The sequence below is a fragment of the Priestia sp. YIM B13552 genome, from assembly GCF_042787775.1.
GTDB classification, from domain to species: Bacteria; Bacillota; Bacilli; order Bacillales; family Bacillaceae_H; genus Priestia; species Priestia megaterium_E.
Map to the genome: position 1 here is coordinate 115,343 of NZ_JBHZOU010000007.1, position 45,548 is coordinate 160,890.

Annotated in this window: 48 protein-coding genes and 1 riboswitch; of the genes, 32 read left to right on the top strand and 16 right to left on the bottom strand. The window is 38.1% G+C overall.

Translation table 11 applies throughout. The annotated features are described in order from the left end of the window. Positions 1-101 precede the first annotated feature (101 nt). Genes ACFX40_RS23250 through ACFX40_RS23260 form a run of 3 tightly spaced genes read left to right on the top strand, consistent with a single transcriptional unit; the run spans position 102 to position 1,807 of the window. The gene (locus ACFX40_RS23250; protein WP_013055128.1) at positions 102-575 is read left to right on the top strand and encodes a low molecular weight protein-tyrosine-phosphatase; all 474 of its coding nucleotides are present in this window, start codon (positions 102-104) and stop codon (positions 573-575) included. Between the two features lie 39 nt (positions 576-614). Further along, positions 615-953 carry a hypothetical protein gene (locus tag ACFX40_RS23255; protein ID WP_028410141.1) on the top strand — a complete coding sequence of 113 codons (339 nt, stop codon included), beginning with the start codon at positions 615-617 and terminating at the stop codon, positions 951-953. Between the two features lie 14 nt (positions 954-967). Beyond that, positions 968-1,807, top strand: coding sequence for a YihY/virulence factor BrkB family protein (locus ACFX40_RS23260; RefSeq protein ID WP_013055130.1), 840 nt, complete (start codon positions 968-970; stop codon positions 1,805-1,807). A 230-nt stretch (positions 1,808-2,037) separates the two neighbouring features. Here ACFX40_RS23260 and ACFX40_RS23265 read toward each other — a convergent pair whose 3' ends face one another. Then, positions 2,038-3,957, bottom strand: coding sequence for a heavy metal translocating P-type ATPase (locus ACFX40_RS23265; protein ID WP_377256476.1), 1,920 nt, complete (start codon positions 3,955-3,957; stop codon positions 2,038-2,040). A gap of 224 nt (positions 3,958-4,181) precedes the next feature. Next, on the bottom strand, positions 4,182-4,331 hold the full coding sequence (locus tag ACFX40_RS23270) for a BH0509 family protein (RefSeq protein WP_013055132.1): 150 nt from the start codon (positions 4,329-4,331) through the stop codon (positions 4,182-4,184). Positions 4,332-4,539: 208 nt separating this feature from the next. Between ACFX40_RS23270 and ACFX40_RS23275 the strand changes: the two genes are divergently transcribed. Together ACFX40_RS23275 and ACFX40_RS23280 are read left to right on the top strand one after the other, a co-directional pair. Beyond that, positions 4,540-4,857, top strand: coding sequence for an ArsR/SmtB family transcription factor (locus ACFX40_RS23275; protein WP_013081523.1), 318 nt, complete (start codon positions 4,540-4,542; stop codon positions 4,855-4,857). A 15-nt stretch (positions 4,858-4,872) separates the two neighbouring features. Then, on the top strand, positions 4,873-5,799 hold the full coding sequence (locus tag ACFX40_RS23280) for a cation diffusion facilitator family transporter (RefSeq protein ID WP_045291978.1): 927 nt from the start codon (positions 4,873-4,875) through the stop codon (positions 5,797-5,799). Positions 5,800-5,813: 14 nt separating this feature from the next. Here the strand turns inward: ACFX40_RS23280 and ACFX40_RS23285 are convergent, their stop codons facing one another. Next, positions 5,814-6,998, bottom strand: a complete 1,185-nt coding sequence (locus ACFX40_RS23285) for an MFS transporter (protein ID WP_013081525.1) — start codon at positions 6,996-6,998, stop codon at positions 5,814-5,816. 380 nt (positions 6,999-7,378) lie between these two features. Here ACFX40_RS23285 and ACFX40_RS23290 point away from each other — a divergent pair, with 380 nt between their 5' ends. Then, positions 7,379-7,867: a phenolic acid decarboxylase gene (locus ACFX40_RS23290; protein ID WP_060746125.1), complete on the top strand. Its 489-nt coding sequence runs from the start codon at positions 7,379-7,381 to the stop codon at positions 7,865-7,867. A 189-nt stretch (positions 7,868-8,056) separates the two neighbouring features. Next, positions 8,057-8,440, top strand: a complete 384-nt coding sequence (locus ACFX40_RS23295; RefSeq protein WP_028410135.1) for an OsmC family protein — start codon at positions 8,057-8,059, stop codon at positions 8,438-8,440. 145 nt (positions 8,441-8,585) lie between these two features. Here ACFX40_RS23295 and ACFX40_RS23300 read toward each other — a convergent pair whose 3' ends face one another. Then, positions 8,586-9,002 carry a pyridoxamine 5'-phosphate oxidase family protein gene (locus ACFX40_RS23300; protein ID WP_098579312.1) on the bottom strand — a complete coding sequence of 139 codons (417 nt, stop codon included), beginning with the start codon at positions 9,000-9,002 and terminating at the stop codon, positions 8,586-8,588. Positions 9,003-9,202: 200 nt separating this feature from the next. On the opposite strand from ACFX40_RS23300, the gene cax reads away from it, so the two are divergent. Together cax and ACFX40_RS23310 are read left to right on the top strand one after the other, a co-directional pair. Then, a complete protein-coding gene (gene cax / locus ACFX40_RS23305) occupies positions 9,203-10,258 on the top strand; it encodes a calcium/proton exchanger (protein ID WP_016762856.1) in 1,056 nt (351 codons plus the stop codon). A 178-nt stretch (positions 10,259-10,436) separates the two neighbouring features. Beyond that, a complete protein-coding gene (locus ACFX40_RS23310) occupies positions 10,437-11,237 on the top strand; it encodes a YfkD famly protein (protein WP_377256480.1) in 801 nt (266 codons plus the stop codon). A 35-nt stretch (positions 11,238-11,272) separates the two neighbouring features. Here the strand turns inward: ACFX40_RS23310 and yfkAB are convergent, their stop codons facing one another. Next, positions 11,273-12,391, bottom strand: a complete 1,119-nt coding sequence (gene yfkAB, locus ACFX40_RS23315) for a radical SAM/CxCxxxxC motif protein YfkAB (RefSeq protein ID WP_034263747.1) — start codon at positions 12,389-12,391, stop codon at positions 11,273-11,275. Positions 12,392-12,594: 203 nt separating this feature from the next. Here yfkAB and ACFX40_RS23320 point away from each other — a divergent pair, with 203 nt between their 5' ends. The 7 genes from ACFX40_RS23320 (at position 12,595) to ACFX40_RS23350 (ending at position 22,893) form a co-directional block, all read left to right on the top strand. Beyond that, positions 12,595-12,780 (top strand): SE1561 family protein, encoded by a 186-nt coding sequence (locus ACFX40_RS23320; protein ID WP_050688492.1) that lies wholly within the window; start codon positions 12,595-12,597, stop codon positions 12,778-12,780. 163 nt (positions 12,781-12,943) lie between these two features. Beyond that, complete coding sequence (locus ACFX40_RS23325; protein WP_081732061.1) at positions 12,944-14,485, top strand: fumarate hydratase; 1,542 nt, start codon at positions 12,944-12,946, stop codon at positions 14,483-14,485. A 94-nt stretch (positions 14,486-14,579) separates the two neighbouring features. Beyond that, a complete protein-coding gene (gene pdaA, locus ACFX40_RS23330) occupies positions 14,580-15,389 on the top strand; it encodes a delta-lactam-biosynthetic de-N-acetylase (protein ID WP_028410132.1) in 810 nt (269 codons plus the stop codon). Between the two features lie 162 nt (positions 15,390-15,551). Continuing rightward, positions 15,552-16,937, top strand: a complete 1,386-nt coding sequence (rlmD, locus tag ACFX40_RS23335) for a 23S rRNA (uracil(1939)-C(5))-methyltransferase RlmD (protein ID WP_098248799.1) — start codon at positions 15,552-15,554, stop codon at positions 16,935-16,937. Between the two features lie 341 nt (positions 16,938-17,278). Further along, the gene (locus ACFX40_RS23340; RefSeq protein WP_334034786.1) at positions 17,279-18,628 is read left to right on the top strand and encodes an FAD-binding oxidoreductase; all 1,350 of its coding nucleotides are present in this window, start codon (positions 17,279-17,281) and stop codon (positions 18,626-18,628) included. A 200-nt stretch (positions 18,629-18,828) separates the two neighbouring features. Continuing rightward, a riboswitch (glycine riboswitch) is annotated at positions 18,829-18,909 on the top strand. 158 nt (positions 18,910-19,067) lie between these two features. Further along, the gene (locus ACFX40_RS23345) at positions 19,068-20,408 is read left to right on the top strand and encodes an amino acid permease (protein WP_098248801.1); all 1,341 of its coding nucleotides are present in this window, start codon (positions 19,068-19,070) and stop codon (positions 20,406-20,408) included. A gap of 343 nt (positions 20,409-20,751) precedes the next feature. Then, positions 20,752-22,893, top strand: coding sequence for a PAS domain-containing sensor histidine kinase (locus ACFX40_RS23350; RefSeq protein WP_028410126.1), 2,142 nt, complete (start codon positions 20,752-20,754; stop codon positions 22,891-22,893). Positions 22,894-23,317: 424 nt separating this feature from the next. On the opposite strand, the gene ACFX40_RS23355 is transcribed toward ACFX40_RS23350, so the two are convergent. The 4 genes from ACFX40_RS23355 to ACFX40_RS23370 all read right to left on the bottom strand — a co-directional run bounded on the left by ACFX40_RS23355 (position 23,318) and on the right by ACFX40_RS23370 (position 26,444). Continuing rightward, positions 23,318-23,434 carry a YfhE family protein gene (locus tag ACFX40_RS23355; protein ID WP_013055148.1) on the bottom strand — a complete coding sequence of 39 codons (117 nt, stop codon included), beginning with the start codon at positions 23,432-23,434 and terminating at the stop codon, positions 23,318-23,320. A gap of 102 nt (positions 23,435-23,536) precedes the next feature. After that, the gene (locus ACFX40_RS23360; protein ID WP_013055149.1) at positions 23,537-24,097 is read right to left on the bottom strand and encodes a GNAT family N-acetyltransferase; all 561 of its coding nucleotides are present in this window, start codon (positions 24,095-24,097) and stop codon (positions 23,537-23,539) included. A gap of 255 nt (positions 24,098-24,352) precedes the next feature. Next, positions 24,353-25,480 carry an amidohydrolase gene (locus ACFX40_RS23365; protein ID WP_028410125.1) on the bottom strand — a complete coding sequence of 376 codons (1,128 nt, stop codon included), beginning with the start codon at positions 25,478-25,480 and terminating at the stop codon, positions 24,353-24,355. Between the two features lie 61 nt (positions 25,481-25,541). Next, positions 25,542-26,444: a TIGR01777 family oxidoreductase gene (locus ACFX40_RS23370; RefSeq protein WP_050688500.1), complete on the bottom strand. Its 903-nt coding sequence runs from the start codon at positions 26,442-26,444 to the stop codon at positions 25,542-25,544. 97 nt (positions 26,445-26,541) lie between these two features. On the opposite strand from ACFX40_RS23370, the gene recX reads away from it, so the two are divergent. Then, on the top strand, positions 26,542-27,351 hold the full coding sequence (gene recX, locus ACFX40_RS23375) for a recombination regulator RecX (RefSeq protein ID WP_377256483.1): 810 nt from the start codon (positions 26,542-26,544) through the stop codon (positions 27,349-27,351). A gap of 155 nt (positions 27,352-27,506) precedes the next feature. Here the strand turns inward: recX and ACFX40_RS23380 are convergent, their stop codons facing one another. Continuing rightward, entirely contained in the window at positions 27,507-28,160 is a 654-nt protein-coding gene (locus tag ACFX40_RS23380) for an SDR family NAD(P)-dependent oxidoreductase (RefSeq protein WP_028410122.1), read from the bottom strand. A gap of 82 nt (positions 28,161-28,242) precedes the next feature. Between ACFX40_RS23380 and ACFX40_RS23385 the strand changes: the two genes are divergently transcribed. After that, the gene (locus ACFX40_RS23385; protein WP_028410121.1) at positions 28,243-28,557 is read left to right on the top strand and encodes a YfhH family protein; all 315 of its coding nucleotides are present in this window, start codon (positions 28,243-28,245) and stop codon (positions 28,555-28,557) included. Positions 28,558-28,635: 78 nt separating this feature from the next. Here ACFX40_RS23385 and ACFX40_RS23390 read toward each other — a convergent pair whose 3' ends face one another. Beyond that, the gene (locus ACFX40_RS23390) at positions 28,636-28,791 is read right to left on the bottom strand and encodes a small, acid-soluble spore protein K (RefSeq protein ID WP_016762865.1); all 156 of its coding nucleotides are present in this window, start codon (positions 28,789-28,791) and stop codon (positions 28,636-28,638) included. A gap of 135 nt (positions 28,792-28,926) precedes the next feature. Here ACFX40_RS23390 and ACFX40_RS23395 point away from each other — a divergent pair, with 135 nt between their 5' ends. Beyond that, the gene (locus tag ACFX40_RS23395) at positions 28,927-29,196 is read left to right on the top strand and encodes a YfhJ family protein (protein WP_013055156.1); all 270 of its coding nucleotides are present in this window, start codon (positions 28,927-28,929) and stop codon (positions 29,194-29,196) included. A gap of 63 nt (positions 29,197-29,259) precedes the next feature. Here ACFX40_RS23395 and ACFX40_RS23400 read toward each other — a convergent pair whose 3' ends face one another. Further along, on the bottom strand, positions 29,260-30,240 hold the full coding sequence (locus ACFX40_RS23400) for a metal-dependent hydrolase (RefSeq protein WP_028410120.1): 981 nt from the start codon (positions 30,238-30,240) through the stop codon (positions 29,260-29,262). A 239-nt stretch (positions 30,241-30,479) separates the two neighbouring features. Here ACFX40_RS23400 and mutY point away from each other — a divergent pair, with 239 nt between their 5' ends. Next, on the top strand, positions 30,480-31,574 hold the full coding sequence (gene mutY, locus ACFX40_RS23405; protein ID WP_028410119.1) for an A/G-specific adenine glycosylase: 1,095 nt from the start codon (positions 30,480-30,482) through the stop codon (positions 31,572-31,574). 34 nt (positions 31,575-31,608) lie between these two features. Here the strand turns inward: mutY and ACFX40_RS23410 are convergent, their stop codons facing one another. Then, on the bottom strand, positions 31,609-31,833 hold the full coding sequence (locus tag ACFX40_RS23410) for a hypothetical protein (protein ID WP_014461827.1): 225 nt from the start codon (positions 31,831-31,833) through the stop codon (positions 31,609-31,611). A gap of 116 nt (positions 31,834-31,949) precedes the next feature. On the opposite strand from ACFX40_RS23410, the gene fabL reads away from it, so the two are divergent. From fabL to ACFX40_RS23435, 5 genes are all read left to right on the top strand, one after another. Beyond that, positions 31,950-32,699 carry an enoyl-[acyl-carrier-protein] reductase FabL gene (gene fabL / locus ACFX40_RS23415; protein ID WP_013055160.1) on the top strand — a complete coding sequence of 250 codons (750 nt, stop codon included), beginning with the start codon at positions 31,950-31,952 and terminating at the stop codon, positions 32,697-32,699. Between the two features lie 97 nt (positions 32,700-32,796). Then, positions 32,797-33,090 carry a gamma-type small acid-soluble spore protein gene (locus ACFX40_RS23420; RefSeq protein WP_013055161.1) on the top strand — a complete coding sequence of 98 codons (294 nt, stop codon included), beginning with the start codon at positions 32,797-32,799 and terminating at the stop codon, positions 33,088-33,090. A gap of 189 nt (positions 33,091-33,279) precedes the next feature. Continuing rightward, positions 33,280-33,540 (top strand): YgaB family protein, encoded by a 261-nt coding sequence (locus ACFX40_RS23425; protein WP_013081548.1) that lies wholly within the window; start codon positions 33,280-33,282, stop codon positions 33,538-33,540. Positions 33,541-33,735: 195 nt separating this feature from the next. After that, positions 33,736-34,272 (top strand): nucleoside tri-diphosphate phosphatase, encoded by a 537-nt coding sequence (gene ntdP / locus ACFX40_RS23430; RefSeq protein WP_028410117.1) that lies wholly within the window; start codon positions 33,736-33,738, stop codon positions 34,270-34,272. Between the two features lie 169 nt (positions 34,273-34,441). Further along, positions 34,442-36,193, top strand: a complete 1,752-nt coding sequence (locus ACFX40_RS23435; protein WP_016762869.1) for an ABC transporter ATP-binding protein — start codon at positions 34,442-34,444, stop codon at positions 36,191-36,193. Positions 36,194-36,228: 35 nt separating this feature from the next. Here ACFX40_RS23435 and ACFX40_RS23440 read toward each other — a convergent pair whose 3' ends face one another. After that, on the bottom strand, positions 36,229-37,317 hold the full coding sequence (locus ACFX40_RS23440) for an FUSC family protein (protein ID WP_013081550.1): 1,089 nt from the start codon (positions 37,315-37,317) through the stop codon (positions 36,229-36,231). 549 nt (positions 37,318-37,866) lie between these two features. Then, entirely contained in the window at positions 37,867-39,165 is a 1,299-nt protein-coding gene (locus tag ACFX40_RS23445) for a glutamate-1-semialdehyde 2,1-aminomutase (RefSeq protein ID WP_028410116.1), read from the bottom strand. A 202-nt stretch (positions 39,166-39,367) separates the two neighbouring features. On the opposite strand from ACFX40_RS23445, the gene ACFX40_RS23450 reads away from it, so the two are divergent. The 6 genes from ACFX40_RS23450 to perR all read left to right on the top strand — a co-directional run bounded on the left by ACFX40_RS23450 (position 39,368) and on the right by perR (position 43,675). Beyond that, the gene (locus ACFX40_RS23450) at positions 39,368-40,381 is read left to right on the top strand and encodes an ABC transporter ATP-binding protein (RefSeq protein ID WP_028410115.1); all 1,014 of its coding nucleotides are present in this window, start codon (positions 39,368-39,370) and stop codon (positions 40,379-40,381) included. Further along, complete coding sequence (locus tag ACFX40_RS23455) at positions 40,374-41,165, top strand: ABC transporter permease (RefSeq protein ID WP_028410114.1); 792 nt, start codon at positions 40,374-40,376, stop codon at positions 41,163-41,165. Before ACFX40_RS23450 ends, ACFX40_RS23455 begins: the two co-directional genes overlap by 8 nt. A 9-nt stretch (positions 41,166-41,174) precedes the next feature. Further along, a complete protein-coding gene (locus ACFX40_RS23460) occupies positions 41,175-41,960 on the top strand; it encodes an ABC transporter permease (protein WP_028410113.1) in 786 nt (261 codons plus the stop codon). A gap of 92 nt (positions 41,961-42,052) precedes the next feature. Further along, a complete protein-coding gene (locus ACFX40_RS23465; protein ID WP_028410112.1) occupies positions 42,053-42,445 on the top strand; it encodes an ion channel in 393 nt (130 codons plus the stop codon). 69 nt (positions 42,446-42,514) lie between these two features. Continuing rightward, positions 42,515-42,985, top strand: coding sequence for a thioredoxin-dependent thiol peroxidase (gene bcp, locus ACFX40_RS23470; protein WP_060746136.1), 471 nt, complete (start codon positions 42,515-42,517; stop codon positions 42,983-42,985). 255 nt (positions 42,986-43,240) lie between these two features. Then, on the top strand, positions 43,241-43,675 hold the full coding sequence (gene perR, locus ACFX40_RS23475; RefSeq protein WP_013055172.1) for a peroxide-responsive transcriptional repressor PerR: 435 nt from the start codon (positions 43,241-43,243) through the stop codon (positions 43,673-43,675). 22 nt (positions 43,676-43,697) lie between these two features. On the opposite strand, the gene ACFX40_RS23480 is transcribed toward perR, so the two are convergent. Then, the gene (locus tag ACFX40_RS23480; protein WP_014461817.1) at positions 43,698-44,057 is read right to left on the bottom strand and encodes a YgzB family protein; all 360 of its coding nucleotides are present in this window, start codon (positions 44,055-44,057) and stop codon (positions 43,698-43,700) included. A 222-nt stretch (positions 44,058-44,279) separates the two neighbouring features. On the opposite strand from ACFX40_RS23480, the gene ACFX40_RS23485 reads away from it, so the two are divergent. Further along, on the top strand, positions 44,280-45,146 hold the full coding sequence (locus ACFX40_RS23485) for a nucleotidyltransferase-like protein (protein WP_013055174.1): 867 nt from the start codon (positions 44,280-44,282) through the stop codon (positions 45,144-45,146). The last annotated feature ends 402 nt before the right edge of the window (positions 45,147-45,548 follow it).

Genomic DNA, 45,548 nt, shown 5'->3' on the forward strand with positions numbered 1-45,548 from the left:
TATCCACAGAAGAGTGGAAACGATATAAATAAAAGAAAACTATTTTTTAGTTTAAAAATGATTGTATATAATGTTTGTAATAAGGGAAAGGAGTCGAGACTATGATTAACGTATTATTCGTTTGTTTAGGAAATATTTGTCGTTCACCCATGGCAGAAGCGGTCTTTAAAGATATGGTGAAGAAAAAAGGGCTGGAAGGACAAATTCACGTAGATTCTGCAGGCACAGGAGGCTGGCACAAAGGCAATCCTCCTCATGAAGGGACGCAATCTATTTTAACGAAAAACAACATTGATTTTAAAGGGCAAACAGCAAGACAAGTGATTCAAGAAGATGTAGCTAAATTTCATTATATTATTGGAATGGATGTCGAAAATGTAGGAAATCTGAGAAGGATGGCTGGACATACTAAAACAGGTTATATTGCAAGGCTTTTGGATTTTGTGCCCGATTTACATATTGAAGATGTGCCTGATCCTTATTTCACGGGAAACTTTGACGAAGTATATGACTTAGTCCAAGAAGGATGCAAGGCTCTTTTAGACGAAATTATAGAGAAGCATTTCTCGGAATAAGCGATACTTAAAAAATAAAAAACGGAGGAGAAACGACAAATGGGTAAACGCAATAAGCTAGTAGAAGGTATTGTCATTGGAGCAATTATAGGAGGAGCTATTTCTTTATTTGATAAAGAAACAAGAAGATCCGTCATTCAAGGAAGTAAAAAACTGAAAGACAAAACAACAAATCTTATTCAGCACCCTGAACTTGTAACGGATACTGTCAAAGAGAAATACGAAACCATTCGCACGACCATTGAGCAAGTTTCTGAAGATGTATCATTTGTAGCAGGAAAAGTAGAAAAGTTAAAAGAAACAACGCCTCAGGTGATGGAAATTGTAAACGATACAAAAGAAGCATTTGTGGAGAAGTATGGTGATGAACAAAAATAAATAAGGAGGCACATATGGCTGGAATGTACATGAATAACATCGTAAGGTTTGGCAAAGAACTGATGGGTCGCATTCATCGAGATGAGCTGCCCAGTTTATCAGCTGAATTGGCTTATTATTTGCTGCTCTCGCTATTTCCTTTTTTAATTTTCTTAATTACGCTGATTGGATTTTTGCCATTGGAATCAACAGACCTGCTTGACTTGGTCGAAAATGTAGCGCCACAGCAAACGCTGCACATGATTGAAAGCAACGTTTCCCATATCATTGGTTCTCATAATGAAAAGCTATTGTCCTTTGGTATCATTGCGACGATGTGGTCTGCTTCAAATGGAATTAATGCGATTGTAAGAGCATTTAACCGAGCGTATCACGTACAAGAAAATCGGCCTTTTTTAGTGGCGAGAGGTATGGCAGTTCTCCTTACTTTTGCGATGATATTTGTTATTATTGTAGCGCTTTTACTTCCGGTTTTCGGTCATATGATTGGTCTTTATTTATCGTCTACGTTTGGGTTTTCAGAAACCTTTCTCGCTTTATGGTCTGCTTCCCGCTGGATTATCAGCGGCCTCATTTTGTTTACTGTTTTTACGGGGTTGTATTACTTTGCTCCTAATAAAAAGCTGCTGATTCGAAATGTTGTAAAAGGAGCGGCTTTTGCTACGGTCGGATGGACAGTGGTATCGATGCTGTTTGCGTATTACGTAAATCATTTCAATAACTATACAGCTACATATGGAAGCTTGGGCGGAATTATTATCCTGCTTATTTGGCTGTACCTATCGGGGATGATTATCGTTATTGGAGGAGAAATTAACGCTATTTTCTACGACCGTCGAGTTAAATCTTCATAGTCACAAATTGGGATGAAATCATTCGCAAGATATGAGCATACTAACAAAGTGAAAGGGAGGTTTTACATCATGACAAAGCATACAAAAAAAGACGGAAGCAATACAAAGCAAAATAAAAAGAGCCAGCCAAAGCATAAAACAAGCAACAGCCAAAATGGACAAAACGGTTACCATTAAGGCATTGATTTCCATAATAAAAAGCCTAACAAATACGTTAGGCTTTTTTTGCGTTAAGATTTTAGCAAGCGAAGGCCGTTTAAGATAACTAAAATGGTGCTGCCTTCGTGACCTATAACACCCAATGGCATATCAAGCACTTGGAAAAAATTCGAACAAATTAATAAAAAGATGACGGCAATAGAAAAAATAACGTTTTGCTTCACAATTGAGTTCATTCGTCTGGAAAGAGCTACTGCATCCGAAATTTTTGATAGATCATTTTTCATTAAAACGATATCCGCTGTTTCAAGTGCCACATCCGTTCCTTCTCCCATGGCTACTCCAACGTTAGCAGTAGCCAGAGCAGGTGCATCGTTAATTCCATCTCCTACCATTGAAACGGTAGGGAATTTTTCTTTTAACGCTTTAATTTTATCTACTTTCGCTTCAGGCAAACATTCTGCAATGTATTCATCGACTGCACATTCTTTTGAAATGGCTTCGGCTGTTTTTTCGCTGTCTCCTGTAATCATGACGGTATGAATACCCTGCTCTTTAAGAGATTTAACAGCATCTACAGCTTCTGTTCGTACAACGTCTTTTAGCGCAAGCAATCCCACAATACCATGCTGGTCTTTTGCGTACACAATCGTTTTTCCTTCACTGGCAAGCGTAGATGAAATCCCATTTTCAAATTCACCTGCATCTTCTTTACCTACAAAATCTGCTTTTCCTATCTTCCACGTATCTCCTTGAAGAGACCCAATGACACCATATCCGGGAACGTCTTCAAGCGAATCTGGCTGAACGAGCATCAATTCCTGCTTGTTTTTCACAAAGTCAACAATGGATTGAGCAAGCGGATGATTGGACTGACGTTCAATTGATGCGATTTTAACAAGAAATTCCTGCTCGTTCATATCAGAACGGACAATGACATTTGTCACTTCGGGCTTTCCTTTTGTTAACGTTCCTGTTTTGTCAAAAGCGATTGCGCTTAAATGGCTTAACCTTTCCAAATGAACGCCGCCTTTGAACAAAATTCCTTTTTTTGCTCCGTTTGAAATAGCAGACAGCGAAGCAGGAGTGATAGATGCAACCAGAGCGCAAGGAGACGCTACAACTAAGAGAATCATTGCACGGTAAAATGTCTCGGTCCAGCTCCATCCAAGCACATAGTGTGGGAGAAATAGCATAACTGCCACAACCGATAGAACAATTTTTACGTATGTGCCTTCAAATCGTTCAATAAACAATTGAGAAGGCGACTTTTCACTTTGAGCCGTTTGAACAAGTTGAATGATCTTTTGAAACAGCGTCTCAGCGCTTGGCTTTGTCATTTTAATGGTAATGGCGCCTTTCACATTCACCGTGCCCGCGAATACTTCATCATCGAGCTGTTTTAGTACAGGAACAGATTCCCCTGTAATAGCAGCCTGATCAATCGTTGTTTGACCTGAGACAACAATACCATCGGATGGCACTCGTTCACCCGGCTTAACTAGCAGCAAGTCACCGATTTGTAAATCCGAAATGGATACAATTTCTTCTTGATCTCCAATCAGACGCGTTGCTTCTTGCGGCTGTAAATTCATCAAGGCGCTAATTTCTCGGTTGCTTTTATTCATGGTGTACGTTTCTAATGCACCGCTTAATGCAAAAATGAAAATAAGCATAGCACCTTCTGTCCAGTAGCCAATTACAGCCGCTCCAACGGCTGCAATAATCATTAACATTTCGACATTCAATTCTTTATTTTCAATCGTTTCTTCAATGCCTTCTTTTGCTTTAGCAAATCCGCCTATCACGTAAGCTAATACAAAGAGCGTAATTGATACAGCAGTATCCTGCTGTTTTGACAGCAGCCAGCCGGCTAAAATCAGCACGCCGCTTAACAGTGCAGCAATGAGTTCACCATGTGTTTTTAATACGTTGACAGCAGAAGATGTTTGAGGCGTTTGTTCTTGTTTTTTAGGTAACGCATTTTCCATACAAATCCTCCTTGAACGATAATTGAGAAGAATAATCACAATCATTACCCCTAAAAAAACACGAAAGCTGCCATCTCAGCGATAGCAGCACATTTTTTCAGTTCTTCTCTTTTAAATTGGGATATTTAGTATAGTATAGCACGGAACAAGCAAGGAGGTAACGACTAACGCTTAAAAAATAAAAACAGAATGCAGCTGGACGTCTGCATTCTGTAAAAAACGTACTACATATCTAAATGTTCTTCATAATATTTATAAGCGGAAGTGTAAATGTGCTCGATATCGGCATCCGTCATGTACATTAAGGTTTCACGGTCAATCCCCTTCATTGTTTCAATAAATGTAATCATGTTTTTGCGTTCTTGTCTGCTCATTTATTATTCTCCTCTCCATCTGTTTTAATACAGTTTATTATATTTAATTGTATTATATAACAGAAAAAGTATTTTGTGTGTATTTTTTTTAAAAATAGGCAAAAAACTTTAGAAAGACGTAAATAATTGACTATATAGAAAAAGGTGTTTTATAATTTATATATGAACATATGCTCATATACTTGCATATAATGAACGGAGAGATGTTATGAAAAAAGATGAACATTCGTTTTTATCGCCTCAAACAGTAGAAGAAGCGTCAAGAATACTAAAAGCTATTTCAGATCCTACGAGAATGAAAATTCTTTATTTGCTATTTCAAGAAGAGTGTTCAGTCGGTCATATGGTTGAAGTGCTTGGTGTTTCACAATCAGCTATTTCACATCAGTTAACACATTTGCGTCATTTACGTTTAGTAAAATATCGCCGTGAAGGGAATACGTATTTCTATACGTACGATGATGAACACGTGGTTGGAATACTGCATCAAGTAATTCAGCACGTAGAATGCGCACATAACGAATAGAAGGAGGGGCTTTGCATGAGTCATGATCATCACCACCATCATCATGGTCACCATCACCATTTTGATACACAGCGTGAAGGCAACAAAAAAGGTCTGTTAATTGCACTCATTATCACAGCGGGTATTATGGTTCTTGAGTTTGTTGGAGGGCTTTTTACAAATAGTTTAGCGTTATTATCCGATAGCGGACACATGCTTTCTGATACAAGCTCACTTGCTCTTAGTCTTGTAGCGATATGGTTTGCTAATCGAGCTGCATCGGCTAAAAAAACGTACGGTTATTATCGTTTTGAAATATTAGCGGCTCTTTTTAACGGAGTGGCACTGTTTGTAATAGCAGGATTTATCATCTATGAAGCCTATCAGCGCGTATTAGAGCCGCAGTCTGTAGCAAGCGGCAGCATGATGCTGATTGCTACTGTTGGTTTACTCGCTAATTTAATCAGCGCCTGGTCACTTATGAGACAAGGCGATGTAAAAGGAAACGTAAATTTACGCAGCGCTTACTTACACGTATTGGGAGATGCTTTAGGATCTATTGGAGCTATTGTAGCGGGACTTCTTATGATGCTGTTTGGATGGTATATTGCTGATCCTATTATTTCTGTAGTTGTGTCTGTATTAATTTTAAAAAGCGCTTGGGGCGTGCTTGCTCATAGCGTTCATATTTTGATGGAAGGCTCTCCTGAAGGGGTAGATCACAGTGAAATAAAAAACCTTCTTGAAAACATTGAAGGAGTCAAAGATGTGCATGATTTACACATTTGGACCATTACTTCGGGACTGGACTCATTGAGCTGTCATATGCGCGTAGAAGATGAAAAAGATTGTCAGCAAATTTTGCAAAAAGCCATCGATTTAGTACATGATCACTGCGGCATTGAGCATACCACGATACAAATTGAAAAATCAGCTCTTCAGCATCGAACGCTAAAAGTTTAAAAACAAGCGAGAACCTATAGGTTCTCGCTTGTTTTTTGTTGCATAGGCATCTTTTGTCCGAATACAAAAAGAATAATAAAAATAAAGCCAAGCATCCCGCTAATAATATTAAAAAAGCTGATATGATGAAAGAACTGAATAAACGTGCCGCCTATGTAAGGGCCGGCAAGGCTTCCGATACTAAAAGCAATGCCGCATAGTAAATTACCTGTAGGCAGTAGACGAGCAGGAATCAAATCCGTCATATAGCTGATTCCTAAACTAAACGTCGAGCCTACAACCATGCCAGCTATAAATAAACAAGCTACTAATGGAATAGCTGTCTCTTCCAAGAGGCTTGCTGTAAAAAACGTAACGGCTCCAATTGATAAAATCCATCCTAATACCAATTTCCGTCCAAATTTATCGCTCAGTATTCCGAGAGGAAGCTGAAATACAATAGCTCCAACTGCAAAGGAAGTCAAGAGGAGTGAAATAAACTCTACTTGCAAACCAATTCGTAAGCCATATACAGGAAAGCTTCCGTTCAGTGATGATTCTAAAAATCCATATCCAAAAGGCGGCAAAAAAGCAATCCAAGCATACTTAGCCGCCTTAGAAAATCGTTTAGCCGTTTCTTTTAATGAATTAACCTCCACTTCCTGTAGGGGAAATTCATTTTTTATCAAAAATAAAAACACCCACGTTATGAGGCAGAGAGCTGAAGAAATCATAAAAGGAAGCGCTTGATTAATTTCAATTAACGGCGTCATTAAAGGACCAACAGCAAAACCAATACCGAAAAAAAGCCCGTACAATGAAATGTTTCGACCTCGTTTATCAGCAGGTGAAGACGATGTAATCCACGTTTGAGTACCAAAGTGCAGCGCGTGGTCTCCTATTCCAATAAATAAACGGAGCACAAACCAAAAAACAACAGATTTCCACAAGGGAAACAAAGCTAAAGACACAATAACTAAAAGTCCGCCTGCTGCGATAATTGGTTTATATCCGTATCTGCGAAGCGGCCCTTCCATGAAAGGAGAAATAAATAAAATGCCTAGGTACAATCCCGTTGCGTTTAATCCGTTTATAGTAGAAGAAAGACCGTCTTTCTCAAAAATAATAGCAATTAAAGGCAGCAGCATACCTTGGCTGAATCCAGAAATGGCGACAAGGCTAACTAAAATCCAGAAACGTTGTTTATGAGTAGCACTCATAGCATTCAACCTCTTTTTATCTATATTTTGTCAATCCAACTGTTTAATCGTACAAGGAAAACGCTTTATTGACAAGGATGTAGACGTGCTGTGCTGTTAATTTGACATCTTTTTATAAGGGAAGTAGAATAAAACATGTAAATAGTTACATGTTTTAATTTACAATTAAAAAGCAGTCGCTAGAATACACACAGTGCTTAAGAAAATAGCGACATTCACAATCAATGTCGGTACAGCGATTGTCATTGGTCATACAGGAAGTGCGAAATACAAACGCTTACAAAACTGCGTTTTTCTAGGCACTGCTGTGAGACGCTTAGATCGGATCGCGTTGTGTCAGACATATACGAAGTGTTATAAATCAAAGGAGCGATATAAAAATGGAAAAATTTATTGGAAATCATATGATTTACACGTACGAAAACGGATGGGAATATGAAATTTATATCAAAAACGAAAATACAATCGATTATCGTATTCACAGCGGAATGGTGGCAGGACGATGGGTTCGCGACCAAAAAGTAGATATTGTGAAATTAACAGAAGGTGTATATAAAGTATCGTGGACTGAGCCGACTGGAACAGATGTATCTTTGAACTTTATGCCTGATGAAAAACGGATGCACGGCATTATTTTCTTCCCAAAATGGGTACATGAACATCCTGAAATTACCGTGTGCTATCAAAATGATCATCTTAATTTAATGCATGAATCCCGTGAAAAATACGAAACATATCCGAAATACGTTGTACCCGAATTTGCTGACATTACATTTATCAAAAATGTCGGAGCGAACAATGAGGAAGTTATCGCTCAAGCGCCTTACGAAGGAATGACAAATGATATTCGCGCCGGAAAATTAATTTAACACAGAGTCATAAAAAAGGCTGAGACAAAAGTAGTTTAGTTGAAGGAAGACCCGAACGATGAATCGAGATTCTTGATGGAGAATCAAATTCGTTCGGATTTTTTTATGGTGACGGTGTAACAAGTATCCCTATTGAGAGTAGTTGGTTATATAAAAAGCGGTTTATAATGAAGTAAAGGAGTGAAGAAAGTGGAATTTAACATGAAAAAAGAGGCGGGGTTTACAACAAATCTTCCTTATGGAGAGCTACATATCGCCGGAGATGAAGAGTATGGCTTTCGTCCGTATCAGCTAATGGTATCGTCCATTGCTGTTTGCAGCGGAGGCGTGTTAAGAAAGATTCTAGAGAAAAAAAGGATTGCTTTTTCCGATTTACGCATCCAAGCTGATGTGACGCGAAATGATGAAAAAGCGGGGCGAATCGAAAAAATTCATTTGCACTATATTATCACAGGAGAAGACCTTCCATTAGACAAAATTGAAAAATCAATTGAGCTAGCACGAAAAAATTGTTCGATGCTACAGTCGGTTATTGACAGTATTGAAGTGACAGAAACCTTCGAAATTAAATGAGGTTGGGACAAAAATATTTTAGTTGAAGAAGATCCGAACGATGAATCAAACTCGTTCGGATTTTTATGGTGTTGTTACAAGCGGTTTATCTCCTTGCTCCCATTTGTTTGTCTTCAGATGGAATGGACTTAGCTACGTCTCAATCTCATATTTCCTTCGGTTTGCTGCCGGCTTTATCAAAATAGCGCATGCGTTCAGGAGTCAGCTGAAGAAGCAAATAACTTGGGTCATCTGGGCTTTTAATCCACTCTTTTAACTTTTTATTCCAAAATTTCTTTTTTAACTCTTCGTTTGTTTCTACATTTACTTTCGCTTCTACCTCTACATACGGATCACTCCAACCTTGCCCATCATAGCCTAACAAAATATGAACGTAAGGGTTTTTTTCTAGTTCTTCGACTTTATGTGTATCTTTATTGGTGGCGGTGTAGAGCACAAGATCTTCATGAAAAAACATCATAAAGCGTGAATAAGGTTTTCCATCTTGAATTGTAGCTAACGTTCCAATTGTATAGTCATCCAGTACGGATAAAATTTGATTTTTCACATCATTATTGCTCATTTTTTCACTCCTTATTATATCTTTTTACCCTTGGTAGTTTGGCTGATTTTTAACTATCTTAATCAAAAATCAATTAAGGGTTTATCATTTATAAAAATAGGTTAAAAATACTAACATTGACGGTGAGTCTATACAAATTCCATTAATTTGATATGATTGATTTTGTTGTCAAAAAATGAATAAGGTAGGTGTACATATCGATGATCAATCGGATTTTTCTAATAGCGGTTATTCTTGGGGTGCCGCTATCTGTTATTGGGCACATGATGCACTGGTCAGATGTTCTTATGTTTATTATTTACTGTTTAACAATCATTGCCCTCGCAGCTTTTATGGGGAGAGCAACAGAGAGCTTAGCTGTTGTAGCTGGTCCTCGAATAGGCGGTCTATTAAATGCTACGTTTGGTAACGCTGTAGAATTAATTATTTCTATTTTTGCTCTAAAAGAAGGCCTTACAGCTGTGGTGCTTGCATCGTTAACCGGTTCTGTATTAGGAAATCTCCTTCTTGTAGGCGGTCTTTCATTCTTCATCGGGGGATTAAAATTTAAGCGCCAAGAATTTAATGTCTATGATGCAAGACATAATTCTGGATTATTGATCTTTGCCGTTATCGTTGCGTTTGTTATTCCTGAAGTGTTTGCTAGCGAAATGGACGAAGCGAAGACTATGTCCCTGAGTGTCGGAATATCCATTATTCTCATCATCTTGTACTTAGCGGCGTTATTTTTTAAGCTGGTAACGCACCGAGGCGTGTATCAGCATAAAAGTGAAGAAGTGGAAGAACACGAGGAGCCAGAATGGTCAATGTGGAAAGCGATTACTGTTCTCTTTTTGTCTACGTTAGCTGTAGCTTACGTATCCGAAAGCTTGGTTAGTACAATCGAAATTGTATCCGAAAGTTTTGGGTGGAGTGAGCTGTTTATCGGGGTCATCATTGTAGCGATTGTTGGAAACGCAGCAGAACACGCTTCGGCTATTATTATGGCCGTTAAAAACCGCATGGGTGTAGCGGTTGAAATTGCTGTTGGATCCACTTTACAAGTCGCGATGTTTGTAGCACCAATATTAGTGTTAGTTTCGCTGATGTTCGAAAACCAAATGTCTCTTGTCTTTACTTGGCCTGAGTTGATTGCGATGGTAACGGCCGTATTTTTAACTATTGCTATTTCTAATGACGGAGATACAAACTGGTTCGAAGGTGCAACTCTTTTAGGTGCTTATATTATTATGGGAATTGGTTTTTATCTTATTTAAAAAAGAAGAGGCTGGGACAAACATGTTTTAGTTGAAGGAAGAATCCGAACGATTAATGGTTCGGATTCTTTTTGTGTAAGCAAATAGAAGAATTTCCCTTTTAGTATTCAGGATAAAACAGGAGATGTTTGAAAAAACTATGGTTGCATTCATTAACGATGTTGAAAGGAGTTTCTAGATGTTACGTAAATTGCTTTTATTTGTGTTTACCATCATTATTTCATTTTCATGTTCAACGAAGATCGCCATTGCGAAAACAGCTCAGCCTACCATCAACGTGCCTTCTTCAGCTTTAAATATTTCAAAAGAAAATACGTATCCAAATGCTAGTCAAGATACGCCATATTTGCAGCCGAGTGAGTTTACAAAAGAGCTCATTGAAACATCAAATGTGAAAATTGATAACCCTGATTTAATTCGTATATTAAATGAATCAAACATTTCTAAAACTCCATGGGCAATTGGTTTTAGAGCAACTATCTTTTTAGGACAGTGGCCATTAAATTACGAATCCACAGAAACAAACGTTAACTGGCAGCACCAGCGAATCAATACAAATCATTATGATAACAGAGCAGGAAAAACTCAGTACAAAATGATGTACAGCCAGGAAAATCAAAGCCATATAAAAGGCGGATTAACAGCAAAAGTGCCTCAGCCTGATCATGTGAAACAAATGATGCTAATTGAAGCAGCTAAAAAAACAAAGCTCACTTTATCATTTCAAACGTTTGTAGGTGCCGGAACGAAAAAAGACCAGGTCTATAACGTAGCTCCTAAAAAAGTAGGTTATCTATATGCGTATACGCCTGCTGTAAGTGAAAAAGGAAAAGTAACATATGGAGAAGTGTATGTAACGGTAAAAGGAAGCAAGCGTTCAATTGTAGTGAGAAATGTAACGTCTCAAGGAATTGGAGCATGGATTCCAGTACAAGATTATGTTTCCTTAAGCTTTGGGGCTTACGATCAGCCGAGATAATAAAAAAGAGATTCCAGTGGTGGAATCTCTTTTTGTTATTTTGTGATATTCGCTTGGAGTTTGCTAAAATCAGTATCTTGATAATAGCTGTTTTTCACCAAAATATTAGGTCCCAAACAAGACACTGCTGAACAATGACAGCTAAGTTCTTTAGAAATCGTGCTTTGCTGCCACGTATCAAAAGCGTCTGTAAGCTTTGTATCTTGAATGTTGCCAAGAGGAGGTGTATCACCAAAATCGGTTACGATAATATCTCCGTCAAAAATATTTACATTTAGGCGAGAGCGCCCGTCTGGATCGTTTCGAACGGTTACATTTTTACTGCTATATAAGCGTTGTAAGAGCGTTAAGTCTTCCTCATTATTGCTGCATGCATAAAACGGCAGCGTGCCGAATAGCATCCACACATTTTCATCTCGAATATCAAGAAGGTGATGAATAGCTTGACGCATTTCAGGAAGAGATAATGTTTCTAGAGTGCTGGCAAAGTCACTTGGATACATAGGGTGTACTTCGTGACGCTGACAAAGCATTTCATCAACAATTTGACGATGAATCTTTTCCATATGAGGAAGCGTACGTTTATTTAACATCGTTTCAGCTGATACGGTTACACCTGCTTTTACAAGCGCGCGGCTGTTTTCAATCATACGGTCGAAATATTTGGCGCGCTGCTCATAAGTAGGCTTTCGCTCCATCATTGCAAAGCCAGCTTCCACAAAGTCATCCATCGTTCCCCAGTTGTGAGAAATATGTAAAACATCTAAATAAGGAATGATTTGTTCGTAACGAGCAAGATCTAATGTTAAATTTGAATTAATCTGTGTACGGACACCTCGTTCATGTGCATACTTTAATAAAGGCACCACATAATTTTTCACAGAAGATAGAGACATCATCGGCTCTCCGCCCGTAATGCTTAACGCTCGAAGAGTTGGAATTTCATCGAGACGTTTTAAAATTAAATCAAGCGGCAGTGCGTTTGGATCTTTTGGCTGCAGCGTATATCCAACTGCGCAGTGCTCACATCGCATATTACAAAGCGTCGTTGTGGTAAATTCAACGTTTGTAAGCGTGGGTTTGCCATATTGTTTCATATCTAAATACGCTTCCCACGGATCGAACTCCGGGGTAATTCGTTGTAAAGTGGCCATAAAAAAACTCCTTTTATTTTTCCGTAAAGTGAAATGATGATGAAAACATCTCACGGTCCGTCCTTTTAGACTAAATTATACGTCTCATTCAAAACGGACACCAGTGACTATTATGGATTTTATTGCTTTTAGTTGTCAAATATGAAAGTATTCGTTAGGATATAAAGAAATATGAATGAAAAGCTATATCAGGAGGGTTTAAAATGGGAAACGCCGTTCGAGATAAAGATTCACAAGTACGTTATTTAAAAGATCGTTTAAATATGTTTGTACACGTATTAGACTCTATGGAGCCTGAAAACACCGAACTAGAAGACATTGACCGTTTGATTACAATGATTGATGACCTCGAAGCAAAATGTGAGCAGTTTAAAAAAGATAAAGAATGAACAAAGGAAAAAGCGCTAGAAAAACTAGCGCTTTTTTGCTTGAAGTGGAAATCCTCCTATAAAGGTCTTTCGAAACAATTTTTGAAGGAGTATAATAAATTTTGAAAGTTGTACGACAGATAGATAAATACATACATTAGCGGGATATGGGAGGAATTAAGTGATGATTGAAGCTTTAAAACAAAGCATGTACGATTTAATTGTTGAAACATCTACAAAATTGCCAAAAGACGTTCGACGTGCTATCGCAAAGGCAAAAGCGCGTGAAAATGCAGGAACTCGTGCAGCAATGTCTTTAGCAACCATTACCAATAATATTAAAATGGCGGATGATAATTTATCACCAATTTGTCAAGATACAGGTATGCCAACATTTAAAATTAAAACCCCTGTAGGAGTGAATCAGCTTCAAATTAAAGAAGCGATTTATTGGGCAATTGAAGAAGCAACAAAGCACGGAAAGCTTCGCCCTAACTCCGTAGATTCGTTAACGGGAGAAAACAGCGGTAATAATTTAGGCGGCGGCACGCCGGTTATTAAGTTTGAACAGTGGGAAAATGACTATATTGATGCGCGTCTTATTTTAAAAGGCGGCGGCTGTGAAAATAAAAACATTCAGTACAGCCTGCCTTGTGAAGTAGAAGGTTTAGGTAGAGCTGGCCGTGATTTAGACGGAATTCGTAAATGTGTGATGCACTCTGTGTATCAAGCACAAGGTCAAGGCTGTAGTGCCGGCGTCATTGGTGTTGGAATCGGTGGCGACCGTACAACAGGCTATGAATTAGCAAAAGAGCAGCTGTTCCGAAACTTAGATGACGAAAATCCAAATGCTCAGCTGAAAGAATTAGAAGAGTATGTAATGGAAAATGCCAATAAGTTAGGAATTGGTACAATGGGCTTTGGCGGAGAAACGACATTACTTGGTTGTAAAGTCGGCGTTATTAATCGTATTCCTGCTAGCTTTTATGTGTCAGTTGCGTATAACTGCTGGGCTTACCGCCGTTTGGGCGTTAAAATCAATGCCGATACAGGAAGCGTTCAAGAGTGGCTGTATCAAGAAGGCGAAGAAGTAGATTTTAATAAAAATGCAGGCGAAGAAGAGAAACAAAATGCGGATGAAACAAAAGAAGTTGTATTACAAGCACCTATTACAGAAGAGCAAATTCGTGAATTAAAAGTTGGCGACGTGGTGCGTATCAACGGTATGATGTACACAGGACGCGACGCTATTCATAAGCATTTAACAGATCACGATGCGCCAATTGATTTAAATGGACAAATCATTTATCACTGTGGTCCGGTTATGTTAAAAGATGAAGATGAAAAATGGCACGTAACCGCTGCAGGACCAACAACAAGTATCCGTGAAGAACCGTACCAAGGAGATATTATGAAGAAATTTGGTATCCGAGCGGTTATCGGTAAAGGCGGTATGGGTCCTAAAACACTTGCTGCTCTTCAAGAGCACGGCGGCGTATATTTAAATGCGATCGGCGGAGCTGCACAGTACTATGCTGACTGTATCAAGAGTGTAGAAGGCGTTGATTTGATGCAGTTTGGTATTCCTGAAGCAATGTGGCATTTAAAAGTAGAAGGCTTTACAGCTGTAGTGACGATGGATTCACACGGAAACAGCTTGCATGCAGATGTAGACAAGTCTTCATTTGAAAAGCTTGAGCAATTTAAAGAACCGGTATTTAAATAAACATACGTCCGAAGCGTATGGTAAAAAGTAACGTTCATGAACGAGAAAATTGAGTGGATACTAAGCGTAAAATGACTTCCGAAAGGAGCTTCTTATGCGCCGGTTCACCTTTTTTCTCGTTTTTTTATTTGTGATGTCAACAGGCATAGCATCTGTTGAAGCACAAATGTATCCAAACACTCCGATCAGCTGGGGATTTCAAAAAAGCAAAAATCACAAGCCTGCATCCGCAGGTACAGCTTATGAACAAATTCTTGCTAAATATGATGCTTTTTATCTCGGAGATACAACTAAAAAAAATATTTATTTAACATTTGATAACGGTTATGAAAATGGCTATACACCGCAGGTATTAGACGTCCTCAAAAAAAGAAAGGTTCCTGCGACGTTCTTTGTAACAGGACATTATTTAAAAGAAGAGCCTGAGCTAATTAAGCGAATGGTAAAAGAAGGGCATATTGTCGGCAATCATTCATGGCATCACCCTGACTTAACTCAAGTGGATGACAAACGTTTTAAAGAAGAACTGCAAAAAGTAAAAGATGAATACAAAAACATTACGGGTCGTGATGAAATGAAGTATCTTCGCTCACCTAGAGGCGTATTTAGTGAACGAACGCTAGCTCTTTCAAAGCAAGAGGGCTATACGAACGTATTTTGGTCACTTGCATTCGTTGACTGGAAAGTGAATGAACAAAAAGGCTGGCGCTACTCATATGACAATATGATGGCTCAAATACATCCAGGTGCGATCATGCTTTTGCATACTGTTTCAAAGGATAACGCAGATGCATTAGATCAAGCGATTGTAGATTTAAAAAAGCAGGGCTATACGTTTAAAAGCATTGATGATTTAATGAACGAACGCAAACAAATGAAGAAAAGTTCTTCTAAAACGAAATAAAGATAAAAACCGATGGGAATGTTTCTCCTGTCGGTTTTTTGCTGTTGAAGTGTTATAATATGCGTTGATGTCTTTTTTAAAGCGATACGGTCTACTAGGTTTTAAGCAGCTAAGGACCGTTAATAACTATACAAAGAATTTAAACTAATCGGAGTTGGTCTCATGAATAAACCAAAAACTGAAATGAAAGTTCAAAAAGGACAAACGTTTCCGTTAACGATAAAAAGGCTCGGTATTAATGGAGAAGGCGTAGGATATTTTAAGCGCCAAGTCGTCTTTGTGCCGGGAGCACTACCAAATGAAGAAGTGGTTGTAGAAGCAACAAACGTTCAGCGTAATTTTGCCGAGGGGAAAATCAAGCGAATTCGCAAAAAATCTCCTCATCGCGTAGAAGCACCCTGTCCTATTTACGAGCAGTGCGGAGGCTGTCAGCTTCAGCATTTATCGTATGAAGGTCAGCTAGAATCTAAGCGCGATATCGTTTTGCAGGCGTTCGAACGTCACAGTTCATTAAAAAAAGTAGAAGAGAAAACACGCCAAACGATTGGCATGGAAGATCCTTGGCGCTATCGTAATAAATCCCAGTTTCAAGTGGGTATGGACAAACAAAAAGTCATCGCTGGTTTGTACGGACTGAATTCTCACCGCTTGATTGATATTGAAAACTGTCCCATTCAGCATAAAGCTACAAATCACGTGACAAAAGAAATAAAACGAATTTTACAAGACCTTCAAATTCCTATTTACAATGAGCGCAAACGCCGTGGTATTGTACGTACTATCGTATCTCGAGTAGGATTTGAAACGGGTGAAGTGCAAATTGTCTTGATTACGGCTAAACAAGACATTCCGAAAAAAGAGCTGCTGATTAAAGAAATTCAGCGTCGCCTACCGGAAGTGAAATCGCTCGTACAAAACGTAAACGGCCAAAAAACATCGCTTATTTTTGGAGACGAAACGTTTACTCTTGCTGGAAAATCAGTGATTCAAGAAACGTTAGGGGACATTTCATTCGAACTTTCAGCTCGTGCATTCTTCCAGCTGAATCCTCTTCAAACCGTGAAGCTATATGACGAAGTAAAAAAAGCAGCTGCGTTAACAGGCAGTGAAAAAATTGTAGATGCTTACTGCGGAGTAGGGACAATTGGCTTATGGCTTGCTAAAGACGCCAAAGAAATTCGCGGAATGGATACGATTGAAGAATCGATTGTAGACGCGCGAAAAAATGCCAAAGACCATGGATTTGAACATGCCACATATGTGACGGGTCCAGCTGAAAAGTGGATGCCGAAGTGGGTAAAAGAAGGCTGGAAGCCAGAAGTTATCGTCGTTGACCCGCCGCGAACAGGCTGTGATGACCATCTTCTAAAAACGATTTTACAAGTGAAGCCAAAGAAAGTGGTTTACGTTTCTTGTAATCCATCCACATTAGCCAAAGATGTGCAGCAGCTGTCGAAGGCTTATCATGTTGATTACATTCAGCCTGTTGATATGTTTCCGCATACGGCGCACGTGGAGAATGTGGTGAGTTTGACGTTAAAAAAATGAATAGAAAAAGAGTAAAGGGCAGATTAGATTCTGCTCTTTTTTCTTTGAGCTGTACTCTTATTAAATGGAGAAAGTTGTTAAAATTCAACATCTGTTCTTTTAGTGTGAAAAAATATCTTAGTATAGTGAGATGAAATTCCCATAAAGTCTAGTCATGGAAAGTGTTACGTCGCTAAAGAGAAATTACATAAGAGGGTTAATGCCTTTAAGATAAACTATAATGACGTCTTTTATACAAATAATAAACGCAAACTCTATCCCAAAACCCAAACCTTTAACCACATCGATAATACTATATTAATAAAACTACTGAAAAGTATGTACAAAGGGGAAGAGGTTAAATGGACTCAATGTTTTTAAAAGGACTTACGGGCGAAGTGGTAACGCCAAAAGACCCCATTTATGAGGAAGCTCGTCAGGAATGGAATCGCGCTATTGATAAATTTCCGCTTGTGATTGTGTACTGTGAAAAAAAGCAGGATGTTGTGAATGCGATCCACTGGGCGCGCAAGCATCGTGTTGAGATTCGCATTCGATCTGGTGGTCATCATTATGAAGGATATTCTACGGGTGACTGTGTATTAGTCATTGATATTAGTCGATTAAATGGGTTGAAATTAGATAGGAAACGGAACATTTTAAAGATGGAAGCAGGAGCGAAAAATACGGAAGTGTATGGTTTCATCGGTTCGAACGGATATGTTTTTCCAGGAGGAACGTGTCCGACTGTTGGGGTGTCTGGCTTTACGCTTGGTGGAGGCTGGGGACTTTCAAGCAGGCTTTACGGGTTAGGATGCGACAGCTTGATAGAGCTAGAGTTAGTCAATTATGAAGGTAAGCTCATCAAAGCAAACAAATCGTGTAACGCTGATCTTTTTTGGGCATGCCGCGGTGCCGGTGGCGGTAACTTTGGCGTTGTAGTAAGCATGACGTTTCAGCTTCCAAAGCCAACGAACAGCTCTGTGACGCTCGTTCGCTTCTTTTATGTAGGTACTACAAAGGAGAAGCAGAGACAAGTGATGAATATATGGCAAAACTGGCTGCCCGAACTGGACAAACGTATGACGCTAGTTGCAAGCTTTTATAATGCTGAAGGAGAAGGGTTAGGCATATTTGCAAACGGCTTCTTTTACGGCTCCCCAGAAAGAGCTCGGAAGATTTTGCAGCCTTTTGCAGAAGCAGAAGGGTTTCAAGTAGAGCTGGAATCATTACCTTTTCTTGAAGCGGTAAAAAAAATAGAGGAAACCTATCCTCCGTCTGAAAAATTTAAGTCAACGGGAAGATTTGTGCAAAGAACGTATTCACGTGTTGAGCTTGAAAATCTTACAGATCTCATACAGCGTCCAGCAGAAGGTTCCGTGTATGCTGCGATTTCTTTTTATGCACTAGGAGGAGAAATTCGCCGTGTTGGTAAAAGAGAAACGGCTTTTTTCTACAGAAACGCCAGATATATTATGGGGTTTCAGTCCGTATGGACAGACGATGCATATGCAAGAGCAAACAGAGATTGGCTTCGCAAGCGATTTGAATATATTAAAAGTATGACGATAGGCTCCTATGTGAATTTCCCTATCAGCAACCTTAGAAATTACGAACGTGAGTATTTTGGAGACAACGCAGAGAGATTAGAGAGAGTGAATAAGAAGTACGATCCGTTTAATGTGTTCAGGTTTCCTCAGGGACTAAGATAGCGTGCGGAAAAGGATACTAAGTTGACAATTGAACCTGTGCAATCATCTTCTTTCAAAGAAGGTAAATAAATGAAAATACTCTTTCTTGTTGACAAAGCACCAAACTGGTATTAGAATAAACAACTATTCGACAGTCACTATCTTGATCGAAAAAATTTAATACGTAGAAAGCTATGATTGCTATGGATCACACTATAGCAGGAGCAGCTTCTGGAGAGATCGCGAGAGTTTCGCGACGCCGAAGGGTTCACAATCTCAGGCAAAAGGACAGAAGAGTACCGGATATTTATTTGGCGTGTTACTAATTGGTAGCCTGTGCCTTAATATTTGTTATTCTTATGACCATGAGATTGGAGCGCATCCAATCTCTTTTTTTATTGGACTTTATTTGTAGTCCGCACGATCGCATCAAAGGTTTTATTGTTAGGAGGAGTTAGAGTTGGAACAACGAGAATTAAAGAGGGATTTATCCAATCGTCATGTTCAGCTAATTGCGATTGGGGGAACCATTGGTACGGGCTTGTTTTTAGGTTCTGGTAAAGCCATACAGCTTGCGGGTCCCTCTATCATCTTTGCTTATTTAATTGTTGGTATTGCGCTTTTCTTTGTGATGAGAGCGTTAGGAGAACTACTGCTTTCTAAAGCAGGTTATCAATCACTAACAGATATTGCTGAAGAGTACCTTGGACCGTGGGCTTCATTTGTCACCGGATGGACGTACTGGTTTTGCTGGATCATGACAGCTATGGCTGATGTCATTGCCGTTGGTGTATATGTGAAATATTGGTTCAATATTCCTCAGTGGATTCCTGCACTTATTTGTGTAATCATTTTATTAGGGCTTAACTTATTAACCGTAAAATTATTTGGAGAATTAGAGTTTTGGTTTGCTTTAATAAAGGTTATTACGATTCTTGCGTTAATTATTATTGGCGTTATTTTGCTGGTAATGGGATTTAAAACAGACGCGGGATCCGTTACTGTTCAAAACCTTTGGAATCACGGAGGACTGTTTCCAAATGGGGTTTCAGGTTTCTTACTTTCATTCCAAATGGTTATATTCGCATACGTCGGGGTTGAGTTGGTAGGGGTATCGGCAGCAGAAACATCAAATCCCCAAAAAAATATTCCATCGGCCATTAATAAAATTCCGCTGCGAATCTTATTTTTCTATGTTGGAGCGCTTATCGTCCTCTTATTTATTAACCCGTGGATGGAATTAAATGCAGCAGAAAGCCCATTTGTTAAAACCTTTAGTTTAGTCGGAATTCCGCTTGCTGCTGGAATTATTAATTTTGTTGTATTAACTTCAGCCGCTTCTGCTTGTAATAGCGGGATGTTTTCAACAAGCCGTATCTTATATAATTTAAGTAAAAATGACCAAGGGCCATCTAAGTTTGCAAAACTGAATAAAAATCACGTACCAAGCAACGGATTATTTGTATCTACGGTGGTCATCTCAGCGGGAGCTCTTTTAAGCAAGCTTATACCAGACCAAGCTTTTGGCATCGTAACGACCATTAGCGCTATTTGTTTTATTTGGGTGTGGAGTATCATTCTTATTTGCCATCTAAGGTATAAAAAGTCGCGTCCGCAGCTGCATGCAGCATCAGCATTCAAAGCACCGTTAACACCATTTATAAACTATGTTGTGTTAGCATTGTTTGCGGTGATTCTTGTTATTATGCTGTTTTCTGACGCGACGCGCCCAGCCTTATTGTTGACGCCCGTTTGGTTTATTCTCTTATTTATTTTTTACTGGACTAGAAGGGGAAAATAAATAAATCTTTAAAGGCTAGAAAATCAGCAGGAAACAACCATAATTTTTTATAAAAGAATATAGTAAACTTCTGACCTCATCACTCCGTGATGAGGTCTTTTTAGTGGAGGATAAATAATTGATTTCTACTGCATGAATAAAATGCAGGAAGCAAAGTTTATAGAAGAAAACTAAAAGTTGTTCTAACAGAAAACACAGTGAGAAAGCTCATAGTTTTCTGATAGGAATGTAGAACAAATTGCTTTTCTTCTATGTCTAAAGATGGAATTCCGTCATTTATATGGAAAAGTCTTCATTTTGGAGTACAATGAAGGTAGACTTCATTAGATTAAGGTGAACAAACATGAAATGGTTTAAATCTCATACGTTTTGGAAAATCTTCACGATTAACGTGCTTCTTATTTGTACCATATTAACGCTAATGTTTATTGTTTCAAGAGTGATGCTGCCTAATATTTCTCAAGATCAATATCGACAGGTAACTGATAAAACCGTCAAGAGAATGAAAGAGCAAATTAACGTCGTGATTAAAGATATTTGGAGCCTAGGCGACGAGGTACAGCAAGATCCTATTTTTTTATCGGATGATGAACAAGAAATAGACAAAGAATTGCAGAAAATAGTTAATATTTCACCGTATATCGATAGCGGAACCATTTTTAATGTAAAAGGGTATGTTGAGCATTATTACCCGAATGATTTAAAAAATATGAAACATGTGAACTTAAGTAAAAGAAAATATTTTCAAGAAGCGCTGCGAACCAAAAAAATATATTTAAGCGATGTCGTTTCAGCAGATACAAAGCACTACATTGTGGTGATGGCGATTCCTATTTTGGATGGGCAGCAAAATGTAAAAAAGGTTGTAAATTTAGCGCTGCGAATTGAAGAAAATAAAAGTTTTCAATCCATCTTTCAAACGTTTGATATAGGAGAGAACGGCTATACATTTATCGTAGACCGCAATGGTAGAATTATTTCCCACCCAGAGAAACAGAGAATCGGTGAAAATGCCAAGAAAAATGAAATCGTTCAGAAAACGATGAATCATAAATCAGGATATCAGCGCGTGGTGAACACCGAAGGTAAGTATTTCTTTGCGTCTTTCGAATATATTCCTGTTTTGGATTGGGGAATTGTCGCTGAATTACCCGTTGAAGAAATTTACAGGCCTTATGAAATGTTTGAAAAAACTCTTTGGATCGTTTCAGGCGTTACGATTTTACTGCTTTCTTTTTTTACTGCGTTATATGCGAGGCAAATTGTGAATCCTATTCATAAACTATATGAATTGGCGGGACAAGTAGCGCGCGGGAATTTTAATCAAAAAATTCCGGAACGAGAAATTGAGCGGGGCGAAATCGGTATTTTATCTAAACAGTTTAATGAAATGATTAGCTATATACGCCATTCTAAAGCAAATTTACAGCAAAAAGAAAATCAGCTGCAGGAACAAAAAACGTTTTTAAGACAAGTTATTGACATTAATCCAAGCTATATTTATGCTATCAATCAAAAAAGGGAATTCATTCTCGTTAATGAATCTTTTGCGATGCTCTTAGGTGAAAAATCTGATGACTTAATTGGACAATCAATTGATAAATATCAGTTCAACCTCCAATCAGATCTTTTATATAAAGGGGCGTTTTCAAACTGTACCCAAAAAGGGATGGTATTAGAAGAACAGTTTAAAGATTCGAAAGGAAACCGGCGCTGGGTCGAAACAGCAAAACTTCCTATTATGAATGAAAAACAGGAAGTGATTCAAATGCTGTGCGTATCGACAGATATTACGGAGCGTAAAAAGGCAGAAGAGAAGCTTAGAACTTCTGAGAAGCTTGCCGTGGTAGGAGAACTTGCAGCTGGAGTGGCTCATGAAATCAAAAATCCTTTAACTTCTTTAAAAGGCTTTGTTCACTTATTAAAAGAACAACATCCTAAAGATGCTTTGTATATAGATATTATGGAAACTGAATTAGAGCGAATGAATGGAATAGTAGAAGAATTTTTGATGTTAGGAAAACCTCAGGTAATGAAGGTTGAATCTTTGAATATGCAAGCGCTTGTTCAAGAAGTGTGCTCACTTCTTGAACCTGAAGCAGTAGAAAGGGAAGTAGCTTTCATATTTGAAAGAGACGACCAGTTACCAAGGGTGTATGGAGATAAAAATCAGTTAAAACAAGTATTTATTAATATTATTAAAAATTCTATCGAAGCAATGCCTGAAGGAGGAGCTATTCATATTACGACTAAGGTAAAAGAAAACCACCTTTGGCTGCAGCTTGCTGATGAAGGACAGGGTATTCCTCCTGAACGGTTAGCGAAGATAGGTGAGCCTTTTTATAGTACAAAAGAAAAAGGTACAGGTTTAGGACTGATGGTCAGCTATCGGATTATTAAAGCTCACCACGCGCAGATGACGTTTTCTAGTCAGTTAGATAAAGGAACAAGTGTGGATATATTGTTTCCAATCATAAAAAAGTAGGGGGAGTTCCCCTACTTTTTATTATTATACTTATAATATATCAAAAGCCTTGATGGTACTAAAATCAATGAAAGTACTAAAGAAGATATCCACAGGTTAACAAGCAGTTAACTGCTGAATTATATAGGATATTCACAACTTTATCCACACTATTCACATTTTTTCAGAAAATTTACATAAAAATTACCCACTGTTATTTCAAGTTATGAAAGCGGTAATATGCATATTCAATAAAGTTATACACATTATCCACATAATTGTGGGTAAACTTTGTGGATATAGTAGAGTATTAAAAAAACGTAAATCATACGCTTGAAATCTTCGTGTTATTATTTTTACATAATATAAAAACGTCCTTCCGATACAAACTGTACAGAAAGGACGTTGGGATGATCAAGCGTTGGATAGAGATGTTTTGCCTCACTTATTTTTTCGTGTAGCCGCCTGCACGGTCTGCTTTTTTAAACTCGCGGCCGTAATAGATTTCTTGAGCGCTACTTAACGTATTTTTTGCGTTTTCTTTTCGTTTTTTTTCAGACATAAAAAACCCTCCAATTAACGTTTTTCGATCATGCTACTTATTTTTTCCAGAATCTCTCGTTTTTAATCATAAAAAAAAGCTCTCCGTTACACGGAGAGACTCTTACGCTTCTTTAAGCTGGTGATCTTCTTGAACATCTTGTTCGTGACGCAAGTAGTATAATGTATACAAGTCTTTTGGAATTTCGTATAAATCATATACGTCTTCATGTTGATTAATTTCATCGTATAAAGCTTTGTGTGTTTCATTCGCAAGTACTGCGTAAGGCAGTTTTTCTGCAGCCTTAATAGACCTGATATTGATTTTACGAATTCGCATAAAAATTCGCTCTATATTTAACTCAAAGAACAGTTCATTAAAGAACGCTTCTTTTGCAATTTGATTATATCCTTTTCCATGAAACGGTTTGCCAAGCCAAGTGCCTAAAAAACCAGCTTGGTCCTGTACATCAAATAAATTAATGGTGCCGATAGGGTTACCCCATTCGTCTAAAATCGTGCGAGAAATGATTTCTCCATGATCTTCTGCTTCCATCGTTTGTTTAGTCACAAATAAAAATTCTTCATAGGAATGGGCTTTATGACGAACAAAAGGGAAGACATCAGGATGTACCATGAGTTCGTATAGAGATTGACAGTCATTTAGGTCACGTTTTTTTAACATAACTTTTCCCTCCTGATCGAGGGTATATACAGACTCCAATCAAGTCCCCACCCTCGAAATTTTTTAATAATTAAAAAAATTTCGGGGTGGGAATCGAACCCACTAGAACCAGTTACCTGGTGGCGCACCATTTGCCTTCCCATTACAAGTCAACAAACATAAAAAGTCAACGTGTGATGTTTATGCTTTTGTGAAATTCACATGCTTCTAAACGTATCATACTAAAAAAAATAAAAAAAGAAAATAGGTAAAATGTTAATTTTTTTTAAATAATATTTTACCATTTATCATCGTAAAAATAGGCTTTGCTAAGTAGTGAAAAGGATGATGGCTCCATAGCACCAAATCAGCGTCTTTTCCTGCTTCGATACTGCCAATTCGCTGATCAATACGGAGATTCCGAGCAGCAGCAATCGTGATGCCTTCTAATGCTTTTTGTTCTTCGAGCCCTTCACGTACGGCAATGGATGCACAAATATTTAAGTACTGAATGGGCGTATAAGGATGGTCTGTTGTAATGGAAACTTCTACTCCTTCATTGCAGAGAGCTTGATAGGTTTTCCACGTTTTATTCTTCAGTTCAACCTTTGAGCGGCGTGTTAAAGTTGGTCCCACGCTTACTTTTAAGTTTCTTCCCCCTAGCTCTTTAGCAATTAAATGCCCTTCTGTGCAGTGTTCAATACGAACGTCTAAATTAAATTCATCTGCTAAGCGCAGAGCTGATAGAATATCATCGGCTCGGTGAGCATGAATTCGAACGGGAATCTCTCTATTCAGTGCTTGAATGAGTGGTTTGATTCGCAAATCATCTTTATTGTCACTGCTTTTTGCATGATAAAAGGCTTCTCTCAGCATCCCCATAATACCCATTCGTGTAATGGATTCTTTATTGCCATGGCTGTGGATTCGTTTTGGATTTTCTCCTAGCGCAATCTTAAGTCCAGCTGTCTCTTGAATCAACATCTGAGAAATACTTGTTCCGGCTGTTTTAATAACGGACGTTGTGCCTCCGATCACATTTGCACTTCCAGGCATAATGTGTACAGACGTAATACCCGCTTCAATGGCATCTTTAAACCCAGGATCTAAAGGATGTACGCTGTCAAAAGCTCGGATATGGGGAGTCATAGGCTCGATTGTTTCGTTAGCATCATTTCCGGCCCAGCCGGTTCCTTCATCATATAGTCCTAGATGTGTATGAACATCAATAAATCCAGGGAATAAATAGCGCTGTTTGCAGTCAATAACTTCTACTTGAAGAGGAGGCTGCAAGTTTGGCCCAATTAAAACAATTTTTCCATCTTGAATGAGCACATCACTATTATAAATAGGTTTTGACGTAATAGGATAGAGCGTTGCATTTTTCAAGAGAATGGTTTTCATAAAGGATGCTCCTATCTATCGGCAGCTTAGTCACCTGTTTTAGGTAAATATCAGAAAATAACTAGAGTAAATCTCGCAATGCATCTTCTAATACAGTATATGTAAAAATGTAATTCTGTTGAATCAATTTTTCAGGTAAAACGCGCTGTCCTTTCAAAATAATCATACTCATTTCTCCCATCAGCAGCTGAAGGCCAAAGCTAGGTACGGGCATCCAGTGAGGACGATTCAACACTTTTCCAATCGTCTTTCCAAACTCTTTCATTTGAACGGGGTTTGGAGCAGTTACATTAACAGGTCCTTCTATTTGTTCGGTATGAATGCAATAATCAATAATTTTGACGACGTCTTGAAGATGCACCCAAGACATCCACTGCTCTCCCGAACCAACTGTCCCTCCTGCAAATAATTTATAAGGAAGGGCAGTAGAAGGGAGTGCCCCGCCATCTTTGCCTAATATAACGCCGAACCTTGTTAAAACAGTACGAATATTGAGTTCCATCGCTTTTAGCGCTTCATTTTCCCATTTTTTTACCGTTTCAGCTAAAAAGTCCGTGCCGATGGATGGAGAAGCTTCTGTGAACGTTTCTGTAGTCGATGTCCCGTAATAACCAACTGCGCTTGCATTTACATAAAGGGAAGGTTTTTCGGGTAAGGCAGCCATAATACGAAGGATTTCTTGAGTAGAAGAAAGGCGACTTTCCACAATGGCTTTTTTGCGCTCGTCCGTCCAGCGGCCGCTGTTAAGTGAAACGCCAGCTAAATTGATAAAAACGTCTGCTCCTTCTACATGCTCTTCAGGTTGGCTGTTTTCTTGCATCCATTCTACATATTTAAGTTTCGGATCTCTTGCAGCTTTATCTGCATTGCGTGTTAAAATATATACATAATGTTTTTGTGTTAAAAAATGTTTTGTTAAAGCTTTACCTACGAATCCAGTTCCTCCAGCAATAACAATTTTCATACGAACTTCCTCCTTTGTTGAGATAAATAAAAATGTGTATGATACGTTTGGCGGTTCTTCAGCCATCAATTTAATAAGAAATATGAGGTGAAGGTGTATGCCTGTTGTCACAAAGATCACAACGCAAAAGAATAGCGGTGAACGTTATAATGTGTATTTAGATTACGGTAAAGGTGAAGAGTTTGGCTTTGGTGTTGACGAAAATGTCCTCATCAAATATGACTTGAAAAAAGGTCGTGAGCTTGATGAATTTGAATTAACGGAAATTCAGTACGCAGATGATGAGAAGAAAGCTTATAATTTAGCGATCACTTACTTATCTTATCGAATGCGCTCTGAAAAAGAGGTACATGATTATTTAAAGAAAAAAGAAATTAACTCTACTATTATTCAACAAGTTATTCAGAAATTAGTCAGCCACCGTTATTTAAATGATGAAGAGTTTGCCAAAGCATTTGTGTTAACTCAGATGAACACGACATCAAAAGGACCAAATGTGATTCAAAGAGAATTAAAAGAAAAGGGAATTTTTGATTCCATTATTACCCTTAGTTTATGTGAATACCCCGAAGAACAGCAAATTCAAACTGCTGTGAAATTAATTGAAAAGTTAAAAGGAAAGTATAAAAAATTATCTCAGGTAATGATGAAACAAAAAATGGAACAAGCATTGGCAGTGAAGGGCTATTCATTTTCTATTATTCAAGAAGCATTTCAGCGCACGAATACAGAAAAAGAAAGCGATGAGGCATGGGAAGCTCTGCAATACCAAGGAATGAAAGCTCATCGTCGTTTTTCAAAGTATGAAGGCTGGGAATATCAGCAAAAAATGAAGCAGGCTCTTTATAGAAAAGGATTCTCTATTGACCAAATTCAATCATTTCTAGATTCTATTGAAGAGGAATAAAGGCAGGACAAAAGTATGTTAGTTGAAGGGAAATCCGAACGATGAATCGAGATTCTTGATGGAGAATCCAACTCGTTCGGATTTTTTCATTGAGATGGCAAACGTAAACTTCATGTGTTTATCTTTAGATTAATGCAGTTATGTTTCACTCTTTTTTAAAACAAAATATCTTCTGAGTCATTCTGCTGTTTATAAATAATCTCAGCAATTTCTGAAGCCGAGCGCAATCGGCTTTTATCTTTAATGTGGTTGTTGTGATCCCAAAAAGGGGTATTCATGCCTCCCATGTAAGCTGCAATCACATGAAGGTTAGTATCTTGATACTCCACTTTTAAACTTTCTGTAAATCCCCTTACGCCAAACTTACTTGCCACATAGACGCTTTCATTAGCTTTCCCGCGAAGTCCTGCAGTTGAAATGATATTCATCACTTTAGGTTCAGGTCTCGTTAAGAGATGAGGCATAAGCGCTTGTGTTAAAAAAATAGTTCCTTTTACATTTGTATCGATGACTTCATCGATGGCTTGTTTTGTATAATCCGTCAAAGGACCAAAATGTCCAATGCCTGCATTGTTGATAAGGATATCTACTGAATGCTGCATCAGCAGTTTTTCTACAGATTTTCCTACTTCTTCATACTTTGTAATATCTACAGACATCGTATATACGTTGTCGCTTAGCTCATGCTGCGCCTCTTTTAATTTATGTTGATTGCGTCCAGCTAGAATGACGTTGTAGTCTTTTGCGTAAAGTTTAGCGAGTTCTTTTCCAAGACCCGTCGAACCGCCCGTGATTAGCACTGTTTTCATTCCCAAAACTCCCTTTTCATAGTCTCCCTTTAGTTATACCTTTTGTTATAATAAAATGAAAGCAAACAAGGGGGAAAACAGCATGTCTGAAAAACGTTACAGCGATATGACGACGTATGAACTTCAACAAGAAATTGGGTCTCTTCAAGAAAAAGCACGAAAAGCTGAACAGCTTGGCATGGTCAATGAGTATGCAGTATTAGAAAGAAAAGTAACAATGGCTAGGTCGTATTTATTGGATCCCGAAACGTTTAAAGCAGGGGAAGTATATGAAATTCAAGGAGATCCGGGTTCATATTTTAAAATTGATTATATGAACGGAGTTTTTGCGTGGGGATTTAGGCTTGGCTCACCGCATAACGAAGAGGCATTGCCTATTTCCATGTTGAAAAAATAACGGGATGAACAAGCAGCACGAAGTGTGCTGCTTGTTTGATTTCTATATTCACTCTATTTTTAAACGTAAAGCAAGCGGTTATTCTTCACGCTCATTAGAAGCATGCATACGTTCTTGAGGATGCGTGTTAATCGTTCCATTTGCACGTTTTGAAGCGTACTCAGCTTTTGCTCGAGGTTCGCCTTCAAGCTTAGTATGATGTTGGTTTGTAAAATCTTTTGCTTTATTGCGCATCGATACCTCTCCTTTTACAACAGAAAGCGTTGCGGTTATGATATAGTACATGAGGGAGTGAATAACTCCGCATTTATAGTGTAAGTTAAAAGTGCAAACATACTCATAAAGAATTTTGGTAATCGAGGTGTTCTTATGAACGATATATTTGAAAGATTAACGAATCAGCTCTTAAATAAAAACAGTTCGCTCTCATATGCTCAAGCACGCACGTGGGTCGAGCTTTTCTGGGAAGATTTTGAGTCATCTTACGCAAAAGCCGGATATGATTATAAAGGGAAAGAAGCGACGGAAAAGGTTGTTACGATGTATATTAACAGCTACGGTGATAAGCTTCATGAAATCGCGGTCAAAAACCCTAAATATCAGCATTTGTTGAATAACGATGACTATTTAAAACATTAAATAAAAACGAACCGTCTTGAGCAGACGGTTCGTTTTTGGGTTTCATATTTGTTCTTGTTATGATTAGTGCGGGAGATAATCAAGCTTTTTACGCAATTTTTTCTCACTGAAAATCCAACCTGTGTACGAACAAATGATATTTAAATCATAATCAAGCTGGACCACGGCTACAAATGGATAGTAATCCTTGCTGCGGTAGCGTAAATCAATAAAGCGCACTTCAATGTGGTCGTTATATTCATCCAGTTCCCATCTATAAATAGGTGAAAATGAAAGAAAAGCAGATAAATTTTCATCTTTTTTCGCTACTTCAATTACGGCTGATTCGGGAATTGGAACTTTATCAAACGTATCATAAATAAAAATTTCTTCTCCGATTGCTCTTCCTACATGAAAATACTTTTCGGTCGTCACAGCTAAGTGCCAGTGAGTGAAACGCATTGTAGGAGAGATATTGAGCTTGATAACATCAGGAAACTGTTTTCGAAGCTTCTTGGCAATTTGGTGGCGCATATAAAAGCGCAATCCATAGTAAAACGCCAATAACACATACAACGTAATAAATGTTGGTCCTGGCTCTGCTCCAATAAACCAGATTAAAATCGCGAGTACGTGAGCTGAGAAAATCACGTAATCAAACGTGTTGATTACGCCAAGCGCAATCCATTTATTTGTGAAAGGCCGTAAAGCTTGCGTACCATAAGCGTTAAAGATATCAACAAAAACGTGAATAATGACGCCTGCAAAGGTCCACATCCAGAGATGCAGCAAGTTAGCTCCTGGCAGCAGAAGCGAAAGAATGAGCACGATAAGCAAAGGCCATAAAATAACAGCCGGGATAGAATGTGTAATTCCACGGTGATTGCGGATATACTGTGCATTGTTTCGCAACTTTAAAACAGTGTCTAAATCAGGTGCTAATGACCCGGCCATTACGCCAATCATTACAGCATCCATTGTGGCTGTATTCGCAGATACAGTGGGGTCTAATGTTGCAAGGCCGCCTAAAGCGATTCCCATTGCAATGTGTGTACCAGTATCCAGAGCGAACTCCTCCTTTGTAAAATGACAATCTTAGAGTATCCTAATTCAGCATGGAAGCTTAATTTAGGGCGAAAAATTTCGCTTTATTACTAACGCAGCAAATTAGCTGTTTTTATTCATTATTTGAACAATTCATTTTACTATTCATATTTGTAGTTGTTATAAGGTTATCATAAAGTTACTAAGATTCAAAAAGCAACACATTGTATATGTATAGTTAATACCTCGGAGGCTATGACGTGAAACAAAGTAAAGATATTGTACAAAATTTCGATATTCGAGCATTTCAAGATGACTTAATCTCTTGGTTTGAACAGGAACAGCGCATTTTACCTTGGCGTCAAGATCAGGACCCTTATAAAGTGTGGGTATCTGAAATTATGCTTCAACAAACGAGAGTAGATACGGTCATTCCGTATTTTAATAATTTTATTAGTAAATTTCCCACTATCAAAGATTTAGCTTATGCGAATGAAGATGATGTGTTAAAAGCATGGGAAGGGTTAGGTTATTATTCCCGTGCCCGTAATTTACAAACCGCCGTTCGAGAAGTTCACGAACAATACGGGGGAGAAGTTCCAAATACGCCAGCAGAAATCTCCAAACTAAAAGGAGTAGGCCCTTATACAACAGGAGCCATTTTAAGTATTGCATACGGAGTGCCGCAGCCTGCTGTAGATGGAAATGTCATGCGTGTGCTATCGCGCATTTTATCCGTTTGGGATGATATTGCAAAACCGAAAACAAGAAAGCTGTTTGAAGATATCGTGCATGAAATTATTTCAAAAGATAATCCTTCCTATTTCAATCAGGGCATGATGGAACTTGGTGCCATTGTCTGTACACCAACTTCTCCTTCCTGTTTGTTATGTCCAGTTCGCGAACACTGCCGCGCGTTTGAAGAAGGAGTGCAGAATGAGCTTCCTGTCAAATCAAAGAAAAAAGCGCCGCGTGCTCTTCAGCTTGCTGCAGCGGTGATTAGAGACGAGGAAGGAAATTATCTGATTCATAAACGTCCAAGCAAAGGACTTTTAGCTAACCTATGGGAATTTCCAAATATAGAAGTAGATCTTAGTATAGCGCCAGATCATCAGCAGCTTCAGGCATTTATTCAAAATGAGTACGGAGCCGATATTAAAATTCATGCGCCGTTTACCACAATTCAGCACGTGTTTTCTCATATCGTCTGGAACATCACAGTATATGAAGCAGAGCTTGCAAGTGATATCAGTGCATTAAAAAATTTGAAAGTGGTTTCTGAAAAAGATTTAGAACAATATGCATTTCCTGTTTCCCATCAAAAAATCTTAAAAGAATATGTACTTGTTAAATAAAAGAAGCGTGGATAAACTCCGCGCTTCTTTTTATTTAATCATATGATACATGCGTGCCGTGTGTATAATCTGCTTCGTGGCGCTGTAGCCCGCCCCGTGCTTCAATTTCTTTAATAATTTGCTGATGAATACTTTGTCCTTCAGCATTTAAATACGGCGTCATTTGCTGTAAAGAGTGATGGAAAAACGCAAGCTCGCTGTCTTTCCACTCGCTTTTAGAAATCATTGAAAGAGCCGTCATGTCTCTACCTACATACATTCTATTCACCTCATTCATTTCATCAAGTTTTATCTATTTTCTCTATATTACTTGTTTCTTATGCGATAAAATCAGTACAATGTAAAGATAATACGATACATAAGGGAGATGACATCATGTCACAAAAGGTAGCACTAGTTACGGGAAGCAGCAGAGGTATTGGTAAAGAAATTGCCTTACGTCTGGCTAAAGAAGGATACGATATTGTATTAAACTATGCACGAAGCAAAAGTGCAGCGCAGGAAGTAGCAGAAGAAATCAAAGCGCTAGGCAGAGAAGCATTAGTTGTTAAAGCAAACGTAGGAAAAGTAGAAAAAATTAAAGAAATGTTTGAGCAAATTGATGAAGTATTCGGTCGCTTAGACGTATTTGTAAGTAATGCAGCGTCAGGAGTTCTACGTCCTATTATGGAATTGGAAGAAACTCACTGGAACTGGACAATGGATATTAACAGCAAAGGATATTTATTCTGTGCACAAGAAGCGGCTAAACGTATGGAAAAAGTAGGCGGAGGAAAGATTGTTACCATCAGTTCGCTTGGGTCTATTCGCTACTTAGAAAATTATACAACAGTAGGCGTGTCAAAAGCTGCTGTAGAAGCGTTGACACGCTATTTAGCAGTGGAGCTGGCTCCAAAGAATATTGTGGTAAATGCTGTCTCTGGAGGGGCTGTGGATACAGAGGCATTAAAACATTTCCCAAATCGCGATGAGCTTCTAGATGATGCACGCAAGCATACTCCAGCTGGTCGTATGGTGGAGCCAAAAGACATGGTAGATGCAGTTATGTTCTTAGTGTCCGATCAAGCAAATATGATTTGCGGTCAAACGCTTATTATTGACGGAGGGCGTTCACTTTTAATGTAAGGTAAATGTGTTTTGTGCTCGTGCCTTAAAATACTGAAAAAAGTTTGCATACCCTATTTACCTCCCGGGCATATTAATTTTCGTGGAGGTGATTACAATGGCAAAACAAACAAACAAAACAGCATCTGGTACAAGCACACAACACGTGAAACAACAAAATGCTCAAGCATCTAAAAACAACTTCGGTACTGAATTTGGTAGCGAAACAAATGTACAAGAAGTGAAACAACAAAATGCTCAAGCAGCGGCAAACAAAAGCCAAAATGCTCAAGCATCTAAAAACAACTTCGGTACTGAATTTGCTAGCGAAACAAGTGCTCAAGAAGTGAGACAACAAAACGCACAAGCTCAAGCAAAGAAAAACCAAAACTCTGGTAAATACCAAGGTTAATACCAAAAGCGAACTTAACGTCTTTCATACGGCGATGTTAAGTTCGCTTTTTCTTATATAAAAAGCAACAAAGTATGACAAAACTTCTTGAAACTTTACACAACTCGTCAAAGGAATCTGTCTCACCTAAACAGAATGTTAACAGAAGTGCCGCGTGTATGGTTAAGGCAAATAGGGAGGAGCTATCGTATGAAAAAATTTGATCAGCTAGTGACTCAACAATTGGAGACCATGGATCAACTTCTGTTTTTGCAGTCTGAGATTGAGCGCTGTCAGGAAATCGAAGGTGAACTAATAAAACTTCATGAAGAAGCAAAACTTCATTCTGTGCAAGATGAAATTAGTGAAATGAAGCTAAAATTAAAAGAGATTCAATTGACGTTTGAAGCACAAACCGAAGACATTATTCGTACATATAAAAGTGAAGGGGCTTGCTCTACACTTGCTTAATGAACATTGATGTGTCACTTCCTCTCTTTTTTAAGGCTGCCAAGCAAAGGAAAAGTAGGGGGAGTGGCTTTTTTGAACTCAAGAAGGTTAGCACATTTGTGTTAAAATGAGAGAGAAACCGTTATAATAAACATAAGACAAATGGAGACGTTATATGAATTTTTTTAAGTGCTAAAATGAAAGTAGGTATTGGAGATGGGAATTCCGGTGGAAGGAGAAACAATTCAAATACACAGCTACAAGCATAATGGACATATTCATCGCGTGTGGGATCGGACAACCGTATTAAAAGCAACCAATAACTTAGTGATTGGAGGAAATGATCGTACGATCGTTACAGAATCAGATGGACGAACATGGGTCACAAGAGAGCCTGCAATTTGTTATTTTCATGCTCAGCAGTGGTTTAACGTCATTGGGATGATCCGTGAAGATGGAATTTATTATTACTGCAATATCAGTTCGCCGTTCATTTATGATGACAATGAAGCGCTCAAATATATTGATTATGATTTAGATATCAAAGTCTATCCAGATATGACATACACCCTTCTTGATGAAGATGAATATGAGAAGCATCGAAAAGAAATGAATTATCCAGAAGTGATTGACCGTATTTTACATAATCACGTCGAGGAGTTAAAAGGTTGGATTCGACAGCGAAAAGGCCCGTTTGCTCCAGATTTCATTGACATTTGGTATGAGCGTTTTTTAACATATCGGCATTCTTGATGAATGATCTAGAGAACATTATGTTAGGCCGTCTAAAGCTGACTGTTTGATATAATGTTCTTTTTGGCGTTATGCTCACCATCTTTTAGAAGAGATAAAAGCACTAAAAAATCGACGCGTGTACATATACTAAGAAAGCTTGCCCTCATAGATAGAAAGGGGAGATTTTATGGGAAGTATAAGACGCTACATGAAGTTTGTACAGCCATACAAATGGCAAATTGTCGGCACTGTATTAATTGGTATTATTAAATTTGCTATTCCTTTATTAATTCCGCTGCTTTTGAAATATGTTTTGGACGATATCGTAAATGGACATGGCATGTCCTCCTCTGAAAAAGTTCATAAAATGGTGACGATTATGGGGATTTCGTTTGTTGTATTTTTAGTGTTAAGACCTCCCATTGAATATTACAGGCAGTATTATGCTCAGTGGGTATCGAGCAAAGTACTATATGATATACGGGATCAGCTGTTTAGCCATATTCAAAAGCTTAGCTTGCGTTATTATGCAAATACGCGAGCGGGTGAAGTGATTTCACGAGTCATTAATGATGTAGAGCAAACAAAAAACTTTGTTATCACAGGTTTAATGAACGTATGGCTTGATATGATGACGATTGTAATAGCCATTGTGATTATGTTTACGATGAATGTACCTTTAACACTGGTGTCGATTATTTTGCTGCCGGTTTATGCGTTCTCTGTAAAATATTTTTACAGTCGTCTTCGCCATTTAACACGAGTCCGTTCGCAGGCTTTAGCGGAAGTGCAGGGGCATTTACATGAAAGGGTTCAAGGGATCTCTGTTATTCGCAGCTTTGCTATTGAGCCTCATGAGCAGAAGCAATTTGATAAGCAAAATTCAAATTTTCTACAAAAAGCAATCAATCATACGAATTGGAATGCAAAAACATTTGCAGTAGTGAATACCATTACCGATTTGGCACCTTTAATCGTGATTACATTTGCTGGATATCAAGTCATCACAGAAAGTCTTAGCGTAGGAACGATGGTAGCATTTGTGGCCTATATTGACCGCTTGTATAATCCGCTTCGCCGCTTGGTCAATTCATCGACTACGCTCACGCAGTCTGTTGCATCTATGGACCGGGTGTTTGAGTTCATTGATGAAGAATACGATATTACAGACAAGAAAGATGCAAAAGAATGCACTGAGCTTCATGGAAAGGTGCAGTTTGAGCACGTTTCATTTGCTTATGAAGAAGAAGAAAAACCTGTGATTCATGATATTAATTTAGATGTAGAAAAAGGAAAATCCGTTGCGTTTGTTGGAATGAGCGGAGGAGGGAAATCCACGCTTATCAGCTTAATTCCGCGCTTTTATGATGTGACAGAGGGTAAAATTCTCATTGATGACATTGATATCAAAACCTATAAAGTACGCAGCCTGCGAGATAAGATTGGAATCGTCCTGCAGGATACGGTGTTGTTTAGTGACACGGTTAAAAACAATATACTGCTTGGAAAGCCAGGAGCGACAGATGAAGAAGTAATTGCTGCGGCAAAAGCCGCAAATGCCCACGATTTTATTATGAATTTGCCCGAAGGATATGATACAAAAGTGGGAGAGCGGGGAATGAAGCTATCAGGGGGACAGAAGCAGCGTATTTCCATTTCGCGCGTATTTTTAAAAAATCCAGCTATTCTTATTTTTGATGAAGCCACTTCAGCTCTAGATTTGGAAAGTGAGCACTATATTCAAGAAGCATTAGCTGAACTAGCAAAAGACCGTACGACTTTCATTGTAGCCCATCGTTTATCTACAATTACTCATGTTGATGAAATTGTACTTTTAGAAAATGGAAGAGTAGTCGAACGAGGTTCTCATGAGGAGTTAATTAAGAAAAAAGGTCATTATTATCAGCTCTTTAACGTTCAGCAGCTTGATACAATTTAAAAACACCACCTATTGTCTAACAATAGGTGGTGTTTTTAATCTTCTTGTCGCTGATGATTAATATCAAATGAGTTAGCATCTTTGTGATAGTTTTGGAACGTATCAATCAGCTTATCAAGATGCTCTAACTCTTCACTATACTCAATGATGACAGAAATTAAAGGGAAGATATGATAAATAACCTTATTCTCTTCATCATTATCGTATATTTTGTACTGCATAAATTTATCGATTAAAGCTCGTTTTCCAACGCAGGCTTCGTTTGGTACAGTAGTAGTTGGCTGTACGCGTAATTTCCCAATGAATTTTAATAATACTTGCTCATGATACATTAACAGGCACTCAACTTCAGATTTGATTAAATCTTGAAATTGCTGCGGCATGACTTGAAGATCATTTTCTACTCGGTGAAGTAGTTTCAAGGTTGTAAGAGCTCGTGTTGTTACGGTAATCATTTGACGAAATAAAACGAGCTTGCGTGACTTAACAAAACGTTTTTTGGTTGAATAAGTGCGTTCTTCTTTGTAAAAATCAAAGATTTGATTCATTTTAGCCACATTGTCTTTCATTTTTTCAATGTCTTCTTTTAACAATGTGTGCTCAGATGCGTGATAAAGATTCATACGAATCCATTTAATAATTTCTTCCGTTGTGCTTACAATTTTATAATACAATCTTGTTTCATACTTTGGCGGAATAAAAATAAGATTGACAATAAATGCTGAGAATACCCCAAGTAACACTGTACCAAAGCGTATAAGTGCATATTCAACGAAATTATCTCCTGGATTTTCCATGATTGCAATTACTGTCACAAGCGCAAGCCCAATTGTATTATTAATACGTAATTTTAAGTTGACTGCAATGACAACAACAGCGGTAAAACCAATAATGATGGGATGGGTACCAAAAATAAGTCCAAAACAAACTGCAGAAGCAGCTCCAATCACATTCGCCTGTATTTGCTCCAATATTGTTAAGTAAGATCTGTAAATAGACGGTTGAATTGCAAAAACTGCCGCAATTGCCGCAAATATTGGAGATGGTAAACTTAGAAATTCACCTAATAACAATGAAAGTGTAATGGCAATTCCCGTTTTTAAGATGCGGGCACCAAGTTTCATGTGCGTTCGTAGTTCCTTTCTGTAAAAAAGTTTTTTCGTTATGAAGAATGTTCCCCAAAACAAATGATAAATTGCAAAAATCAATCCTTCTTTATTACATAACCTGTTGGAAATAATATAAACAATAACATACTATACAAGGTTTAAGAATGGATATCAAGAGAAAACAAGCAGAAAAATCAGGGTATTTCTCGGGATTTTTCGACAGGCTGACAAAAAGGAGATGACGCGTAAGAAATGGTTATGAAAGGTGGGAATGTTCTATAAGGAAACCCAAAGGTAAAACGAAAAAGAGGTCGAGACATAACGAAATAAATCCAATCCAAAGACGAACAAATGGGATACATGAGCTGAATGGCTTGTGACACAGCAGTTGATTTCCGCAGGAGTCTTCGACTTGCCCTCCAATCAGCTGCTAGAAAGACCTATACACATGAAACCTACGTTTACCCTAACAAAAAAAACGAACCACTAATCAAACATCTTGATCAATGGTTCGTTTTTCACTTCGTCTAAAATCCTTTTATCGCAGCCTTTTTAGAATAAGAATTAGCGTTCTTCACTTAATTGTTTAAATGCTTTTTCGACTGCTTCTAATGTGTCGGTAATATCTTGTTCTGTATGAGCTGTAGTAAGGAACCATGCTTCATATTTCGAAGGAGCTAAGTTGACACCTTGGTGGAGCATTAGTTTAAAGAAGCGTGCAAATAATTCGCCGTCTGTATTTTCTGCTTGTTCATAGTTTTTGACCGTTTCTGTTGTAAAGTAGACAGTAAGAGCGCCTTTCAATCGATTGATAGTGATAGGCATGTTATATGTACGAGCATGTTTTAAAATACCTTCTTCGAGCATCGCCCCTAGCTTATCCAACTGTTCATAAACACCTTCTTGCTTTAGTACTTCCAGGCAAGCAATCCCAGAAAGAATAGAAGCTGGGTTTCCTGCCATTGTACCTGCTTGATAAGCTGGTCCAAGCGGCGCTACTTTTTCCATGATTTCTTTTTTACCGCCGTAAGCCCCGATTGGAAGGCCGCCGCCGATGATTTTTCCAAATGCAGTGAGATCAGGTTTTACACCAAGTAAATCTTGAGCTCCACCGTACATAAAGCGAAACGCTGTAATAACTTCGTCGTAAATAACAAGTGCTCCAGCTTCGTGAGTTAATTCATTAACTTGTTCTAAAAAGCCAGGTTCCGGCTCAACAATTCCGAAGTTTCCAACGATTGGTTCTACTAAAACAGCCGCAATTTGATCGCCCCATTTTTCTAATGCTTCCTTGTAAGGCTCGATGTCGTTAAAAGGAACTGTGATGACTTCGTTAGCAATACTTTTTGGTACACCAGCAGAGTCAGGAGTGCCGAGTGTAGAAGGACCAGATCCAGCTGCTACTAACACAAGGTCAGAATGGCCGTGGTAGCAACCTGCAAATTTAATAATTTTATCGCGTCCAGTATAAGCGCGCGCTACACGGATCGTTGTCATAACGGCTTCTGTCCCAGAGTTGACGAAGCGCACTTTATCTAATGCGGGCATCGCTTCTTTGAGCATTTTAGCAAATGTGACTTCATGAGCAGTTGGAGTACCGTAAAGAACACCTGTTTCAGCTGCTTTTGTAATAGCTTTCGTGATATGAGGATGAGCGTGTCCTGTAATAATAGGACCATAAGCTGCTAAATAGTCAATATATTTATTTCCATCAACGTCCCAGAAATAAGCTCCGCTTGCCTTCTCCATTGCAACAGGCGCTCCGCCTCCTACGGCTTTATATGAACGTGAAGGGCTGTTAACGCCGCCTACAATATGTTCGAGCGCTTCAGCGTGTAATTGTTCTGATTTTGTGAATTGCATAGTATGCCTCCTAATGAAAAGTTCAACTTCTTTATTCTATCAAACTTATTTGTTTCTTGAAAAACATTCGAGAACGTGTATGATAGAAATTTGTGAGCTAACTGCTAGAAAATAGTTCTTCGTCTCTTGGAGGAGTTGCTAGCAAGGGCGCCGGAAGCAATAAAAGAAACCACTAATACGTCGACGTAACGGAGGGAATACAATGAAAAATGCTATTGAGGTGAATCAACTTCGGAAAGAATTTAAAGCCTATTCTAGCCGCTCTGGCCTTAAAGGGGCATTCCGGGATTTATTTACCCGTAATTATAGAGTCATGAAAGCTGTGAACGATATTTCGTTTACCGTAAAACAAGGGGAAATGGTAGGGTATATAGGAGAAAACGGAGCGGGGAAATCAACCACAATCAAAATGCTAACAGGGATCTTAACTCCAACTGCAGGCGACATTACCGTAAATGGAATGAACCCTCATAAAGAAAGAGAAAAGTTTGCCCAAACGATTGGGGTAGTTTTTGGTCAACGCTCTCAGCTGTGGTGGGATATTGCCGTACAAGAATCTTTTCGCCTGTTAAAAAAAGTATACAAAGTGTCAGATGAAGATTATAACGCTCATATGGAGCACGTTATTCAAACGTTAGATATCGGGCCGCTGCTAGATAAGCCGGTGCGAAAGCTTTCTTTAGGTCAAAGAATGCGCTGTGAGCTGGCTGCTGCTCTCATTCATAATCCGCCGCTTCTATTTTTAGATGAACCGACGATTGGTTTAGATGTACTAGTTAAATTAAAAATCCGCCAATTTTTAAAAGAAATTAATGAAAAATACAACACGACGATTTTGCTTACAACACATGATTTAGCAGATATTGAAGCTTTATGTGAACGCGTTGTAATGCTGGATGAAGGCAGTATTATTTATGATGGATCGCTGCAAAAGCTGCGTTCGAACTGGGGCGACCTTAAGCAGATTACGTTTGAATTTGGGACTGCGCCAAATAAAGAGCAGTTGAAGCTATTGACGCAAGGAATGCCTGTTAACTGGATTGAAGGTGATCAAAAATATTTGTGGACAGCGCAGCTTCAAAATAAAGGAGACTTAATGTCGCAGCTGATTGCTAAAGTGGTGGCAAAGCATGAAATCAGCGATATTAACATTGAAGAAATTTCAACGGAAGAAATTATCCGCAACATTTATGAAGAAGGTGTTGTGAATGGATAAATATATAGAGATGATACGCATTCGCTTTTTAATGATGCTGGCGTATCGGACGAATTATTACAGCGGAATATTGATTTATGCAATTAATATTGGTGCTTACTATTTTTTATGGTCGGCTATTTATGGAGGAAAAGAGAATATTCAAGGTTTATCCATTACTCAAATGACAACGTATGTAGCCGTTTCATGGATGGCCAGAGCCTTTTACTTTAATAACATTGACCGTGAAATGGCAACGGAAATTAAAGATGGCAAAGTGGCTGTAGAGTTAATTAAACCATACAGCTACCTTGGTATGAAAACGATGCAAGGACTGGGAGAAGGGATTTTTCGAGTGCTGTTTTTCTCAGTGCCCGGCATGATTATTGTCGCGTTTTTATTTCCAGTACAGTTCTCAGCAAATGCAGCAACATGGCTTTATTTTGGACTGTCTTTAATTTTTAGTTTCATTATCAATACACAAATTAATTTATTAACGGGTATTACGACTTTCTTTCTCTTTAACAATGATGGACTCATTCGAGCGAAGCGCGTTGTTATTGATTTGTTTTCAGGACTTCTTCTGCCCATCAGTTTCTATCCTTTCTGGGCGCAACATATTATGAGCTATTTCCCTTTTCAAGCCATTAGTTATATTCCGAGCATGATTTTCACAAATGGATTTAAAGGGCAGGAAGTAATAAATGCTCTTATCACACAAGCAGTTTGGTCAGGACTTCTATTTATCCCTATTGCATGTTTGTGGAACATAGCGAAGAAAAAAATGGTTATTCAAGGAGGGTAGTCTATGAAAATGTTTTATTTTTCGATTTTCTTTCAGTACATTGGTCAATATATGAAAACAAGGCTTCAGTATCGTACCGACATGGTAGTTGAAATCATATCGGACTTATTATTTCAAGCGGTTAACTTAATTTTTATTTTAGTTGTATTTGGTCATACTCAGTCGCTGCACGGATGGTCACGAGAGGAAATTATCTTTATTTATGGTTTCTTTTTAGTTCCTTTTGCTATTTTTTCGTCTTTCTTTAACATTTGGGATTTCAATGAGCGCTACATTGTTAAGGGAGAAATGGACCGAATTTTAACGCGGCCGATTCATAGTTTGTTTCAAGTTATTTTGGAGCGAATGGAGCTAGAATCATTGTTTGGTGGTGTCACAGGGATTGCCGTAATGGCTTACGCTGCGTCTTCTTTACATCTTCATTTCCAGTGGTATGATGTTTTTATTTTTCTATTATTTATTTTGGGAGGAGCGCTTGTATACGCAGGAATTTTCATCGCCTTAGCAAGCATAGGCTTCTGGTCGGATGCAAGAACTTCTATTATGCCCACTATTTATAATATTGGAAACTACGGAAGGTATCCTGTAGATATTTACAATAATGTCATCCGCTATGTTTTAACGTGGATTCTTCCTTTTGCATTTGTAGGCGTATATCCAGCTGCTTATTTCCTAGGAAGAGCTGAATGGTACGGATATGCATTTTTAACTCCAGTAATGGGAATCATCTTTTTTACAATCTCTATCTTCTTATGGAATACAGGTGTCAAAAAATACAGAGGAGCAGGCAATTAAATGCCTGCTCTTTTTCGTGGCTTGGGAGTAGTAATGAATGGACAAGAACGCGCGTATAGTGGTAATAGAGTATAAATTAAAGGAGTAGAATGATGGTTATTTTTCTAATCCTCGTTATCGTTGTTTTTGTAATTGGTAGTATGAAGTTTCTCTTTGAAAAAGAACTTGGAGAATTTCATTTTTTCTCAATTGGTCACTTCTTTGTCTTGTTTTATTCATATATTACAGTTTTATTGGGATTTAGCCTTATTTATACAGTGTGTGAGATGGGGAGTATTCCAGTGTTAAGCGGAGGGTTTGAACATGAAGGTCATTATTTTTATACGCTGTTTAACAGCATGTATTTCAGCGCAGCAACGTTATTTTCAGTAGGATACGGAGATATGTATCCGGTTGGAATTGGGAAATTATTTGCAACTTTTGAAGCGTTTATCGGCTATATTATGCCTGCAATCTTCGTGATGCGAACTGTTACCCGCACTTAAACTTGTCATCTTATCTAATATTGGGTACGCTATTCAAAGAAAATGAAAAGCGTAAAGGAGAAGATAAATATGACAGCTGTAGTTGGAGAAAAAGCACCTGATTTTGTATTGATGTCTACAAATGGAGAGCAAGTATCACTAGCGTCGATGAAAGGCAAAAATGTTGTGCTGTATTTTTATCCGAAAGATATGACGCCAGGCTGTACAACAGAAGCCTGTGATTTCAGAGATCAGCATGAAAATTTTGAAGAGCTAGATGCGGTGATTCTAGGAGTGAGCCCGGATCCAATCGACAAACACTATAAGTTTATTGATAAGCACGGCCTTCCATTCTTACTTTTAGCTGATGAAGATCACAGCGTAGCTGAAGAGTACGGAGTATGGACACTGAAAAAAAACTTTGGAAAAGAATATATGGGCATTGAACGCTCCACTTTTATCATTGATAAAGAAGGAATGCTCGTAAAAGAGTATCGCAAGGTTCGAGTGAAAGGGCATGTGGAAGAAGCTTTATCATTTATTAAAGAAAAAATGGCATAAAAACAGGCAGATAACCAGAGCAGTTTTAGTCTTTGAACATACAATATCAGTGTAGGGCATACCTCCTCAGATGTTAATATATTTAAAAGTGTGGATTGATTTCCACACTTCTTTTTTTTACATAAAATATATGAAAAACTTCTACTTATTACATAAAATAGGAATAGGCATCAAGTTGACAAAACGTGGGTAAAACATGTAGACTAATTATAAGAATTATAAAGTAATAATACTTACAGAAGAGGGGTGCATGACGTGTCAAATCATTTACAAGAAGCCCTTGAAACGTTAAAAGGTACTGGCGTTCGTATTACACCACAACGTCATGCTATTTTAGAGTATTTAATCAATTCCATGACACATCCAACAGCAGATGATATTTATAAAGCGCTGGAAGGTAAGTTTCCAAATATGAGTGTAGCAACCGTTTACAATAATTTAAGAGTATTTCGCGAAGTAGGTATTGTAAAGGAACTAACATACGGTGATGCATCAAGCCGGTTTGATTATGTTACAACAGAGCATTATCATGTGATTTGCGAAAGCTGCGGAAAAATTGTGGATTTTCATTATCCTGGTTTAGACGAAGTAGAAAAGCTGGCTGCTCATATTACTGACTTTGATATTAGTCACCACCGAATGGAAATTTACGGAACGTGTCCTGATTGTACGGCTAAAAAAGCGCATTAATAAGCTGATAGTAGTGATACTATCAGCTTTCTTTTTGTTTTTTTCTATTATACTTTTCATCGAATTGTTTTCCTTCAAGAGACCGGTCAAGCGTAAGCGGCTCGTTGCAATACATACACATATCTACGCGCCCTAGCATTTTTGTTTGCTTTTGACATGTAGGGCAGGTTACTTGAACCGCTTTTGTAGAAAGCATGCCAATCCAGAAATAAACGCCGGTACTGGCTACGATGCACAGCAACCCCAAAAGCATAAAAATAGTCATTAGCCAGACTGAAGACCGAAAGAAAATTCCCCCATACATAACAATGAAACCAACAAAGATCAGACTGAGTGCAAACGTGCGAATCTTGTTAATTTTATTTGAATACTTTATCCCCATCAGTATCCCCCCTGTTACCAATATATCATAGAGTGAGACAGTGAATGATGATAAAAATTGAATCTTCGGAAAATTATCGTTGGTTTTTGAGCTTTCTGAATGATTTCCATAATTCTGAGTGGGATATCCGTTATACATCGTATATAATAAAAAAAGAAATCTTAGTCCATAGCCTTTAAAATTTTGAAAAATATTTGTTTATTACAGTTAGGAGAGCTCAAAATGGAAGATGTTTTACGGCCAATATATCAAGAAAGAGCTAGCAATAAAGACACACTAGGTATTTTACTGATTGAAAAAAAGAAATCAGAATCTCCAGTGACGGATAATTTGGATGCTATCTTATTTATTGTGACCAAAACTACAGAAACTTCTCTTTTTATTAAACAATACGAATATGAAAATGAGCGTGCGGCACTTTATATGGCTTCTGAACAGCAAATGAGTGAATGGATTATGAATGGGACGAACCGCCGTATTATTGATTGGATCTTAAATGGTAAAGTGCTATTTGATCGAAACGAATATATGGAAAACTTAAAGAAACGCTTAATTGATTTTCCTAGAGAAGATCGGACAAAGAGAATAGGTGTCGAGTTTGCTAAATTGATTCGGCGATTTAAAGAAGGAAAAGACTTTTATGCGTCTAATCATTATTTAGATGCATTTAATCATGTCATTCATGCTCTTCATCATTTAGCACGACTGTCTGTGTTAGAAAATGGATTTCACCCAGAAGTGACAGTATGGAACCAAGTGAAAAAAATAGAACCTGAAATTCATCGTCTTTACGAAGAGCTAATTATTAGCCAAGAAGAGGTTAGCAAGCGTTTAGAGCTGCTTTTCTTAGCGAGTGAATTTCTAGTAAATAAAAAAACTGAATTGGGTGCCAAGCATCTTGTTCATATTATGAAAAGTGAAAAGCAGGAATGGACGTTTAATGAACTGGTTCATCATCCCGAAATACGCCCTTATGCTATTGATTTAGGAATACTTCTTGAGTTTTTAATTGAAAAAGATATCATTATGGTAAAAAAAGTAGAAACCAAAGGAAAGAGTTTGTACCATAGACACTATGTGGCGAAATGATAGAGAGGATAAAGGGTATCTGATACGGTGCGGTTATGACGTTTAGATACCCTGACATATGACTTTATAGCCTGGATAAAAGGTTTTTCTAAAAAAACACGATTTATTTTAAAAAATCTATTGACGCTTTAAAATATCCGTGGTAAATTTATATACGTCGCCAATGAGCGATACTAAATTTATCAAGAACTTGAAAAAACTTCTTAAAAAAAGTTGTTGACAAGAAAGAGATAAACTGGTAAGATTAAAAAGTCGCTTAAGAGCGGCGGTTGAACTTTGAAAACTGAACAAAGCGACAAACGTCAACGTTAATTTTTATTTTTTAAATTGAGCAAGTCAAACATTTCTTCGGAGAGTTTGATCCTGGCTCAGGATGAACGCTGGCGGCGTGCCTAATACATG

Excerpts from the sequence above, each read along its gene's own strand:
- ACFX40_RS23320 (WP_050688492.1), top strand. The coding sequence starts at position 12,595 with ATGGGAAACGCCGTTCGAGATAAAGATTCACAAGTACGTTATTTAAAA.
- ACFX40_RS23285 (WP_013081525.1), bottom strand. The coding sequence starts at position 6,998 with ATGAGTGCTACTCATAAACAACGTTTCTGGATTTTAGTTAGCCTTGTC.
- ACFX40_RS23390 (WP_016762865.1), bottom strand. The coding sequence starts at position 28,791 with ATGCGCAATAAAGCAAAAGATTTTACAAACCAACATCATACTAAGCTT.
- ACFX40_RS23395 (WP_013055156.1), top strand. The coding sequence starts at position 28,927 with ATGAACGATATATTTGAAAGATTAACGAATCAGCTCTTAAATAAAAAC.
- ACFX40_RS23250 (WP_013055128.1), top strand. The coding sequence starts at position 102 with ATGATTAACGTATTATTCGTTTGTTTAGGAAATATTTGTCGTTCACCC.
- ACFX40_RS23350 (WP_028410126.1), top strand. The coding sequence starts at position 20,752 with ATGAAATGGTTTAAATCTCATACGTTTTGGAAAATCTTCACGATTAAC.
- recX (WP_377256483.1), top strand. The coding sequence starts at position 26,542 with ATGCCTGTTGTCACAAAGATCACAACGCAAAAGAATAGCGGTGAACGT.
- ACFX40_RS23255 (WP_028410141.1), top strand. The coding sequence starts at position 615 with ATGGGTAAACGCAATAAGCTAGTAGAAGGTATTGTCATTGGAGCAATT.
- ACFX40_RS23455 (WP_028410114.1), top strand. The coding sequence starts at position 40,374 with ATGGATAAATATATAGAGATGATACGCATTCGCTTTTTAATGATGCTG.
- ACFX40_RS23465 (WP_028410112.1), top strand. The coding sequence starts at position 42,053 with ATGGTTATTTTTCTAATCCTCGTTATCGTTGTTTTTGTAATTGGTAGT.
- ACFX40_RS23420 (WP_013055161.1), top strand. The coding sequence starts at position 32,797 with ATGGCAAAACAAACAAACAAAACAGCATCTGGTACAAGCACACAACAC.
- cax (WP_016762856.1), top strand. The coding sequence starts at position 9,203 with ATGATCAATCGGATTTTTCTAATAGCGGTTATTCTTGGGGTGCCGCTA.
- ACFX40_RS23440 (WP_013081550.1), bottom strand. The coding sequence starts at position 37,317 with ATGAAACTTGGTGCCCGCATCTTAAAAACGGGAATTGCCATTACACTT.
- rlmD (WP_098248799.1), top strand. The coding sequence starts at position 15,552 with ATGAATAAACCAAAAACTGAAATGAAAGTTCAAAAAGGACAAACGTTT.
- ACFX40_RS23355 (WP_013055148.1), bottom strand. The coding sequence starts at position 23,434 with ATGTCTGAAAAAAAACGAAAAGAAAACGCAAAAAATACGTTAAGTAGC.
- ACFX40_RS23260 (WP_013055130.1), top strand. The coding sequence starts at position 968 with ATGGCTGGAATGTACATGAATAACATCGTAAGGTTTGGCAAAGAACTG.
- ACFX40_RS23380 (WP_028410122.1), bottom strand. The coding sequence starts at position 28,160 with ATGAAAACAGTGCTAATCACGGGCGGTTCGACGGGTCTTGGAAAAGAA.
- ACFX40_RS23425 (WP_013081548.1), top strand. The coding sequence starts at position 33,280 with ATGAAAAAATTTGATCAGCTAGTGACTCAACAATTGGAGACCATGGAT.
- ACFX40_RS23275 (WP_013081523.1), top strand. The coding sequence starts at position 4,540 with ATGAAAAAAGATGAACATTCGTTTTTATCGCCTCAAACAGTAGAAGAA.
- ACFX40_RS23480 (WP_014461817.1), bottom strand. The coding sequence starts at position 44,057 with ATGGGGATAAAGTATTCAAATAAAATTAACAAGATTCGCACGTTTGCA.
- fabL (WP_013055160.1), top strand. The coding sequence starts at position 31,950 with ATGTCACAAAAGGTAGCACTAGTTACGGGAAGCAGCAGAGGTATTGGT.
- ACFX40_RS23365 (WP_028410125.1), bottom strand. The coding sequence starts at position 25,480 with ATGAAAACCATTCTCTTGAAAAATGCAACGCTCTATCCTATTACGTCA.
- ACFX40_RS23385 (WP_028410121.1), top strand. The coding sequence starts at position 28,243 with ATGTCTGAAAAACGTTACAGCGATATGACGACGTATGAACTTCAACAA.
- ACFX40_RS23325 (WP_081732061.1), top strand. The coding sequence starts at position 12,944 with ATGATTGAAGCTTTAAAACAAAGCATGTACGATTTAATTGTTGAAACA.
- bcp (WP_060746136.1), top strand. The coding sequence starts at position 42,515 with ATGACAGCTGTAGTTGGAGAAAAAGCACCTGATTTTGTATTGATGTCT.
- ACFX40_RS23300 (WP_098579312.1), bottom strand. The coding sequence starts at position 9,002 with ATGAGCAATAATGATGTGAAAAATCAAATTTTATCCGTACTGGATGAC.
- pdaA (WP_028410132.1), top strand. The coding sequence starts at position 14,580 with ATGCGCCGGTTCACCTTTTTTCTCGTTTTTTTATTTGTGATGTCAACA.
- ACFX40_RS23410 (WP_014461827.1), bottom strand. The coding sequence starts at position 31,833 with ATGTATGTAGGTAGAGACATGACGGCTCTTTCAATGATTTCTAAAAGC.
- ACFX40_RS23460 (WP_028410113.1), top strand. The coding sequence starts at position 41,175 with ATGTTTTATTTTTCGATTTTCTTTCAGTACATTGGTCAATATATGAAA.
- ACFX40_RS23340 (WP_334034786.1), top strand. The coding sequence starts at position 17,279 with ATGGACTCAATGTTTTTAAAAGGACTTACGGGCGAAGTGGTAACGCCA.
- yfkAB (WP_034263747.1), bottom strand. The coding sequence starts at position 12,391 with ATGGCCACTTTACAACGAATTACCCCGGAGTTCGATCCGTGGGAAGCG.
- ACFX40_RS23435 (WP_016762869.1), top strand. The coding sequence starts at position 34,442 with ATGGGAAGTATAAGACGCTACATGAAGTTTGTACAGCCATACAAATGG.
- ntdP (WP_028410117.1), top strand. The coding sequence starts at position 33,736 with ATGGGAATTCCGGTGGAAGGAGAAACAATTCAAATACACAGCTACAAG.
- ACFX40_RS23485 (WP_013055174.1), top strand. The coding sequence starts at position 44,280 with ATGGAAGATGTTTTACGGCCAATATATCAAGAAAGAGCTAGCAATAAA.
- ACFX40_RS23360 (WP_013055149.1), bottom strand. The coding sequence starts at position 24,097 with ATGTTAAAAAAACGTGACCTAAATGACTGTCAATCTCTATACGAACTC.
- ACFX40_RS23370 (WP_050688500.1), bottom strand. The coding sequence starts at position 26,444 with ATGAAAATTGTTATTGCTGGAGGAACTGGATTCGTAGGTAAAGCTTTA.
- ACFX40_RS23450 (WP_028410115.1), top strand. The coding sequence starts at position 39,368 with ATGAAAAATGCTATTGAGGTGAATCAACTTCGGAAAGAATTTAAAGCC.
- ACFX40_RS23310 (WP_377256480.1), top strand. The coding sequence starts at position 10,437 with ATGTTACGTAAATTGCTTTTATTTGTGTTTACCATCATTATTTCATTT.
- ACFX40_RS23290 (WP_060746125.1), top strand. The coding sequence starts at position 7,379 with ATGGAAAAATTTATTGGAAATCATATGATTTACACGTACGAAAACGGA.
- ACFX40_RS23280 (WP_045291978.1), top strand. The coding sequence starts at position 4,873 with ATGAGTCATGATCATCACCACCATCATCATGGTCACCATCACCATTTT.
- ACFX40_RS23445 (WP_028410116.1), bottom strand. The coding sequence starts at position 39,165 with ATGCAATTCACAAAATCAGAACAATTACACGCTGAAGCGCTCGAACAT.
- ACFX40_RS23265 (WP_377256476.1), bottom strand. The coding sequence starts at position 3,957 with ATGGAAAATGCGTTACCTAAAAAACAAGAACAAACGCCTCAAACATCT.
- ACFX40_RS23270 (WP_013055132.1), bottom strand. The coding sequence starts at position 4,331 with ATGAGCAGACAAGAACGCAAAAACATGATTACATTTATTGAAACAATG.